The sequence below is a fragment of the Pseudoalteromonas sp. PAST1 genome, from assembly GCF_021532515.1.
GTDB classification, from domain to species: domain Bacteria; phylum Pseudomonadota; class Gammaproteobacteria; order Enterobacterales; family Alteromonadaceae; genus Pseudoalteromonas; species Pseudoalteromonas simplex.
In genome coordinates, this window is the sequence record NZ_JAKGBH010000011.1 from 1 (window position 1) to 57671 (window position 57671).

The following is a 57671-nucleotide window of genomic DNA, read 5'->3' on the forward strand; positions in this document are numbered from 1 at the left end:
GCCATGCAGCTTTTTATTTAGTAACCGATTATCAATTCCTTCGATAAGTTCTTTTGAACGACTTAAATAGAGGCCAATCAATTGTGAGTTCCTAAGTGGCAGGTGGAGTTCAATTAAATTGAAATATGAATATATTTGACTCAATGCTGAGCCAGATTTAAGTGCTGCTCTGAGGCCTGAATCTGCACTACTTAAAGCCATATGTTTATTTTCGAGCTTTAAATATAGTTGCATTAGCGTATGCTTTGCTGTTGCCATTCCTTCATAAGCATTTAAATCAGCTAAGCGTGAGTAGGCATTTTTTAATAAGGGTAAAGCTTGCTCATAGTCACCACGTTTATAAACTAACTTTGCCAACTGTAAGCTGGTATCTGCAATGTTTATTTGATTTTTTGTTTTAATATCAAACTCAAGTGCTTTTTTGTAGAAGTATTCTGACTGGGCAAGATCATCTAGGCGATGAGAAAGGTTTGCTAAATTATAAAAATTGGTGGCGATTAACCCATTATCTTTACTGCCAATTAAAAGCTTTTGTGCTTTTAATTGCTGAAACATAGACTGGTCTAGGTCATTCAACGTGTCATATAAGGTACCCAGATTACTATGGCTTTGTGCCTGTTTGTTTTTATCCTTTAACTCGTAAGCTAGTTTGAGTGCAGCCATATAATGCTGCTGAGCTTGGGTCGTTTTAACTTGGCGTCTGTAATTGATACCAAGCTCTTTTTGGATTTGATAATGCTCTTCTTTGGACAACTCAGCAATATGCTGTAAAGGTAAAAGTAACTCTATTGCAGCCTCGTATTGCCCTTGTTTTCTTAATATGGGGGCTTTTATCAAATCAATCGTCGATTTTGCGACAGGCGTGCTATTGCTTTGTAGTTTTTCAATTAACAATAGTGCTTTTTTTAGGTTTCCTTTCTGCTCTAAGGCAAATATTTCTTCTATCTGCGGTATGTGACCTGTATTAGCCATACAAGGAAGAGAAAGAAGAGCAAGGATTAAAGTTACAGTTAGCTTCATTAAATATTTCGGTGACCAAGTTTGCCGTTATGCTACTGAGAAAATGTGTGGAAAATATGGAGCAGTAAGAATATTAAAACATTGGGAATATAGAAAATCAGAAGTTATTAGCCATTGCCAATACTAAAGTGTGTTTTACATAATTGGTGCTAATTGTTATGTCTGTTTTTATAATAAATAGAGACAAATCAGTAATTTCTGATTGTGTTTGAACTGTAGCGAAATAAAATTATTGCGTACAAAATTTAAACGTAATGGCCTGATGTTAAAGCAGTAATTTAATTATTTTTATTAGTTATTTTAGTTAGTCGGCCTAATTCTTAGGTGTAATAATATGAAAAAATCGCTACTTTCAGTTCTTGCAATCACAAGTGCTTTATCTACAAATGTAGTCGCTAATGAATGTACGGGTGAGTTGTATGGAATTAATTCTGGTCGCGGCCATCTAGGCATTGTTTTTTCTTTAAATGAGCAAGAGCAAACAGCCGCTATTCACTCAAAAGCAAAGTTTTCTTCTGCTGCTATGGCCTATGATAGTGCAAGGGATCGCTTATATTATGTTTCAGCTCCTCGACCGCTAACTTACAAACTTGATCCTAGTGATTTGAACTTATCTGAAGATGAGTTAAAAGATCTGCCAATCAAGGGGGCTAAATACAAATATACTCAGCTTGCTTATGTTGATATGGCAACTGGTGAACACACAGTAATTTCTCGATCTAATCCAATGACTCGACTGGCTTATGACGCTAATACTGACATGATGTATGGCTCTAAAGGAAGCAAGTTATATACTGTTGATCCTGTATCAGGAAAAACTACATTATTTGGTAACTTAACTGGCTATGGCGACAGCTCAGATATTTTACGCGGTGATATGGTTTTTAAAGATGGCCAACTATTTTTGATCAGTGCTACGAGTATTTTTTCCGTTAATTTGAACACATTGGAGTTAACGAAAAAATCAGAGCATGGCTTAATTGCTGTTACAGGTGCTGCGCTTGATCAAAATGGTGAGCTATTAATTTCTAGAGAAATTATAAACGATCAAGGTCACTATAATACTACCAAGTTATATAAAGCATCGATTGAGACTGGCAAAACGTGTGCAATGGGAACCTACCCGATGCGCATAAATGATTTGGCGCTAAATACAGCAAAACCAGTTGCTTGCTATGCTCAACCTACATGTAGTGTAGAGCCAGACTCTTTTGTTGTTACAAGTATTGATACGCTAAGAAAAGCAACGTGGCAAGGTTATACACTAAATGGCCACTTAATGGATAAACCACTTGCGAAGCTTTTAAGTACAGAAAACTTTGGTGAACAGGGAACTGTTTATAAAACAGTATCTGTAAATCATGATTTTGCAGCGGCAAATTCGATTACTGAAGCTGCGATAGATGCTTATGGCACCGATGTTTTCTTTATTGGCAGTTTCCACAAAAGCGACTTCACAGATAGCGAATTAAATGAAGCTTACAATTGGTCCCTTAAAAAAGGAAACGTAGCGATAATAGCGGGTGATTCTGACTACCCTGAAGAAAAAGTGTATACGACTTGGGGCTATACAGTTACTCGCGATGGTTATGTTGATGGTCCAAATACACAAAACCCAGAAGGAGTGGGTAGTGCAGCTCAAGAGGCAATCTTTGCAGGGCCATTTGGTGAAGTATCTCGCTTTTTCCAAGCTGGTGGCGCAAAAGGTTACTTCTCTGAAATGCCTTCAGGGACTCAAGTCTTAGCTGTAAATCAGGATGGCTTGCCTACAATTGTTTTAGATGCTGCAACAGGCGACATAATACTTGCTGATAGCGGTATGCTGACAACACAAAATAAAGAAGACAACTTTACTGATGGTACCGAGGTATCGAGCATGTCAGACCGTTTATTTATGAACTTAATCAATTATGCGAGTGAAATCGATTAATTGTAATTTTAAGCGCTAATTGAAATCGCGAGGCTTGTGGCCTCGCGATTTTGTTTGTGAGTTTTATACCAATTTCGTTCAAAATTATAAGGAGGATAGTAATAAAGTTGAACAGGAAGTGAGTTATTTTTACATTGAAAGGAATTTAAAATGAAAAAGTTTTTATTATCTACAGTTAGCCTTTTAGGCTTAATACCTGCTGGCCTTAGCGCGTCTGAATGTACGGGTGAGTTATATGGAATCAACTCAGGGAGAGGAAGCTCGGGCTTCGTTTTTTCTTTAGATGAGCAAGCGCAAACGGCTAACATTCATTCTGCTGCAAAGTTCTCATCCGCAGCAATGGCTTTTGATAGCTATCGAAATAGACTCTATTATGTTTCAGCCCCAAGACCTTTAACTTATAAACTGGATACGAGTATTCTCAACTTATCAGATGAAGAGTTAAATGATCTGCCTATAAAAGCCGACAAGTATCGATTTACACAACTCGCCTATGTTGATATGTCTACAGGCAAACACACTGTAGTGGCACGTACTAACCCTATGACCCGTCTTGCTTATGACCCTAACAAAGACGTTATTTATGGCTCTAAAGGGAGTAAGCTTTACCAGGTTGCTATTGATTCAGGTGAAACTCAGTTCTTAGGCAATATGAAGGGCTACGATAGTAGTTCAGATATTCTGCGTGGCGACATGGTTGTTAAAAATGGTGAGGTTTACCTCATCTCTGCCACAAGCATTTTTTTATTGGATCCGGAAACACTGGAGTTAACAAAAAAATCTGAACATGGTTTAACGACGGTAACAGGTGCTGCTCTAAATCAAAATGACGAATTGGTAATTTCCCGTGAAGTCATTAATGATCAAGGTAATTTTAATATTACTAAATTATATAAAGCATCAATCGAAACGGGTAAAACATGCACATTGGGGACATACCCAGTGCGAGTAAACGATTTAGCACTAAATACTCTAAAGCCTGTTGCATGTTATGCGCAGCCTACTTGTAGTACAGGAGTAGAGTCGCTTGTAATTACGAGTATTGATAAGCAAAGAAAGGCACGATGGCAAAACTACACATTAAACGCTTACTTGTTTGATTTACCGATGGCTAAACTTGCAAGCCCAGAAAATTTTGGTGAAAGTGGGGTTGTAGCTAAATCAGTATCGGTTAATCATGATTTTGCGGCATCAGGCTCAATTACTCAGGAAGCGATTGAAAGTTATAACACTGATATCTTCTTTATGGGTAGTTTTTACAACAGTGATTTTACTGAAACAGAAATTGCAGAGCTATATAATTGGTCAGAGAAGAAAGGAAATGTTGTCATCATAGCATCAGATTCCGATATGACTGACGAGAAGGTGTATTCAAAGTGGGGTTATACAGTAACCAGAGAAGGCTACAAAGATGGACCAAATACCCAAAACCCAGAAGGTTTAAACTCTCAAATACAACAAGCTATATTTGCAGGTCCTTTTGGAGAGGTTACACGCTTTTATCAGGCCGGTGGTTCAAAGGGATACTTCTCAGTAATGCCAGAAGAAAGCCAAGTGTTAGCTGTCAATCCAGATGGCTTACCGACAGTGGTTTTTGACTTGAAATCGGGTGATATATTACTCGCAGATAATGCAATTATTAACTCTCAAAATAAAGTTGGTAATTATACTAATGGTACCGGAGTTAGTAGTATGACAGACCGTTTATTTATGAATTTGATATATTTAGCTAGCGAAATCGAATAACGCTAATCAGCAAATAAGAACTAAAATCGCGAAACGTGCTGTTTCGCGATTTTTTTTGCAGCCAAAGTAATTTCATTACCAGCAACTAGTAAGTGTATTTTTTATCCTGTTAGTGTGTTGTTTAACCAATAAATAATTAATGCCAACAAGCAATGAATGAATACCAGCAAACACAACTAACCATGATGAAAGCCCAGCTGTTAGATGATTAACCATTATCAAGCTAGCTAACATGATGACCAATGAATAATTTAATACTGTTTGTAATAATTGCTTAAATCTTAAGTGCTTCCAGCGACTCCATAGAACCAGCAACAATGTAGTTGAGGGCAAGACAAACAAAATACATTTAAATAAAGCAACGACTAACTGCGTATCGTTATAGGGTGGCTCAACCACTGCGCCAAACGAATGCCCTGAGTTAAGCGTTATTAAGGCAAGACCCAAAGCTGTAAGTATATTTTTATTTTTCATTTATAAACTCTATACCATCAAATTCATCAACAATCTAAGTTTCATAGCTAAAAATGGGTTATGCATGTGCGCTTATAAGCTCTTTGGCATTTGCTCTAGCCATTTTACTGATATTGTCACCGGCAAGTAGTCGGGCAATTTCATCAATACGGCCTTCTTTAGATAGCTTATTCATTTGAGTGTAGGTTTCGCCGTTTGCAATTTCTTTAGCTACAAAAAATTGCTGATGTCCAGAGCTTGCAACCTGCGGCAAGTGAGTTACACAAATAACTTGAGTTGATTTACCTAATTGGCGTAAAAGCTTGCCAACTGCAGACGCGGTTGGTCCAGAAATACCCACATCTACTTCATCGAAAATAAGAGTCGGCGTTGTAACACGCTGAGCAATAATGACCTGAATAGCTAAACTAATTCGCGATAACTCACCACCAGAAGCCACTTTAGATAGTGCTTGTAACGGTTGACCTGGGTTGGTAGATACTAAAAACGACACCGTATCAAAACCCATTGCACTTGGCGCTTTATCGCTAGTTTGTTGAATATCAATCGCAAACCTGCCGTTTTCCATTGATAAGTTAGCCATGCTATCACTAATTAATTGATTAAGCGTATCTGCGTATTTATGGCGGCTTTCACTTAACAGTTTTGCTGCTTGTTTATATTGCTCAAGGGCATTGTTAATTTCGCTTTCGAGAGCAACAAGGCGGTCGCTGTTATAACTAATTGATGCTAACTCTTCTGCGATTGACTGATGAAATTCTACCAGCTCTTCTGGTTTTATATGATGTTTTCGGGCAAGGTCCATAGCACCTGTTAAACGCGTTTCAACTTCGTCTAACCGGGCAGGGTCTAAATCAGTTACATCAACATAGCTGCGTATCTCGCGGCTAGCTTCTTCAACTTGAACGGCAGCTTCACTCAGTAATGATGCTATGCTAGATAAGCTTTCATCGTAGCTTGCCAGCTCTGTAAATTGTTGGGCGCTATGTTGCAGCAATGAGCACGCACTTTGCTCATCACTTTCGTATAAGTGTTGTAGCTCACGTTGGCATGACTCTAAAATAGTCTGGCTATGGCTTAGTTTATGATGCTCAGCTTCAATCTCTTCGAACTCACCCGGTTGCAGGGCAAATTCATCAAGTTCAGCTACTTGATACTCCAGTAATTGCTTTTGAGCTGCTTGTTGCTGCTGTTGTTGTTCAAGTTGATTAAATTCTTTAATTAATGCTTGGTAGGCTTTAAAGCGCTCTTTAACATCAGCTAATAGCTGGTTGTGGCCGGCATATGCATCAAGCAGGTGCAACTGATGTTCAGCTTTTAATAAATGCTGATGGGCATGTTGCCCGTGAATAGAAATTAAATACTGACCTATCTCTTTTAATTGTGCAGCGGTAACTGAGCTGCCATTAATGTAGCTCTTGCTGCGGCCATTTTTGCAAATAACACGGCGTAGTAAACATTCGCCTTCACTGTTTGAGAGTAAATGTTGCTCTAAAAAGTGCTGGGCAAGAGGGAGTTGGCTAATATCAAATTGTGCACAAATTTCTGCACGATCCGTACCTGGGCGAACAGCACCTGCATCTGCACGCTCGCCTAAACATAATGACAGGGCATCAATTGCAATTGATTTACCTGCACCCGTTTCACCTGTAATAGCTGTCATACCATTGTGCCACTCAGTACTTAAATTACTTACAATGGCAAAGTTTTTAATTTCTAACCCGATTAACATACTGTTTATCCATCCAGTCAATTAACTGTTAATTTATACAGTGTTTTCGGGTTTTGCAAATTAAATTTTTAAGCTTTGCTTAATTCTGGCAGTTGATTTTCTTGGACTGATTCATTTGCAGCTTGCGTGCTCTGGGCTAGCGGCTGATCGTCCTGTAAATCGGTGGGGGGCTGATATTTAATTACTTCAATCAGCGATGGTAAGGCTTCTTGATAAAACGCTTTATTGTACTCGATGCCGTTGTTAGGCAATTCAGCCATAAAATACTGTAACCTGTCAGCGAGCTGATCAATTTCCTCAGGGCTTTGCGCTTTACTGGCTTCCATTATGATTGTGTTGATAAGCAAATCGCTAATGAATTCGAGGTAAGTGAGATTTTCTTCATTGTGCGCTTGCACTACAAAGTAATTGCTGGTGATCATATTTAGGCGCGAAATATTCTTAGGGCGGATAATTTTGCCTTCGCTAAAATCAATTAATTTATTTTTAAAGTCATTATTGATTTCTTTGACTCGTTGATTAAAACGTTTTTTTTCAGCTTCAATAGCTTTACGACGATTGCTCTCAACCACCCAGTAACAACCTAGTAAGGTGATAAGTAATAATAGAGCAAGAAAAACGATATAACTCATTTCGCCTTAGAATCCTTTAAAAAATACAGCTTTTAGTCTTATTATTTTGCGCTAATCAATACGCCTTGGCAATTAGCTTGAGATAAAAAAAGCCACTTAAAATAAGCGGCTTCCCCAATTTAATTTTTTTCTTAATACATTGTAGTAAGAGTATTCCTTTGGGTGAATCAAACGTAGACGCTTGTCAGCTTTTTTAATCACTACTTCGTCACCAGGTAATACAGCTAAAACTACGTGACTATCACAGCTGACTTGTAGGCTGTCGGTATTTTCGAGGCTAAGCTTTAAACGTACTTCATTGTCAGCGTCAACCACAAGAGGACGGCTTGATAATGTGTGCGGGAACATAGGAACTAATGAAATCGCATTCAGCTCAGGGGTTAAAATAGGCCCGCCGCCAGATAATGAATAGGCTGTTGAGCCAGTTGGTGTTGAAACGATTAATCCATCAGAGCGTTGAGAGAATACAAAGTCGTTATTAATAAAGGCCTCAAACTCGATCATATGCGCAACTTTATCAGCATGAAGTACCGCTTCATTCACTGCCAAGTTTGCACTTTTCAGTTCGGCATGGCGATATACTTCAACTTCAAGCAAGAAGCGTTTTTCCTCAAGGAACTGGCCACTTAACACTTGTTCTAGGCTCGCTTCAAAACCTTCTGGGTTTAAGTCAGTTAAAAAGCCTAAGTTGCCACGGTTTACGCCAATCACAGCGACATCAAAACGCGCTAATACTCGAGCTGCGCCAAGCATATTGCCATCACCACCGACGACTATGGCTAAGTCTGCTCGTTCACCTAAATCTACCAATTTAACTAGGTTTTCTTGAGGAAGGTCTTCAAGTTGACGTCCAGTGCGCTGTTCTACTAGCACTTCGAAACCCAAGGCTCGCAAAAATGTGTGCAGGCGAGCAAGTGTGGCAGCTGCCCCGCTGTGATTAGGTTTGCCAATTAAACCTATGGTTTTAAACGGTGAATCCATGTTATTTGCACTTAAACTTTCATATCGATAGATTACATTAAAAATTAATGCTTTGAAAATAACTTGAAATAAACTTGCTGCGCCCAAATATCCACTGGCAAGAAGCAAGATGTATGAATTATGAAATTAAATCCGCGCGACCAACAAATTTTTTCAGCTGTGATGAGCCTTTACTGTAACGGGGAAGGTCAGCCTGTAGCCTCAACTCGTATTGCCAAACAAAAAGGCATGGCGGTATGTTCAGCTACAGTGCGTAATGCTATGGCACGGCTAGAAAAAGTGGGCTTACTCTATTCGCCACATACTTCTGCTGGGCGTGTACCAACCAATGCCGGTTTTGATTATTGGCTTGATGAGTTTTTTGCTCTACCTGAAATCGCACCATATTGGCAGCCTGAGCAAGCACAATTAGTCGAGCTAGCCCATGGTTTGAGTCAGCGCTATAAAGTGTGTTGTTGTGTGGGCTTACCTCAAGTCAGCTCGCAGTTGGTCTTTCGAGTAGAGGTGCTTGATTTTGATGGTAGCAATTGGCTAATTCTACTAATAGATAGAGCAGGGCAAAGCCATAACATTTGCATTACCAAACCTGAAGATTCATCTGATGCCGTTCGTTACCAGTTTGCTACTTGGCTTAATACCGTGTTTAGTCAGCAAACCTTAATGGAAGGCTTATATCGTATGCAGGCAATGGCAAGCACGGCACCAAATAATTGCCATGACTCACTAACACAATGGACTCGGCAATTAAGCCAAAAGCTTGGTTCAGACAACAGTATTGTGGTCGGTGAAAACTACCTTTACCGCCAAGTTGATTGTCAAACCAGTTTAAATATAGGTGTATCGTTTTTAAATTTTGTTGAAGATAAACTTGCATTTAAAAATGGTTTATCGGTATTAAACACAGAACAACTGCCATTTACAGATTGTAATGAGTTGATGGTGATCAGCGTTCCTTATTTTAATAACCATGAATACCAGAGCCGATTTTGCGTAATTTGTCCAAAATCAGCGCAAATAGAAGCAATCATCCAAGAATTTAAGTTAATCGGCTCATCAGCCTCTTGAATCTTTTAATTCAATCCCCATAATTACCGCAGTTGTAAAGAATTGGAGCATGTAAGCTATGTCTGAGCAGACAAAATCACCAGAGCAAGAAGTTGAACTAAACGAAGAATTTGAACAAATGCAAGCTGAAGTAGAAGCTGCAGAAAAAGCAGCTGAACAAGTTGACGGCGAAGAAATGAGCCCTGAAGCTGAAATCGCTTTACTACACAGCGAATTAGAAGCGGCTAAGCAAACTATTAACGATCAAAAAGACAGTGTTGTTCGTGCTGCTGCAGATGTTGAGAACATGCGTCGTCGTGCCGCTCAAGATGTAGAAAAAGCGCATAAGTTTGCACTTGAAAAGTTTGCTAACGAATTATTACCAGTTATCGATAACCTAGAGCGTGCGATTGAGTTCTCTGATAAAGAAAATGAGCAGCTTAAACCTGTGCTTGAAGGTATCGAAATGACTGTTAAGAGCTTTAATGATGCGGTATCAAAATTCGGTGTTCAAATTGTTAACCCACAGGGTGAGCAATTTAACCCTGAATTCCATCAAGCAATGTCAATTCAACCAAGCAATGATGTAGCACCTAATACTGTTCTTGCAGTAATGCAAAAAGGCTATACATTAAACGGCCGTTTATTACGCCCTGCAATGGTTATGGTATCAAAAGAAGCTGAATAAGCTTTAAAGAAAAATAAAATAATGCCTGTTAATCACAGGCATTTTTTTTGTCCAATTTTCGATGCCAAAGCTGCACGAGTAAGATAAGTATCAGTGCGCTGAACATCATAGCAGAAAATGGAATGGCACTTTGTGGGTGAACAAAAGCAAGGATAGGCCCAACTAAAGCGCCACTGCCGAATCTTAGGGTACCAATAACAGCTGTTGCAGTGCCTGATTTTTCCTCAAATTGCATCAGTATCAATGAGTCCGCATTACTCGCTATAATACCTAAGCTCATCATCAGTGGTGCGATGCTTGCTACGATAAAATACAGTGATAAATGCAGCACACTGAATAATAACAATGCCCCACCAGACACAAAGCCAATGCTAAGGCCAATAAACAACAGTTTACGAGAACCCAAGCGCGGCACTAAACGTGTATTCATAAAGTTACCGAACATTAAAGCCAACACGTTAAAGGCGAATAACACACCGAACAATTGCTCATCTACTTTGAAGAAATCGAGGTATACATAAGGTACCGATGTTAAAAAGCAAAAGAATGCGAATGAGGCAAACATTGAGCTGGCAATATCGGCAAGGGCACTACGACGGGAAAATACCGTTTTATAGCTATTAAAGAACAATGCCAAGCCACGTTGCTGACTCTTAAAAATTGGAATATCGATTAAATGAATTTGCACCAAGGCTAAAATAGCAAAACTGTAGGCCGCCAATGCAATAAAAATAACCTGCCATGTCGAAATTCCCATGATTAATGAGCCTAGAGTAGGGGCAATTAACGGGGCAACCATCATAATCATCGAGACATAAGACATGCCTTTGGCTGTGTTCTCTCGATAAATATGACGAATAATACCCGGCACTACAACGGTTGCAGCAGCGCCAGTGAATGCTTGCACAGCTCTTAAAGACCAAAATAATTCGATGTTAGTACAAAATGCTAGTGCTAATGAGCTGATACCAAATAGCGCTAAACCCACCTTAGCGAGTAATCGCCTGCCAAGTTCATCGGCAATCGGGCCAAAAAAAAGCATGCCAAGAGCATAACCTGCTAAATAAATGCTGAGTGATATTTGCACATTTGGCATGGTTGTTTGCAAGTCGTTGGCAATCACCAACATCGCTGGTAAATATAGATCAATTGCCAAAGGCGTAATCGCGACAATACTTGCCAGTAAAGGTAATAAAATGCGTTTATTTAAAGTCTCAGGGGAAGGCATTGTTTACTCATTCATCAAATAGTAGGTCACTATTGTAGCAGTGTGAGTCACTGTGGTGAACTTAGTTTGCCTGCTAAGTAAAAGAATTAACTAAATGGTAACAACTGAGTGGGTGATTGTTCATTTTCATATAAAATTAAGCAATGCTTTGCTATATTAGCCTCAATTACACAAAGTATTTGAAGGACTAGTATGAAAAAGTTAATCATGGCCGTGTTAGCCACCGCTGTTTTAGCTGGCTGTAAAACCTCTCCTACGGGACGTACCCAAATCGCACTTTATTCAGATCAACAAATGAGCCAAATGGGTCAAGCAAGCTTTGCTGAAATGAAAAAAACACAGCCTGTTAATACTGATCCAGGTGTCAATGCTTATGTAAAGTGTATTGCCGATGATGTTATTGCGGTTTTACCTAACGAGTATGCCAAGCAGTCTTGGGAAGTTGTTGTATTTGAAGAAGATTCAGCAAATGCATTTGCATTACCGGGGGGGTATATTGGTGTTCATACAGGTTTATTAAAAGTCGCTGTAAACCAAGACCAATTGGCTACAGTACTAGGTCACGAAGTTGCACATGTTATTGCTGAGCACTCTAATGAGCGTGTATCACAAAACGCACTGTTACAAACAGGACTACAAGTTGGTGGTGCAGCACTTGATATGGGTAATGTTCAATATCGTGGCGAAATTATGCAAGCCTTAGGCTTAGGCGCACAGTATGGTGTTGTTTTACCATTTAGCCGCTCACATGAATCAGAAGCGGATATTGTTGGCTTAGATTTAATGGCAAAAGCAGGGTTTAACCCAGAGCAATCAGTTTCGCTTTGGCAAAATATGAGTGCAGCTGGCAGTAGCGGTACACCTGAGTTTATGTCGACTCACCCAGCACCGGGTAACCGCATCAAAGAGCTTCAAAAGCATATGTCGGAAGCATTAAAAGCCCAACAAGCGGCGCGAGCAAAGGGTAAAACCCCGCAGTGTAAACTGTAAAGAATATCTATAGAAATTAAAAAAGCCTGTACTCAGTGATGACTACAGGCTTTAATTTTTTCAGCTTTCAGCTTTCAGCTTTCAGCTTTCAGCTTTCAGCTTATTAGAACGTCCACTCAACGTGAAGTTGTGGTACTGACTCAGTTGTGTCTGTACCTAGCTTGTTGTGCCAGTATTGCCACTCAAGGCCTAGCAGTAAGGTGTTTTCTTTCATGCTCATTGCGTGACCTAAATCCCACGTAATGATTGGCTGCGCTAAAATCCACGCTTTAACATCTTCGCCAAATTCATTTTCACGCTCTGCAATGTATTCAACATGGCCTGTTACGTTGAACTTTTGTGAGCCAATAGTGAATGGGTAGCCCCAAGCAACATCAATCATCCAGCTGTTCGTTTCAGTTGGAGCACCACCGCGTGCTACGCCTTCACTGTCATCGATGTAAGCGGTAAATAAAGTAGATAAAAAGCTAAAGCCAGGTGCTTGCCAGCTTAGTTTTACACCCGGTAAATACTTAAGAACTTTCGAATCGCCTGCGGCATTAAAACCTGCCGTTAAACCTACATCAGTAATTGCGCCGTATGAGAAATCACTGCCAGAGATTTTTGATAAACTGAATGTTGAATACCATTCGCCGTAAAAGTCTTTATCTTGATAACCATCTTGACGGTCGTCATTGCTGTAATCAATAAAAAAGAAGTTGTCGCCATAGTCATAACCAGACGCATGCTGTAGTGATACAACCGTGGTGTTTGACTTAGTCAATGAAAACGGGTTTTTGTGTTCACCGTTATTAACGTGTAATTGCGTAGAGCTCCAATTAGCGGCATAGCTCGAAGTACTTACTGCACAAAGCGCAGCAACAGAAAGGATCTTTTTCAAGTTCATATCTCAATATTGATGGTGTAAAGGGGGATATAAAGTGAGGATTATAGCAGATACGCCCATATTTGGGCGTATCGAGAGAAAAAATTATTTAACTTATGCTTTATTTCGGCGTAAGCAAATTACTGCAACGGCAGTAAAGGCAAGAATAAAGCAGTAGTAAGAAGAGGTAGAGACTTCCCATGGGCTAATTTTGAATGTTGCGCCGAGTAGAAGTGCTTGTGCGCCATACGGCAATGAGCCTTGCGTAACACAAGCAAAAATATCAAGTAAGCTTGCTGAACGCTTGCCTGTAATTTCGCCATCATCTGCTAATTTTTTAGCAATTGGGCCTGCAACAATAATAGACACGGTATTATTGGCAATACATAAGTTACTAGTCATAACCAGTGCGGCAATCCCTAATTGATCTGCTACTTTACGGTGCCATTTTGCAATGATTTTTGTAATTGCCTGAATTTTGTTAGCAATATAATCAAGACCACCATTAATACGGATAAACTCTGAAAGACCACCAATAAACATCGATAGCAAGAAAATTTCCTGCATATCAGTAAAGCCTTTATAAACATCTTTTACAAAGCTTGCACCTTCATAGCTGCCAGTAAAGCCCATAAGTGCAGCGAAAATTATACCGCTAAATAGCACCACGAATACGTTAAAGCCCATTACCGCGAGCACTAAGATAAAGGCATAAGGTAACACTAATAAAATATCGAAGTCTTGTGTCTCTACAGCTTCTGCTGCAGGGGTTAAGAAGAATAATAAGCCGATAGTTAATGCCGCAGCAGGTAAGGCGATTTTTAAGTTCTCACGGAATTTATCTTTCATTTCACAGCCTTGCGTGCGGGTTGCAGCAATAGTTGTGTCCGAGATGATTGATAAGTTATCACCAAACATGGCACCCGATACAATCGTGCCTGCCATCAGAGATGGATCAATGCCTGTTTTTTGGGCGACGGCATAAGCAATCGGGCCAATCGCACCGATAGTACCCATTGAAGTGCCCATCGCAGTCGACACAACCGCAGCGATTAAAAATAATCCAGGTAGTAACAGAGCAGGTGGAATAAGTGATAAACCGGCATTAACAACGGCATCAACACCACCGGTTGCACCAGCAACCGCAGAAAACGCACCAGCAAGCAGATAAATCAAACACATAGTGATGATGTTGCTATGGCCAGCACCTTTAATAAAGGTTTCAACACTGTGGTTGATGGTATTTTTATTTAAGATAAACGCCAGCATGATGGCAGGTAAAATTGCCACAGGAGCAGGCAATTGATAGAAGGCGTAATCGACACCTTGAGACTGTAAGTATAAGCCAGCGCCTAAAAATAAGCCGACAAACACCAAAAGCGGCAGCAAAGAAAGTTTTGCTTTTGTTTTATTAAATGATGGCTGCATCATATTCCTCGTTAGATAACCAATAACACAGCCAAACACTTCTTTTAGCTGTATTTAGTTGTGTCTAAAAGACAACAACAGCGCCCGCAAGCCAAAGACCAAATCGGCGCAAAGGAAGAAGTTTAAATGTATAGATGGCTAAATGCAAAGACTATCTGTTATTATTGTTGTTCTATTAATAAATCTAAAATTAGCTCTGTATTTTTTATAAGCTAACCTGACTATTACATGAGTTTTCGATAAAATCCAGCCAGCTAAGAAGAATAGATAAGGTAACTATATGAACCGCATAGGTGTATTTGGCGCAAACGGCCGCATGGGACTTGCACTTTTAGAAGCTGTCTCAAAAAAAGATGACGCAACATTAACGGGCGCGTACGTACGCGAAAACTCACCACTTTTAGATAGTGCGGTTAATCAATTAAACAGCGCTGCATCAGCAGATGTTTCATTTAGTAAAGAAACAGACGTAAAAGATGCAGATGTATTGATAGATTTCACCTTACCTCAAGGCATGCGCAACCACTTAAAAACAGCGGTCGAAAAAAATATCGCCATGGTAATTGGTACTACGGGCCTTAACCAAGATGATCTTGATGCCCTTAATGAAGCCGCGAAACACATTCCGATTGTTTTTGCCCGCAACTATAGCGTAGGCGTGAATTTACTGCTTAACTTAGTGCAGACTGCGGCTGTGAAGTTTGGCGATGATATGGATATCGAAATATTTGAGGCCCACCATCGTCACAAAATCGATGCGCCATCAGGAACTGCATTGGCAATTGGTGAAGCGATTGCCGAGGCAAAAGGCTGGCAGCATGATGAAGTCGCGCGTTTTGATAGAAGCAATGACGAACATGCAAAATCGCAAAATGAAATCGGTTATTCAGTCATGAGAGGCGGAGATATAGTAGGTGAACACACCGCATATTTCGCAACTTCTGGCGAAAGGCTAGAATTAACTCATAAAGCAAGTTCAAGAATGACCTTCGCATTAGGTGCTGTAAGAGCTGCGGGCTGGTTGAAAAATAAACCAGCTGGACTTTATGACATGCAAGATGTGCTTGACTTGAAGTAGTTTAGTTTCTTTTTTGGCAGTTTCAGTGGATTTTTAGTTAATAACGCTTATTTTTACTATTTTATTAATTAAGATTAGATCTGAAAGCTAAATTACTGTAGAATAGCGCCAATTTGCCAAAAATTCATAAATGCGTGTTTCCAATCGCTATAAACGGGCAGTAGAGCAAATGACTTTACTCCCGTTTTTTACTGTTAGGAGGTTAACTTGACTAAATCCGCTCTGTTAGTCCTAGAAGACGGCACAGTGTTTCGCGGTACTGCAATCGGCGCTGACGGCATGTCAGTCGGTGAAGTAGTATTCAATACGTCTATGACTGGTTATCAAGAAATTTTGACTGACCCTTCATACGCGGAACAAATCGTAACTTTGACGTACCCACATATCGGTAATACGGGTACTAACAGCGAAGACGAAGAAGCGGGTCAAATCTGGGCTAAAGGCCTAGTGATCCGTGATTTGCCACTGCTAGCAAGTAATTTCCGTAACGAGCAATCGTTAAGTGATTACTTAAAAGAACGCAATATCTTAGGTATTGCCGACATCGACACTCGTAAATTAACACGTATCTTACGTGATAAAGGCGCTCAAAATGGTTGTATCATTGCAGGCGACGAGTTAGATGAGAATAAAGCGCTTGAAGCTGCGCAAGCCTTCCCAGGCTTAAAAGGCATGGATTTAGCAAAAGTTGTCTCAACCAAGGAAAATTTTGAGTGGCGCGAATCAAGCTGGACGTTAGGTTCAGGCTTTAAAACGCTAGAAGCAGCAGACGAGAAGTTCCACGTTGTTGCTTATGACTTCGGTGTTAAACGTAATATCTTACGTATGTTAGTTGACCGCGGTTGTAAATTAACCGTTGTTCCTGCACAAACATCTGCAGAAGACGTACTGGCATTAAACCCAGACGGTATCTTCTTATCAAATGGCCCAGGCGACCCTGAGCCGTGTACTTACGCGATTGAAGCAATTAAAACTTTCCTAGAAACAGACACGCCAATCTTTGGTATCTGTTTAGGTCACCAATTACTTGCACTTGCTTCAGGTGCACAAACGGTGAAAATGAAGTTTGGTCACCACGGTGGTAACCACCCAGTTAAAGACCTTGACCGCAATGTTGTAATGATCACAGCGCAAAACCACGGTTTCGCAGCTGACGAAGCAACATTACCAGCGAATTTACGTGCAACTCACGTTTCTTTATTCGATGGCACGCTACAAGGTATTCACCGCACAGATAAGCCTGCATTTAGCTTCCAAGGTCACCCTGAAGCAAGCCCAGGTCCACATGATGCGGCGCCATTATTTGACCACTTCATCGACCTGATGCAAGCACGTTCTAACTAATTTAACCGGAGTAACAATGCCAAAACGTACCGACATAAAAAGCATTCTTATCTTAGGCGCGGGCCCGATCGTAATCGGTCAAGCTTGTGAATTTGACTACTCTGGTGCACAAGCGTGTAAAGCACTACGAGAAGAAGGCTTTCGAGTAATTCTTGTAAACTCGAACCCTGCAACTATCATGACTGACCCTGAAATGGCGGATGCGACGTACATCGAACCAATTCACTGGGAAGTGGTAGAGAAAATCATTGAAAAAGAAAAGCCAGATGCAGTACTACCTACTATGGGTGGTCAAACAGCATTAAACTGTGCGCTTGATTTAGACAAGCACGGTGTACTGGCAAAACATGGTGTTGAGCTAATCGGTGCAACTGCTGATGCAATCGATAAAGCTGAAAACCGTGAGCGTTTTGACGTAGCAATGAAGAACATTGGCCTTGAGTGTCCACGTGCAGAAATCGCTCACTCAATGGAAGAAGCACACGATGTACTTAGCCGTATCGGTTTCCCATGTATCATTCGTCCATCATTCACTATGGGTGGTACCGGTGGTGGTGTTGCATACAACCAAGAAGAATTTGATGAAATTTGTGAGCGTGGTTTAGATTTATCACCAACAAATGAACTTTTAATCGATGAATCATTAATCGGTTGGAAAGAGTACGAAATGGAAGTTGTTCGTGACAAAAACGACAACTGTATCATCGTATGTTCTATCGAAAACTTTGATCCTATGGGTGTTCACACGGGTGACTCAATCACGGTTGCACCAGCGCAAACACTAACTGATAAAGAATACCAAATCATGCGTAATGCATCGATGGCGGTACTTCGTGAAATCGGTGTTGAAACAGGTGGTTCAAACGTACAGTTTGGTGTGAATCCAGTTGATGGCCGTATGGTTATCATCGAGATGAACCCACGTGTATCGCGTTCTTCAGCACTAGCATCAAAAGCAACCGGTTTCCCAATTGCGAAAATCGCTGCAAAACTAGCAGTAGGTTACACCCTTGATGAGCTACAAAACGACATCACTGGCGGTAAAACACCAGCGTCTTTCGAGCCGTCAATTGACTACGTTGTTACTAAGATCCCACGTTTTAACTTCGAAAAATTCGCAGGTTCAAACGACCGCCTAACAACACAGATGAAGTCTGTGGGTGAAGTGATGGCAATTGGTCGTAACCAACAAGAGTCGCTACATAAAGCATTACGTGGTCTTGAAGTTGGCGCAACGGGCTTTAACCCAATTGTTGCCCTTGATGATCCGAAAGCAAAAGAAAAAATCATCCGTGAATTACGTGAGCCAGGTGCTGAGCGTATTTGGTACGTTGCTGATGCAATGCGTCACGGTATGAGCGTAGAAGACGTATTCGAATTAACTAAGATTGACCCTTGGTACTTAGTTCAAATCGAAGACATCTTAAAAGACGAAGCAACAATCAGCGAAGTAGGTATGGCTGGTTTAAATGCTGAGTTTTTACGCAAGCTTAAGCGTAAAGGTTTTGCTGATGCGCGTATCGCTGAAATTGCCGGTGTTTCTGAAGCAGAAATTCGTAAGAAGCGTCACCAGTTAGCTATCGTGCCTGTATATAAGCGCGTTGATACCTGTGCTGCAGAGTTCAGCTCAGACACAGCTTACATGTACTCATCTTATGATGAAGAATGTGAAGCGAATCCATCTGACAAAGATAAAATCATGGTAATCGGTGGTGGTCCTAACCGTATCGGTCAAGGTATCGAATTCGATTACTGTTGTGTTCACGCAGCATTAGCTTTACGTGAAGACGGCTATGAAACAATCATGGTTAACTGTAACCCTGAAACTGTTTCAACTGACTACGATACATCTGATCGCTTATTCTTCGAGCCAATCACGCTTGAAGATGTATTAGAAATCGTACGTGTTGAAAAGCCAAAAGGTGTTATCGTTCAGTACGGTGGTCAAACACCACTAAAACTTGCTCGTGAGCTTGAAGCGAATGGCGTGCCAGTTATTGGTACTTCACCAGATGCAATCGACCGTGCAGAAGACCGTGAGCGTTTCCAACAGCTTGTTGAGCGTCTAAACCTTCTTCAACCAGAGAATGCAACGGTTACTTCTTTAGAAGAAGCGATTGTTAAGTCTGCTGAAATTGGCTTCCCACTGGTTGTACGCCCTTCGTACGTACTAGGTGGTCGCGCGATGGAAGTGGTTTATGATGAAGACGATTTACGTCGTTACATGACCGAAGCAGTATCAGCGTCAAATGAAGCGCCAGTACTACTTGATCACTTCTTAGATAACGCAATCGAAGTTGACGTTGACGCTATCTGTGACGGTGAGCAAGTAATCATCGGTGGTATCATGGAGCACATTGAGCAAGCAGGTGTTCACTCAGGTGACTCAGCGTGTTCATTACCAGCTCACTCACTAACAGCTGAAGTACAAGACGTAATGCGTAAGCAAGTGACAGATATGGCACTAGAGCTTGGCGTAGTAGGTCTAATGAATACACAGTTTGCTGTGAAAGACGGTAAAGTTTACTTAATCGAAGTAAACCCACGTGCTGCGCGTACAGTACCGTTTGTTTCAAAAGCGACAGGTATCGCACTTGCTAAAGTAGCGGCACGTTGTATGGCAGGTCAGTCGCTAGCAAGCCAAGGTATTACAAAAGAAGTAATCCCTCCTTACTACAGCGTAAAAGAAGTGGTACTGCCATTTGCTAAGTTCCAAGGTGTTGACCCAATTCGTGGCCCAGAAATGCGCTCAACGGGTGAAGTTATGGGTGTTGGTGAAACTTTCGCCGAAGCATTCGCAAAAGCACAATTAGGTGCAAGCAACACTTTACCACGCGGTGGTCGCGCGTTACTATCGGTACGCAACAGTGACAAACCACGTATCGTTGAACTAGCTAAAACCATGACTGATCTTGGTTTCGAGCTAGATGCAACAGGTGGCACTGCAAAAGCACTTGAAGAAGCTGGTATTGCAGTTCGTCGCGTGAACAAAGTATACGAAGGTCGTCCTCATATTCTTGATAGAATTAAAAATGGTGAATACAGCTACATTGTAAACACTACTGAAGGCCGCCAAGCGATTGAAGATTCGAAGGTGTTACGTCGTGGTGCGTTACAGCATAAGACTAACTACACAACGACTCTGAACGCGGCATTTGCTAACTGTACTGCAAACCAAGCAGATGACCGTAGCAAGGTGACGTCAGTTCAGGAACTACACCAGCGAATGAACTAAGGAAATGTGCCAAGGGCGAGGCAATCGCCCTTGGGATTAAGTGAGAATAATATGCAATCAATTCCGATGACAGTTCGTGGTGCAGCATTACTGCGCGAAGAACTTAACGAATTAAAAACAGTTATCCGTCCAAAAATCGTTGCTGATATCGCTGAAGCACGTGAGCACGGTGATTTGAAAGAAAACGCTGAATACCACGCTGCTCGTGAGCAACAAGGTTTCTGCGAAGGCCGTATTCAAGAAATTGAAGCGAAGCTTTCAAATGTGCAAATCATTGATGTAACTAAAATGCCTAACACAGGTAAAGTTATTTTTGGCACAACGGTCACTATCGTTAATGTTGAAACCGATGCTGAAGTAAAATACCAAATCGTAGGCGATGACGAAGCAGATATCAAAAACAACCTGATCTCTGTTAACTCACCAATCGCGCGTGGTTTAATTGGTAAAGAGGTAGATGATGCCGTTATCATTAAAACGCCAAACGGTGAAGTAGAGTACGAAATCATTGAAGTTGAGTATATTTAGTAGCTTAACCAAGCATTGAAAAAACCGCAGTTCACACTGCGGTTTTTTTATGCCTGTTTACAGGCGTGGATTTATTCGGTACGTTGGCTACAAACTGTTGCAATGAAGGAGTAATAATGGCGAAAATTCAGTATCCTAAACCACTTGTTCAAGGTGATAAAATAGCCATATGTGCTTTTTCATCAGGTGTTGATAAAGCCTTTCATGAGCGCTTAGACATAGTACTTAATGGCTTAACAGCCAAAGGTTTTACTGTTATTGAAGGTGCCTGCTTACGTCAGTCACACAATAGTGCAAAGCAACGTGCTGATGAGCTCATGCAGTATTTAACTGATGATTCAATCGCAGCCATCATGCCGCCATGGGGGGGCGATCTCACCATGGAGATTTTACCGCTTCTCGATTTCAATGCGATAAGTAAAGCAAGGTCTAAATGGTTGGTTGGCTTTTCAGATATCAGCACGTTTGCATGTGCATTAACCACTCGTTGTGGCTGGGCAACCTTGCACGCTGCGAATTTAATGCAAATTCACCCTGACGATCCCGATGTTTATTTAGCAAATATATTCAGTGCCATGTCACTTGAAGAAAAACAGCAATTGCATCAAGTTGCTTCGCCTTTTTATCAGCAAAAGCAAATTGATTATAAAGCTAAGCCTGAGGCTCAATTTGACTATACTGCTCCTAGCCAATGGCGCTGTATTAACTATAAAGATAAACGCCAAATTGAAGTGTCTGGTCGCTTAATTGGCGGCTGTTTAGATACCTTAGGTCTGTTGTTACCCTCTAATTACTATGCATTGCATGAGTTTAAAAAACAGTATGCACCAGAGGGGTTAATTTTATACCTAGAAAATGCAGAGCTCAGTCCAATGGCCCTTGCACGTTGTTTGTTATCGTTAAAGTTGAATGATGTTTTTACTGATGTAAATGCGGTGGTATTCGGCCGCAGCCCTGCAATTAATAACGACTGCTACTTTGATGAATACCAAGCAATAGAGCTCGCATTTAAAGGCAATTTGTTCCCAGTTATTGTTGATGCCGACATTGGCCACGTAGCCCCTAATTTAGCATTAATTAATGGTGCTGTTGCCACAATAACTGCAGATTTGTGTGAAGGTATGGCGAGTAATGTGGTTGTGAAGACAATATGTAATTAAAGGAAGCTCTGATTGGCTAGAACTAGGTGACCAAGTTTGGTTTTGGGAGATATTAGTGTGAAAGTAAAATTATTATTGCTTGGCATGATATTACTTTTGTCCTGTTCAACTGCGAAAAGTGCTCTTTATGTAAATTCTGAAAGTTGTACAGTGAAGTTAAATAACACAGAAAAAAACTGGGGTTAATTACTCCATGCAGTTTAGTGAAAGTTCATGATAATTTATTGAATTTTAAGAAATATGGTGAAACAGAGGTTTATATTATTTCTGGAGCACCATCACCGTTAGATAAGCTGTCGAGATGGTCCGTAACAAAAGAAGATAACTGTTCACTAGAATATCAAGCTGTTATTGTTAATAATGAAACACTATCATTATCAAAGGTGAAGGATAAAACCTTGGTTTGCCCTAATTTAGGCTTGGATGAAAAAGTGTATAGGCAGTTTCTATCTGATTAAAAGCTTATAGGCTCATTTATAATAGCCATTTAAAGTTACGCCTACATTAAAAGGCGTAACTATTAAGGTTTGTTAAACAATCTTAATTACCGCATCTTTATCTAAACGCGATTTTGGTAATGCAGCATTATAATCTTGCTCTGGCTCGTGATAACCAATAGCGAGTGCCACTTCACATACATAGTCGCCTAATTCATCAGCAAAAAGCTCACCGAGTAAATCTTTATCGACACCTTCCATCGGTGTTGAATCTAAACCTAAACGAGCCACAGTATGCATAGTATTACCTAAGGCAATGTAGGTTTGCGCTTTAGTCCAAGCGGCGTTATCACCTTGCTCATCTGTATTTAAATCAACAAAGGCGAAGGCACCAAAAGCCTGCTCTTTGTTTTCTGCTTTTGTACGGCCATTAGCAATATCGGCATCAATTACTTTTTCATAATCAGCACGTTTATAGCTTGGGTTATAAGCAAATAAAATGGTGTGTGATGCCGCTTTTGCATGAACTTGGTTAAACTGAAACTTATTTGCAAAACTATCATGCAGACGCTGTTTACCTTGCTCTGATTCAATGACCACAAACTTCCATGGTTGAGAATTAATAGACGATGGCGATAAACGTAATGCTTCTAAAATTACAGCTAAGTCTGCTTGGCTAATTTGTTTTGAAGCGTCGTAACGTTTACTAGTATAACGGCGTTGTAAGTCAGAAATGATTGGGTGTGTCATGATTTGCTCCCGCATGTATAACAATTAGGTGCAGTTTACGCCTTGCATACTTTACGATAAAGCGCATAATTGAATAAACATTATCAAAAATTTTTAGTTAATATGCTGGTTGAAGATCTTAAATTAATCCTCAAGGTGGCTGAATTTCGCAGTATTACAACCGCGGCAGCCAAATTAGACATGCGAGCTGCTACCGCCAGTGCGGCAATTAAACGTGTTGAAGCAGCGCTGGGGGCTGAGTTATTTGTTAGAACTACTCGTCATTTGCGTTTATCTGCGGCAGGGGAGCGCTTTTTACCTCAGTGTCAGCAAGCAGTGCTCATGCTAGACCAAGCCACACTCGCGTTAAAAGGTGAGCATGATGAAATTGAAGGAGAACTAAGAGTCGCATTATCTTCAGATTTAGGCCGCAACATCATTATCCCATGGTTAGATGAGCTACTTGATGAGTATCCAAAGCTGAGTATGCGCCCGCATATTAGCGATAGTAATGTCGACTTTTACCGAGACTCCGTTGATTTTGCCCTTAGGTATGGCTCGCCATCCGACTCAAATTTGTATGGCTTTAAAATTTGTAATGTTCCGCGGCTGTTATGTGCAACCTCGGAGTACATTGCCGAACATGGCGCGCCGACACATCCCGATGAATTAAATCAGCATCAAGGCCTGTTTTATCAACTGCAAGATATCATCAATAATGTCTGGGAATTTACCGATGGAACCGAGCGTTTTAAGGTGAAAATGCAAGGCCGCCGAGCATCTAATGATGGTGATTTGGTAAGGCGTTGGTGCGTGGCTGGTAAAGGCCTAGCGGTTAAATCATGTATTGATATCAGTGATGATTTACTAAGTGGGCGGGTAGTGCCCGTGATGCAAAATTATCCTCACTTATGTGCTGAGCTTTGGCTAATATGCCCAAGTCGACAGTCCATTACACCCGCGGTTCGTCTAGTGCGTGATATATGCCGAGAAAAAACCAAGGCGATCCTCAATCAACTGATTGAAAAAGGCATATTAGATAAGCGGGTACTCGATAACTAATTACTTTAGGTATAGAATAGCTTGGCTTATTCATCTTATTGATTAAGCAACATTCTCAGGGCGGGGTGAAATTCCCCACCGGCGGTATACTTTGAAATTAAGTGAGCCCGCGAGCGCTTTAACTTTGGTTAGAGGTCAGCAGATCTGGTGAGAGGCCAGAGCCGACGGTGATAGTCCGGATGAAAGAGAATATAGTTTATCTATAAAACAGTAATTGGCTGCCTGCGGGTGGTCTTTTTTGCTGTGCCTTTCAATGTCCTGAATCTTTTCATATTTAATTTAATAGGTATTAAAAATGATGATTCAGTCTTCTTTACTTAGCCAATTTGGCGAACCACTTGAACGCGTTGAACGTGCTATTGCTGCCTTGCAGCAAGGTGAAGGCGTACTTGTAGTAGATGACGAAAACCGTGAAAACGAAGGTGATTTTGTGTATTCAGCACAGCACCTGACCACAGAGCAAATGGCCATGATGATCCGTGAAGGCAGCGGTATTGTGTGTCTTTGTATGGGCGATGAGCGTGTTAAACAGCTTGATTTACCACAAATGGTTGAACATAACACCAGCCAGAACAAAACAGCTTACACAGTGACCATTGAAGCTAAAACGGGCGTGACAACTGGCGTTTCAGCAACTGATCGTGTAACCACCATTAAAGCGGCAACAGCTGACAATGCAAAGCCTGAAGATTTGTCTCGTCCAGGACATGTGTTTGGGCTGCGAGCACAAACGGGTGGTGTATTAGTGCGCCGTGGCCATACCGAGGCATCTGTTGATTTAATGCTGTTAGCGGGTTTAACACCGTTTGGTGTTATTTGTGAATTAACGAATCCAGATGGTTCAATGGCTCGCTTGCCTGAAGTAAGCAAGTTTGCCAGTGAGCACAACATGCCTGTTGTATCGATTGAAGATTTAGTTGCCTATATCCAAGCAACGCAAAAACAGGCTTGTTAAAAGCTTTAAGTTTTGCGCTATAAGCTATAAGTAAAAAGTGAGGCTACCTTGGTAGCTTCACTTTTTACATTAATCTATGTAAAACCTCATTGCGCATGGCTTGGTTGATAAGGCTGACCATTCTGGTGTGGTCTAAATTACTGTAATGCACTATGGATACACTCTTATTTTGAAGTGCTTGCCAATAACCAGCAGGGCTTATTTGGTCAGCGTTACTGACATAGAGTGTGGTTCTATTAGCTGATTGTTTGCCGTTCAGTAGGGCGATTAAATCAAGTTGTGTTTCATCAATACCAGTTTCTTGAATTACATCTTTTGCTGCGTTTTTAAAATCATCATCTTCGACAAAGTAGCTTAATTTTGGGTGGTAATTTTTTGCTACGGACATTAGTGCGATGTCAAAATGCACCATTGGTGCAACCATTATCTGTTGATTTACATTAGGCATTTGCTTTGCAAGTTGCATAGCAGCAATACTGCCCATTGAATAACTTAAAATATCAATTTGTTGGTATTGGTTGGTATTTAAAAAATGCTTTAATACATCAAGACTATTTAGGCCAAATTTGAATTCACTATATTGATTGCTCGCAGGCATTAGGATGACATCTTTGCCGGTAAAATGACTAAGCCAGCGGGCTTGAAAGCTATAAATCAAACTACTCACACCATAACATGGGAATAGTATAATTGCTGAATCGTTTTTCTGTTTGGCACCATTTATAGAGGTTAAAGTTGTTTCAAATGTTTCCATTTCCTCTTTTGATTTAAGTTGAAAAGTTATGCCAAATTGTTCACCTTGCTCAAAATATTCGATTAAATCATTATGGGAAAATATTCTAACTGCTAAACATTCATGTGTAGTGTTACATGTTTTGTGAGATATACCTTCGTAAACGGTATTCAACATTGGGTCGTCAGGGCCACCGTAAGATATCTCTTCTACAGGTTGAGTGATTTGATAAGCAATAAAACTCTGACAACCACTGAGGACTGAAATATAAAAAATGCAGAGGATAAAGCGCATAATTCCCTTTGTTGTTATTGTAGTATTTCCATTAATCACAACAACTTACCAATCAAATAGTAATAATGCAATTGGATAATATTTATTCAAGGGTTATATGGAGCTTGCAATTACCACCTAGCGGTAAATCCTCGGTTATCTATGTGAACAAAACCACCGTGGTGGGAGGCGGGTTTATAGCGGCCAATACCGCCATTATAGCGGCTCTGTTTTTGGAACTTTTCAAACACTTTATAAAGCACATCAACATCAGCAATCGTTAGTTTGCCATCACCGTTTAAATCGTCCATTCGGCCATCACCATCTTCGTCTACATATAGGTCGAAGGCATCGCCGTATTGGTGTCGGCTGTGTTTGCCATTACCAATTGAGCGATTGTAATGGGGTGTTCTATAGCCGCTGATAAAGGCAAATTTGCTGACTTTAATCCCTTCATTTTGTACAAACGAGAGCAGATCTTCGAGCATCATCAAGCCATCGTTGTTGACATAAAGGTATTTTGGAAAGCCACTCACTTGCTTACAAATTACATTTTTAACTTGCACATGAGGAGTCAGCTGGCGTGTTAGGTCTTTCTCAAAAATTTCTATAAACCCGTTTGGTGCACTGTATTGTGTATAGCCTTTATAAGGGGCAGGGTAGAGGCCTATTTGATAACTATTCAATTGCTTATTGTTAGCATTGAATGGTTTTTTCACTATAACGAGTAAGCGTTTGCTCGTTTTGTTGTTACTCAGTACTAGGCTATAAAACCCTGCATTTTCTGGCGCATAAACGGCAATGCTATTTGGCCCTAATCGCTCTGTCTCAACATCTGAAACTGCAGTTGGAGCAAAATCAGCCGTGTTATCAAGTGTTAGCACTTGTTTTGCATCAAGTACAAGGCTGTGCAGCGAGTCAGTTAATTCAATGGCAGCAACAGAACATGTAGTTAACGCTAAGGACACACTAAAAATAATACGGCTGAAATACATAGTGACCTCTAAATTGTATTGTTTGCTAATGGCGTGGTGAGTGCTTTTAATAGCGCGCCATCGCGATTATAAACGTCGGTATAAAATTGTAGGCCCTCGTCGTTACCCGCAACGGTCCAATACATTAAAAGTACATCCAGCGGTTTTGATAAGCTGACTTTTTTAGTTTCTTTCGCTGCAATGGCGTCATCAATTTCACTACGGCTCCAATTATCTGAGGTTTCTAATATTTTCTCAGCTAAGGTGAATGGGTCATCAACTCTTACACAGCCGTGGCTAAATGCACGTTGGTCTTGCTGGAATAAACTTTTTGCAGGGGTATCGTGCAAATAGATTGAGTATTTATTTGGGAACATAAACTTGATTTGCCCTAATGAATTATTCTCTGAAGGCTGTTGTACAAACCAATATGGGAAGTTTTTGCGGCTGGCATTCGGCCAATCTATACTCTCGCTATCAACTGGGTTACGGCGACTATCAACCACAACAAAGTCTTTCTCGGTTAAGTAGTTTGGGTTTTCTTTCATTTTTTTGATGATGCCACCTGAAATACTCCGCGGTACTGTCCACGTTGGATTCATCACGATATAACTCATTTGCCCTTTAAATATTGGTGTTTTGGTGTAGTTTCTGCCTACAACTACGTTGGTTTGCCATTTCAATTTGTTGTCTTCAAACAAATACAGAAAGTAGCCTGCGATATTTACCACTAAGAAGCGCTCTGTGAGCGTGTTATCAACCCAACGAATGCGCTCTAGGTTTACTAAAATATCATTAACGTACTCACTGTAATCTTTGTTGAGTAGTTTTAACGTCGCATTGCCAATCACACCATCATCAGCAACTTGATGGGCATTTTGAAAGCGTTTAACTGCTGCGACTAGCTCATCGTTATAATCAGTGGCATCACTGTTACTGCCGTCAAAATACTTTAGTCGTTTTAACTTTTGTCTTAAATGCGGTACTGCTGGGTCTGATTGTCCGGGTTTTAATACCTTATTTTGCAGTGCGAAGTCAGGTAACTCGCCAGTGGCATCAAGCTCTCGATAAAACACAAGTGCGGCTTTTAAGCGCTTATAATGAGGCAAAACAGGTTTTAGGTTTTCAAGTCCTTTATCAAGGCTTTTTGATTTTACATGTTTGAGTAATGAGGCCGCTGCAGCATCTGGGCTGACATCAAACTGTTCATAGTTCCATGTGGCTGCCAATTGTTTTGGATTTACTTTTCCGCGAATTAAATGTTTTGCATAGGTCATGACGGCATCTGTCATTAGAACATCAAACTGTGCTTCGACGGCATCTGCTCCGCGTTTCTCTATTTCGTTGGCCAGCGCCATTAATGTATCAAAGTGATAGTCGTTAGGAGATAGCCCTTCAAGTTCTGCTTGCGCAATTAAATTTAGCGCTTGTTTGGCATATTTGTTGTCATCCCATACTCGTTCAAAACTATTTGCTTTATAGGTGGCAACAGTCATTTCAGGGGAATGGATATGCTGTCCTTCTATACTGTGAGATTCACCAATCAGAATAGGTTCAAGCTGTTGTTGCAAGTATTGGTTCTCAGCAAGCACTGGCATACAAATTGATAAACAACTGAGCAAAGCTGTGTAGCGCAGAATTTTCATAGCTATGTCCTTATAACGTATTTAGTTATTTTTTGAATTGTTTCTTTTTTGCTCATTTAAGCTTAGCAAAACAACAGGATTTATAGGAACATATTTTTAAATAAAAAACGCTTGGCAAATAAGCTTGCCAAGCGCTCGGTTGGGATTTTGAGAGGGGATTAATGACTGGTTGTTTGTAATTTTGCTTCTGGCTCTGCTTTTTTACCTCTTAGCTTGCCAATTAAGCGTTTGAAGTCTTCTAACGCGACGTACTGACAAGGGATTAAAATAAGCGTTATGACCGTTGCAAATAACACCCCGAATGCTAGAGATACAGCCATTGGGATAACGATTTTTGCTTGTAAGCTTGTTTCCATAATGATTGGTAATACACCAATAAAGGTTGTAATCGAGGTCAGTAATATTGCTCTAAAACGACGCGCACCGGCTTGCATTACCGCTTCTTTGATTGCAACACCTTCGGCGCGGGCTTTATTGACAAAGTCGACCATCACTAGCGAGTCGTTTACGACAACACCTGCAACAGCGATGATACCGAATACTGATAGGCTACTCATTGTCATACCTAAGATCATGTGGCCAAACATTGCACCAATGACACCGAATGGAATAACCGACATGATGATAAATGGCTGTGAGTACGAGCGTAGTGGAATAGCAAGTAACGCAAAGATAATCATCATTGATAAAGCAAAGTCACGTACTTGTTCTGCAACACTGTCCATTTCTTCTTGAATACGACCGGCTACATTACTTTCTACACCTGGGTAGCTTTTCAGTAGGCTAGGTAAGTATTCGTCACGAATTTCTTTTGCAATGGCAAATGGTTCAGCTTGGTCAGTATTAACCGCAGCCCACACGTTTACAGTACGTTTAGCGTTCTCACGGCGAATACGGTTTACACCATCTACAATGTTAACTTTAGCAACTTCAGCAAGCGGCACTTCAACACCTGTTGGCGTAATGATACGCGCATCTGTGATGTCACTAACTGCGTTACGTGATTCACGAGGGTAGCGGATCATTACTTTGATCTCTTCACCGTCACGTAAAATACGTTGTGCTTCAAGGCCGTAGTAGCTAAAACTAACTTGTGATGCCACATCTGAAAGGGTTAACCCTAAGCTGTAAGCGAGTGGTTTAAGTTCAAGTTGAACCTCGTCAGTTGCAGATTGTAGTGAGTCATTTACATCGCCTACGCCTTGCATGCTATTTAGCTTTTCTTTTAACTTAGCAGCCACTTCTTTGAGCTTATTGATATCTTTGCCTTCTAAGCGAAAGCTCACATCACCGTCATCACGACCACCGTTCATGATACTGTCTTCAATATTCAGCGTTTTCACACCTGGCAGTGGTGGCATTTGTTCGCGCCACATTGCACTTAATTGGAAGGTATCAATAGGGCGTAAGTCTGGTTCAACCAAAATCGCCATAATGCGTGCACTTGTTCGACCGCGTAAACTAACCGATAAATCGCGGATCATTGCTTGGCCATATTGCTCTTCAAGTTGTTTATCGACATCTAAAATCAGCTTTTCAATTGTTTGCGCTGTCTCAAGGGTTGCTTGCTCAGAAGAAGATAAGTTCATTTCAACCGAGATACGTGGGAAATCATGTGGAATTTTAGGGTTCGCAACAAATTTCACTAAGCCACCAGCGAACATACCGCCACTAACAATAAGTACACAGATAAAGCCAACAATCACGGTGTAACGGTAATGAATACAGCGACCAATAAATGGTGTGTAGTAATTATCAACAAAGTTCTTGAGGCCTTTATCCATACCTAAACGTAAGCGATGTAATGGATTTTTAGGGTTCGCAGGTTTATTTTTCATTGCCGCTAAGTGAGCCGGTAGAATCAGTTTTGACTCAATTAGTGAGAAAATTAAACATAGGATAATTACACCACCAATGGCTTTAGAAAACGCAGAGCCAGGGCCTGATGCCAGTGTTTGTGGTAAAAATGCGGCAATTGTAGTTAACACCCCAAAGGTTGCAGGAATAGCAACGCGTTTTACGCCGCGGACTACGTTATCTAGGCTATGACCGTGCTTTTCAATTTCAGCACTGGCAGACTCACCGACGACAATAGCATCATCAACGACTATCCCGAGCACCAGTATAAATGCGAATAAAGAAGCTAAGTTAACAGTGATATCAATAAAGCCAAGTGGCATCATTAAAAATGCACCTAGGAATGACACAGGTAAGCCCATCATTACCCAAAACGCTAAGCGTAGTGGTAAAAATAGCGCCAGTACCACCATCACTAAAATACCACCCCAAATCATGTTGTCGATCATCATGTTTAGACGACCTTCAAGGTAGTAAGTTAAATCAACAATCGGTGATAGTTTTACACCTGCTGGTAACTGTGGTGCTTTATCTGCTAGGTATTTTTTTAATACCGCAGCAACTTTAGTGATGTCTTGATCTTTCGAAGCATTTACTTCAAAAGTCAGTGAGTTTTTACCGTTGTACTTAGAGTATTGTAAGCCTTCTTCAAAGCCGTCGTTAATTGTTGCTACATCACCTAAGAAAACTTGAGCGCCATCTGGTAAGTGTAATAAAGGCAGATTTTCGAACTCTTTACCACGATATGCTTGGTTTTCAACACGCATTGAAATGTAGCCATTTTCAGAGCGAATTTGACCTGCAGACATATTGGCAGAAAAGCTGCGAACGGCTGTGGCAATATCACGGAAAGTTAAACCATACTCACGTAGCTTATCTGGGCTAATTTCGATGCCAATTTCGTAGTTTAAGCCACTGTAAAAGTTGACCAAGTTAATTTGTGGTAAAGCTTGTAGCTCATCTTTAATATCATTACCAAGTTCTTTGAGCTGGTAGTTACTCATATCGCCATACAGCGCGAGTATCATCACTTCTTGCTCAAACTTTTCGCGGCGAACAATTGGGCGTTCCATCTCTGCAGGGAAGGTATTGATTGAATCAACCTGCATCTTAATTTCATCGAGTACTTCTTGCGGGTCGTACTTTTCTTCGATTTCGATCCAAGCTTGTGAAAAACCACGGTTCGAATAGGTAATTAAACGTTTAATGCCTTCGAGGCCTTCTAAAGACTCTTCGACCTTAATGGTGATGCCTTCTTCTACCTCTTGCGGCGCAGCCCCTGGGTAGACAGCTTGAATACTGATCCAGTTACTCTCAAATTGTGGGAACATTTGCTTACGCACCGACATTGCCGTCAATAAGCCACCCACTAAAATGAAAATCATAAGTAAGTTTGCAGCAACTGGGTTGCGAGCAAACCAGGCAATAAGCCCTTTTTCTCTGTGCGTGGTCATGGCTTATTCCTTTTTTAACGCTAACTGCGTTGTTGGCACACTCAGTGTTGCGTCATCTAACTTGACCGCCATGCCTTCAGTTGGGTATTCAAGTGCCGATGTAATAAGTTGCTCACCGTTAGCAAGGCCATTATCGGCGATCACCATGCCATTTTGTTCGCGAACGATGTTAAGTGTTTTAAAGGTAAGCGTTTCGCCATCTTGTAAAACAGCGACTTTTTTATCTTTAACTAAATGGTGCGGAACAACAATCGCGTTGTCTAACGCTCGGCCTTCGATAGTGGCGTTAATGTATGAGCCAAAACGTAATGGCTGCTTTTGCTCATAAGGCGTTGCTACTTGTGCTACTAAATAATTCATGCGGCTACGTTGGTCAACAACTCCTTCGCTACGAACAATAGTTGCTTGCCACGTTGTTTGTTTACCTGCAAATTCAGCATTAATTGATACGCTTGCACCAATTCCTTGGTTATTTAGGTATTGCAGATCTTTATCAGCAACAGGTAAACGAATTTCAGCCAGTGACGTTGAGCTCAGGCTACCAAAGCTGTTACCTGGGTTTACCACACTACCTAGACTAATCAGGCGTTCGTCGATAATCGCATTGTAAGGCGCTTTAATATATGTGCGCTCAAGATTACGTTTAGCGCGTTTTACACTCGCTTGCGCAGCACGATAACTTGCAAGTTTTTCAGCAAGTTGTGGTTTACGTAAATAAAGCTCAGAAGGGATAACTTGGTTTGAGTCACCTTTGATGCGGTCCCACTCAGCTTGCGCAACTGACACCTGTGCACGTTCTATCTCAAGTGCAGAGCTTGCTTGGGCTAGTCCTGCTTCTGCTTCAATGAGTGCTGCTTCGTAATCATTTGGGTCAATACGTGCTAGAATGTCGCCTTGCTTAACAAATCCACCTTGTACAAATTGATCTGATAACGACACAACCTGACCACTTACTTGCGCAACAAGCTCAGTTTGGTTTTTAGGTTTAACGATACCGTATGATTTTACATCAAGGGTAATGGCGTCAAAGCTTAACGGTTTGATTGATACAAGCGGGCGCAGATCTTGTTCTGGTTTTTCTACTGGCGGTTGCTTCATTGAGGCAAATGCGAATGCCATTCCAAGTCCGCCGACTAATACGGCGATAGGGAGAATGATTTGTTTTTTACTAGCCACGGGATAGTCCCTCACGGTTGACGGTAATTAAAAATAAATTTGATAGGCTAAGCATACGCAATAAAGTGTTTACAAGGCGTTTGAAGATGTAACAAACCATTACACATATTACAAAGGCGCTACAAAGGTTCTATAAGAGGTACTCAATGACAGATCAAATGGCATGCAGATTAGGCTGTGGCGCCTGTTGTATTGCACCCAGTATTAGCTCACCGATCCCAGGAATGCCAAACGGGAAAGCCGCGGGAGAGCGCTGTATTCAACTTGATGATAATAACCTATGTAAATTATTTGGTGATGAATCAAGGCCTAAGGTGTGTAGTGACTTTTCTGCTACCGTTGATGTATGTGGCACCACTAACGAACAAGCATTGTATTTAATTACCGAGCTTGAGCAGATGACTTAAAAAAGATTAAACCTTTAACACTTTTTAACGGTTACTGGGATCAGTTGTGTTTTTTATAACCAAATTTTTATTCACAGCATTTAATATAATTTTGGTTATGGTTCGTGAGATGTCTAGGCGGTAGCGCGATAGAGGAATGCCAGTCAATTGACTGGCATTGTTGTTTTTGTTTACCACGTATAAGTAGCGCTGAGAGTATATTGCTCGCCGCGACCAGGGGTACCCGGGACTTCTTCGAAAGATTCATCCCAAATGTTGTCAGCTGCAAAGGTAACAAACACATTATCAAGCTGAGCTGGGGTGAATTTTAGCGTTAACTGCGTGAAGAAGGCTTCATCATCAGAGTTACGTAAGCGGTTACTATGTTGCTTACGCCATTCGTTATCGATACGTAGCTCAAGCACATCCATTGGTTGCCATACTGCACCCAGTGTTACACGGTGATCAGGGTAGTTAAGCGCATAAAAGCTCGCATCAATATCTGCCGCGCCATAGTCTTCTGACTTTTTTAAGTAGGTGTAGCTGGCAATCAACTCAGTGCTTTCAAACGATTTATTCGCTAAAAACTCAACGCCTAAGGTGTCTATATCAACCGGGTTGGCAAAACGAGCTGAGGTTGCATCAAAGCGATATGTCCAATCTGTCAGGTTTTTATCTTTACGGTAGAAAATAGCTGAATCTAAACGCCACGAAGACTGTTCAATCAGTAAACCTAGCTCAAGGTTATCGGTGGTTTCGCGCTCAAGGCTGTAGTTACTTCTGAATAATCCGCCCGTTTCACTGCCGCCAATTGCGGTATAACCGGGAACTTGTGATGCTTCGGCGTATGACGCATACCAAGTATGTTCACTGCCATTTTGATTAGCTACTTTAAGGCTGGCATCGGCAATCAATGAGGTAGCTGAGCTATCATGGTTAGTATTATCAAATGCTGCACCAATACGTACAGTAAGCTCTTTGTTCGCTGTAAGGGCTGTCTTGTACTCAGGCAAGATACTTAGCTTAGTGTAATTGCGTGACGTAAAGTTGTTTTCAAGAGACGTTGATTCAATTTCATCAGCAATAAATTGCCCTGCATAATTAATAGCATAATCGTTATTTAAGCGGTGACGTCCAGAGAGTGCCAATGACTTAACCGTGGTTTCGTGAAACGCTTCAAAAATGGCTGGGTTTTCACGAGACAAAACATAATGGTCGTTATGTTTACGATAATAGCCAGTCACTTCAAAGGTATTGCTCTCACCATACACTTGCTTGTGGTTAAGCATGAAAAGCTTGGTTTCAAGATCTTCGGTTTCGTTAAAATTAAATGGCGTGTAAAGGTTTGGCCAACCAAAAAACTTCTCTTGGCGTCCGAACATTAAATCAGTTTGCGAGGTATCGCTTGCAATTTGAACGCGTGCTGAGGCACGTTCAAAGTCGTGGTCGCCATTATCAATTGAGCCATCACTTTTTGAGTGCGAGTATTCACCCTCAAAGCCTAATCGCCAATCTGGTTTACTATCCAGCTTTTGGCTATGGGCAGCATGAATGCTTTGTAAATTAAAGCCATTCGTACCTGTGCCAAGTGAAACGCTGCCAGTGCTTGTGATAGGGCGCCAGCCAAATGAAACTGTGCCAACCGAGCTATTCATACCATAAAGGGCATTATCAGCACCTGTAAGCACTGAAGGGCCTGTTAGCATTTGTGGTGCAATCGGAATTTCAGCAAAGTAGTGACCAGATTGCGGGTCGAATAATGTACTGCTACCAACACGAAAGCCAGTATTTTCGAAAATACCACCGCGAATGGTGACATCAGCTTGTGCTTCAGCCATATTGCGCGATTGTAAATCGACACGTGGGTCATATTCTAAGTTTGATACCGGCGCATCAAAGGTACCAACAGGCTCTTTATTTGCGGTTGCAGAAACTTCAACGGTGATTTGTTCAATATTGTTGGTGTCTTCTGCTAGTACTGAGCAAGTGACGAATAATGCGGGAAGTGTAAGCTGTACTGCGCGTACCATCTAAAACTCTCTATTATTTTGATTAACTCGTTGCAGTGGCCGTTAAGAGCGCACTGGAAATTGCAGGTATTGTATCTGAATCACTGAGTTATACCACTCCAACCAGATTTCAACAGGCAATAAAAAACCGCGCTAATTGCGCGGTCTTTTAACTAAAATAGTGTTTAGTCTTGATTAATAGATTGCGGTGGAAAGTTACTTAGAATGTTAGCAACAGTCTCTTTGATAACTTCAGTGCGCTTTTCAGGTGATTGGTTCTTTTGCAAACGACCTTCTTTCGCACCACGCCAAACTAATTGGTTAGAAGCACGGTCTACCACGTCTAGAATTAACGTACCCACTTCGTATTCGCGAGCAGTTGTTTGCGTGTTGTAACCCATACCCCAGTAATTCCAGCGTGCACCGTAACCCACGTTGAAGGTATCTACATCAATTTTTGTATCAACTGAGGCATGATAGTTAATTAGTACATCTGCTTGCGCTAAATCAACTAGCTTCATACCGCTTTTTTCAAGTTCAGCATTAACGGCTTCACGAACGCGTTTTTCCATTAAAGGGCTAATTTGGTAGTTCGCTACGTTTTTAGTCAAGCTGGCATTAGGTACCCAAGAGAAGGTTTTATAATTACTAAAATCTGCTGATTTGTCGTAATCCCAATCAGGCGTTTTAGCACAAGCCGCTAAAAATAATACAGCCGTCGCGATTAATAGGTTCTTCATATTGTTTGCTCCTTGGCAAAATTTCCACTACTTGATTGATAACATAACACAAATAATACTCAACTGAATGATTATTTAAAAACTATGGCACATTTACAAAAAAGTACTGTAATAGTTTGTAATTAAGCACTGTGTTCCACTTCTATCCAGTCTTTTTCATCGACCCAGTTTTGTGCGCCATCTTTAACAGTGCGAATAGGGACGATGTAATCACAGCTAACTTGTGGTTTAACTGAGGCAAAAATCGGCACAAAGCCAAAGCTAAGCGCGGTTTCGATAATTGCTTTTTGGTTTTGTGGGTCGATATCGGCTGCTTCATCGATATAAATCGGAATACGATACAAGTTTTGTTCTTGATCACTTAATAAGTAACGAATAAACAGCATACCGCAAAGTAACTTAATGGTAATACGCGTACCGTTAGAACCGGCTGAATCGATTTTTTCGAAGTGCTCAGTTTCACCAGCACGGTTTACGACTTCAAAACGAATATCGAATAAGTCGGTCAGTGTTAAACCAGCTTTTTCAGAGGCAAGCTTAATCAAATGATCTTTCGCTTCGTTTACTGCAGATTCGCTATAAGGCTCTTGGCTTAATAGGTCTAGGGTATCGCCTTGCTCAAACTGATTTGAGGTACTAATAATGGTATCAATGCTATCAACCAACACCTTGCGAGGAATAACATTAATTTTAAATGCTTGAAGGTTAGAGATACGGTGCTGACTAATGCCTTTATTAAAGCTGTTCATTTCGCGGCGTAGGCGGTCTAAGTCTTCGCGCAAGCCTTTAATGGTGGCGGCTACTTCAGTTAACGCAACTCTGCCTTGACGTTCAACCGCATCGCGCTCGTTATCAATGTTATGAAACGCGCTAATAAGCTTTTCGTATTTAGTAAACTCATCATTTTCGTTATCAAATTTAGTAATACCTGCATTGTAAATATGCAGGTAGGTGTTACGTACGTTGATATCAAAGTTACGTAACTCTTGGCAGTCTTTATTGAAGTGGTGAATGAGGTCACTTAAGTTATCAAAATCAATACTGATTTCAATCATGTACGGAGTGACTTTTCCTGAGTAAACATCAAGGGTGTGATCGATACGTTCAGATTTAACTTGGCGTAAACGGTCAGCTTGGCGCGCGAGCAAATCTTTTTTCGACTTGATAATTGAGCGACGATCGCTGATTGAGCCACTATTTTTTTGAATGTCTTGCAGGTAGTCGTCAACTTGTTCGCGTTCTGCATTTAACTGCTCTTTTAGCAGAGTTTGTGCATCGACAGATTGCTGCATAACTTCAAATTGTTCAAAGCGTTTTAATGCTTCTTCTGAGGCCATTAGCTCATCATACAAGGCATCTTTTTCTTTTTGCTTTTCGGCGACATTTGCGGCGACTTCGCGCTGTTGTTTAAACTCTTTCAGTGAGTTTTCAAGAGCAGCAAGTTGCGCAGTTAATTGCTCTTTATTTTCGCCAGTTTGCATTTGCACTGGGCTTAGCTTTTTGAGTTTGATGCTTGCACCAGGGAGTGTCAGTACACCGCCTTTCACATTTGCCGATAATTGCTCTAAAAACTCACCAAAAGCATCTTCGTCTGTGATATCAACATCACCATTGCTGGTGGTGGCAAACGATAAGATATCTGGGTTTAGAATACGCGAAATTTCTTCAACTTCTTTTAAAGACAAATCTTCACGCATACGGGTGAATAAATTGAACTCAAGGTTCTTCAGCTGTAATTTTAAGCTCTTAATTTGCTTTTGTGTTTCGCTAATACGGTAATCAAGCGTGTGTAAGCTTTGACCTTGGGCACTGCTTAATGAATGCGATAGCGATTCATAATCTTGTTTAAGCTGCGTAAGGCTTACTTTTAGGGTGGCTTTATTAACCAATTCAAACTCAGATTTAAGCGCTCGATAGTCTAAAAACCATTGTTCAATTTGAGTTTGTTTACGTTCAATATCACGGGATTGCTGAATATACAGCTGCTGCTTTTGTTCGAACTCGTGCTTTTCGTGTTCGATATCTTCAAGGGCAATATTTAGCTCAGAGAGTTGCTCTTGTTGATAGGTTTCAAAGTCAATCAGTGCTTGGTCAATTTTTGGCGCATAGGCAGCAAGCTTACCTTTTAAAACCGTTTGGTTTTCAAGCATAGATTCAAGAGCTGCGATTGGCTCTTGCATTGACTCAAGGGCTTTTAATTCACGTTTAGCGCGATTCACTTTATCAAATGAACGTCGCCATACCTCATAAAAATCAACTCGTGAGTTTGACATATGGCGCTCAAATACGCGTAACATAAAGCGTTTAACATCGCTGGCACCTAACTTATGCAAGTTAAGGATACGGCGGAAAATTTCTTTGTAAATCGCTGAGTCTTGCACGTTATTGAGGGGGATCATCTTTAAGTTGATATCGCCATCAAATGGGGTTGCACCGCCAGTGAGTAGGGCGTTTAGCTCTTGCGCTTTTAATTCAATTGGATTAAAACCTTGCTCTTTTAAGTGATTAAAAAGCCTGGTGAATTTTACAATGGTTTTGCCTTGCGTGTAGTGTTCAAGGTTCAACTTACCTTGGTAGCAAAAAAACTGATGCGCGTAACCAGCAATTTTACCAAGGCCAGCAACACCAATCACCACAGGGCCATTAGGTAGGTCAGCTTCAAGCAAAATATAGGATTGGTCTGACGAAAAGTAGAATTTTCGGGTTTCGTCTAAATCATGGCCATCCCATTCTGTTAAACGCAAATCATTAATCAGTGGAAATTGCAGGGCATTAATTACCGAGCTTTTACCGGTATTATTCGGTGCACAAATAGAGCTACTTTTATCCAACGGGATCACGCATTTTGCATAGCCAGCGGTATTTAAAAGCGCAAGTTTGCTGAGTCCGTATAGGCTTTGGCTTTGCATTATTCGTCATCTCCTAGGTAGGTTTCTTCGTTTACTTCCATTAATGCATCGATATAACGATAAATAGGTGCTTGCAGCATAAAGCCGTTTTCTACTTCGCGAGCCAGACCTAAACGCACCATACGCAGGTAGACGTCTTTGCGTAAATCTGAGCCTGAGAAAATTTCTAATTGATCAAACAAATGCTTGTTGATTTGCACTAAGGTTTGCATTAGTTCAAGGTCGTTTACTTCGTCAAACAAGGCACGCATTGGATCTTTACCAGTATTGGCATAGTGCTCAATCAAGATGTAGATAGTCAGTGCGATGGCTCGCGAAATTTTCCCCATATTTGGGGTGCTTTCGTCGCTACCAAAATAGTAAAAGCCACGGCTATCGTGTTGTAGGTCATGGCCAAGGGCGTTAAATAACGCGCGATATGCATCAATGTGTTGATCAAGCTCTTGCCACATCAGCGTGTCTTGTTCGCTAATGTGGTAGCCTGATGTGAGCTTTTTATTAATAGCTTGCAGATGCGTTAAATCATCTAAATTAATATCTGTCATGGTTATTGCTCTGTTGCTTTTTTATCGTCAGCAATCGATGAGTTAAATGGATAAAGAGAGAAGTGTTGCTGGGCAATTTTTATTTTTACTTTCTCTTGGCTTTGGCTGATTTCAAGGTCGCCATCGCTAATCAATTTTTGATATAAGAACAGCATTTCGTCAGCTTCTAAATCTGGGTAGCTTTCATCTAAGAAACTAAGCAGTGGCTGAGCTTTTTTGCTGGCTTTTTTAAAGCGTTTTCTAAATTGTGTTTTAACGTCGTTGTAATCAGGGATATGCGGGCTTTGATAGGCGGGCACATCATCATGTTCAGGAAGCTGATATTCATCGTGCTCAAAGTCAACTAAGCCTGCCATATAAGCCACGATATGACGTTGCTGACCAAGTGAAAAGCGTTGTGCGTCTGAAACAAAGTTAGGCTGTACTGCACTTAACATGTTATCGACGCCATTTTTACGCACTAAACCAAGCACTTTAGCCGCTTGGCGAGTAATTAAGTTGTTGCGGCGTAACTCTTCACGTAACGGCATCAGCATATCGGCGCTTTTACGTAAACTTTCACGGCCAACTAAATGCATTTCTAGAATACGAGTACGTAATTGTTCAAGCATGCGCTTGTCTTGATATGATTTACCAAGGCGGTCAATTTGCTCTATTTGCGCGCTAATTTGCGCTTCGATGGTATTAAAGCAAGCGTGGAAGTCACCTCGAATATCAACCATTTCCAGCATAGGCTCGATGTATTCATCGAACGCTTCAATTACAGCCTGATAGCGTTTTTGCAGTGATTGCACCGCGTTGTCTGCTTTTGCTTGCTCAACAATATTTAAAATTGCGTTTTCATTGTGGGCAAACAATTTCATTATTTTGCGTACCCGATCATCCATAATGCGGCTAAAACGGCGAAGCTCGTCGTAATCTTCAATTTCACCCGCTTTAGCAAGGCGATTGCCAAGGCGAGCTAAGTCATCAACGAGCACGCTAATCTCTTGAGCAAGACCTAAGTGCTCTTCTTGTAGCAAGAAAGTCGCAAAATCGGCGATCGCGCGGTTTATTTCTAACTGTGATGATTTTGCCAGTGAAATGATAATATCTTGATTCAATAAACGATTTGTTTCTTTATAAATGCGTTCGTTTGACCATGAAGGCTGCTTTTGTTTTATCGCATTTTGTACGTCTTTCAAGCTGAAATCAGCCATCTTAAAACGTTTAAATAACAGTTCTAACACCCCCCAATGTTCAGTAAGGGTATTTAATAACTTTTTAGCTGGGATCATAAGGCTCCAGTAAATTCAGACTTTGGTGTTGGCGATTAGTAGTAAATTATGTAATTGAGAATAGTTTTATGCTTTCTATGCTGCTAGAATCCGCGCCGAAACACTCGACTTACAATTTTTACATTATTATAAAGGTTGTTCAAACACCATGGTAACCCCACTTATCCTAACCCTGATAGCGGTGGCATTTTTGCTTATCGTTATAGAGGATATTATCCATGTAAACAAGGCCAAAACGACGCTTTTTTTTGGCACTTTATGCTGGATTATCTTATTTATCTCTCCAATTCATGGGCTAAGCCCAGAAACCATACAACATCAACTGGATCACAACATATTAGAAATCGCGACTTTGTGGCTGTTTTTAATGGCTGCAATGACCTTTGTAGCGTATTTAAACTCTAAAGGTTTTATCCAGAATATTGTTCATAAAATTATGCCAAATCAAATCAGTGAACGAAAGCTGATGTTTCTGATTGGTGGGTTTGCATTTTTATTTTCATCTATTTCAGACAACATAACGGCAACTTTAATCTCGCTTGCGGTGGTGATGTCACTTAAGTTAGATCCTAAAAAATTAATAAAGTATGCGACCTTAATTGTATTTAGTGTTAACTCGGGTGGGGTGTCGTTGATCACCGGTGATGTTACAACCCTGATGATTTTCTTAGACGAAAAAGTCACCATTGCTAATCTACTATTATTAATTGCCCCTGCACTGACAAGTGTTGCACTGCTGGCGGCAATGTTGTCGGTGGGTATGTCGGGTAATGTTGTGTTTGAAAAACAAGCTGCCCGTCGCATCGAAAAAACAGATATTACCATTGCGGTTATCTTCTTCTCGACGATTATTGCCACGTTAACTTTGAGTGTGCTTTATAGTGTGCCGCCGCTGTTAACCTTTTTATTTGGTTTATCACTTATGTTTTTGGTTGCGCAATTTTTAATGCGCAAAAAAGACGTAAACAAAAAAATCATCGATTATATTCGTGAAATTGAATACGACACCTTATTGTTCTTCGTCGGGGTATTATTACTCGTTGGTGCATTAAAAGAAGTCGGTATGCTTGCTAAATTTACTCACTTATATGAGTTGATGGCACCGGAATATGCCAACTACCTGATGGGGCTATTATCAGCGGCGGTAGATAACGTACCTCTAACTGCAGCACTTTTAAAAGCTGATATTGTGATGAGCCCTCAGCAATGGCTGTCGTTTACTTACGCAACTGGGGTCGGTGGCTCAATGCTTATAATCGGCTCTGCGGCAGGTATTATTGCCATGAGTAAGGTAAAAGCACTAACCTTTATGAGCTATCTTAAAATGTCGGTTTATTTATTAATTGCTTATACCGTTGGTTATTACGGTTCGCACTTAGCGGGCAGTTTAATTTCATAAAACAACTTGACAGCTAGACGTCTAAACGTTAACTTTCGAAGCCTGCTTTTAACAGCAGGCTTTGTTATTTTAACCAGGTGTTAACTTAACATTCAGAAGAGGTGCGATACTTAGGTAATTAATGTGAGGTGACGAACGCCGATGACCATTAATGAGGGAAGTACTCGCCGAGAAAATTAATCGGACGTCACGGTTATTTTTCGGTTTATGGGGCTGAATCCTCAAAACTGTCACCAAACTAGGTGGAGAGCTTCTGGCATGGACTACTCTTTATTTTCAAAGCACCCCCTTGCCGAGTTCTTCTTGATTTACTGTGGATAGTTTTCCACAAAAGGAGACGACATGAATACCCAATTAGCCGCCAACACAAAATCAGATTACGTTGTTGCAAAATTTGGTGGCACCAGTGTAGCTAACTTTGATGCTATGAGCCGCTGTGCAGAAATCGTTTGTGCTGATAATCAAGTACGTATAGTTGCTGTGAGTGCCAGTGCTGGCGTGACCAATCATTTAGTTGCATTGTGTAAAGCTGATTTGAGTGCGGCTGAGCGTGACGAGCACATTACTGGCGTAGTCGCCATTCAAGAAGCAATCTTGGCAGAGCTGTCACTGGATGCTGATTTAGCACATGGCTTTAATGAAACACTTAAGGCTTTTCAAAAGCTAGCATCAGACGGGGCTAAGTCTGTAGCTGAGCAAGATGAACTACTGAGCTTTGGCGAGCGTTTATCATCGTATTTATTCACTCAAGTATTACGCGGGCAGGGTCTTGATGCGGTGCGTTTTGATGTACGTAAGGTACTGAAAACAGATAGCCAATTTGCTAAAGCTACCCCAAATGTTGCAGCAACCGCTGCAGCAGCTAAAGAGCATTTAGTGCCGCTACTTGATGACCATGTTGTGGTAACTCAAGGTTTTATTGGTAGCAATGAGCACAATCAAACAACGACCTTAGGCCGTGGTGGTTCAGATTACAGTGCTGCATTACTCGCTGAAGCAATTAACGCAAAAAGCGTGCATATTTGGACCGATGTTGTGGGTATTTTCAGTACAGATCCGCGTTTATGCGCTAAAGCAAGCCCAATTGCACGCTTAAGCTTTGATGAAGCGGCAGAAATGGCCACGTTTGGAGCAAAAGTACTGCATCCTGCTACTATTTTACCGGCAAGCCGTAGCCACATTAGTGTGTTTGTTGGTTCAAGCCGTGAGCCGCAATTAGGTGGTACATGGATTGAAAAAGAAAAGTCTCAGCAACCAGGTATTCGTGCGGTAACACAGCGTAAAAACCAAATTCTGTTAACGGTTAAAAGCCCAGAAATGCTCCTAGCGAGTGGTTTCTTAGCGCGTGTATTCACTATTTTAAGTGAGTTTAATATTTCGGTTGATTTGGTTACTACCTCCGAGATCAGTGTTGCAATCACTTTAGATAACGCGCCAAATGCATCACGCCCTGAGCTTGATCAAGCTTGTTTAGATAAGCTTTCTGAGTTTTGTCATGTGTCGGTTGAAAATAACTTAACGCTGGTGGCTCTAATTGGTTCTGAAATTCAATTACGTCAGCAAGAAATGAACTTGATGCAGGTATTGAGCGATTTTAATATTCGTTTAATTTGCCACGGTGCAAGTAAACATAACCTGTGCTTCTTAGTTGAGCAAAGCGAGTCAGATGAAGTCGTGCAGGCTATTCACAGCCGACTATTAGAAAGCCAAGTCGCGGCGTAAGTCATTAAAGTTAATAAAAGAGCACTGCCAGTCAGTGCTTTTTTGTGCCACAACACTTATATCAAAACCTTCAATAGAGTTACTACTCGCGCTGAAATTATGTTTGCTCAATTCTTCAAATACATTAGGGGCAAGTAGTTTCGCAATCGGCTGTGCACTTGCTTTGGCAAGCGCTTCTTTTAATGTCCAAATTCTAAAAAAGCACTGTGCCTGTTCATCGGGAGCGTCAAAACGGCTAATTAAGTCAACTTCATCTTGATGATAAAAATGCTTTGCGAGTTTGATAAAAGGGCGAGGTTTACTGCTTTGTTCAATATCAAAACCAAATAGCTGCTGTTTTGGGTTAAGAGCAGCGCCAATTAAACCATTTGAATGTGATAAACAAGCCCACACAGGTTCTCTTCGTTTTGTATGTAATTTGAGCTTGCTGTCTTTGTCATCAAACTGGCTTGATATTTCACTGAGCGCTAAATCGTCATGAGGGTAAGCATGTTGATACAAATACTTTAACGTTAGGCGAGTTGCTAAGTACTCTTGCTTGGCACTAGGCACTTTGCGTTTTTCAAGTACGCTTAATTCAAACTCACTGAGTAATTTATCAAGGGGTAAACTTGCAACATCAATACATGTTGCATCCATAAGCATGATTTTCTTGGCCGTTGTTTGGCGTTGTTGCTCGATGATAAGAGTGTTCGAAAAGTAGTGACTGCTCATGGTTTAACGCTTACACGGGGCTTGAATTTAGTTTTGTTTATTTTTACAGCAAATGCACTTTTATAGGCATGAACAAACGCAAATAGTTTACGCAGTTGACTGTAATTATGGTTTAATGACGAAAAATAATAACAGATTTGTAGATGTATGGCACAAGTTCGTGACGGCTTTCAAAGTCGATTAGGTTTCGTTTTAGCAGCTTCTGGCGCGGCGGTAGGTTTAGGTAATATTTGGGGCTTTCCAACACAAGCGGCAAACCATGGCGGCGGTGCATTTTTACTCGTTTACTTCATTGTTATTTTCTTATTAGCGCTTCCAGCTCTTTATACTGAGCTGTATTTAGGCCACCAAGCGCAAGCAAATCCAGTAAAAGCATTATCTAACGCATGGCAAGACACTGCACCTAAAGTGGGCGCTGCAGCTGGCTATATTGGCCTCTTTGGTGCGGTTGTAATGCTGAGCTTTTATTCGATAGTTGCAGGGTGGATGCTCGCTTATGCGCTTGAGCCAGTCGCAAGCTTCTTTGGTTTCATTGAGCTAAGTAACTTTTTACACAGTGACTCCATGGCGCGCAATTTTGTGTTTACGCCACTGATGCTTATTCTTACTGCGAGTATTATTTTAAAAGGTGTTAAATCAGGTATCGAAACTTGGTCACGCCGCTTGATGCCATTATTGCTAGTGTTATTAGTGGCGTTAATTGCTTATATCGCGACCCTAGATGGTGCAATGGATGGTTTTGCAGCTTACTTAGTGCCAGATTTTAGTCAAATTCTTGATGCCAACTTAATTATTGCGGCAATGGGACAAGCGTTCTTTTCGCTGTCGTTAGGTGTTGGTTGTATGATGGTTTACGGCTCGTATTTAAAACCAGATGCCAACCTGCCGAAACTAACTGGAACCGTGGCACTGCTTGATACCGGTGTGGCCTTCTTAGCGGGTTTATTGATTATTCCGGCTATTTTTGTTGCCCAACATAACGGTGTAGAGGTATTTAGCGGCGGTAAATTGGTTGGTGAAGGGCAGTTAATTTTTGCGATTTTACCTGAACTGTTTAGCACAATGGGCCAAGTGGGTTTACTCGTTGGCTTATTATTCTTTGTTTTAATGTCGATTGCCTCAGTGACATCAACCATCTCATCGACCGAAATTCCAGTGGCATTTTTAGTTGAGAATCACACTGTAGAGCGCAAAAAAGCAACCTTATTTGTAACGCTGATCGTGTTTATTGCCTCATCACTGATTATCTTAAACTTTGACTGGTTATTTGGTTTAGTCATTATGGTACTTACACAGTACCAATTACCTTTAATGGGGCTGTTCTATTTCATTACTGTTGGTTGGTTATGGCAGCGTGGTAATAAATTGCATCAAGTATCGAGCGGCCCTCATTATTGGTTTGCCCAGTACATTCGCTTTGTCTGTCCGTTATTAATGACGGCGGTATTTGTGAACGTGGCGTTGTTGAAATAAAAAACTAATACTCACATTTACTCAATCAGACCATCTTAAGTAAAGTCATTTAAAATAAGGATATATTATGAACGAATGGATTGTTTTAAGAGAAAAAATAGAATCAAAGTTTCCAGCTCTGATAGATGTTATTAATAATGAGTCGAATGTTGAGTCATTAAATAAAATTGCAGATTTGGTTGGAAATACTTTACCTCAATCTTTTGTATCAATATATGCAAATTGTAATGGTCAATTCCGCACTAAGGCTGGTTTCGTTTTTGGCCTTTCATTATTAAGTACAGAAAAAATTATTCATGAGTTAAATGTTTGGCGAGAGATTATTGACCAAGGATTAGAAGGGTTAAATGAGAGTTGTTCATCCCTAACACCTAGCGCTATAAAAATTGAATATGCGAATACTAAATGGTTACCTCTACTTGGAGATGGAGGAGGTAATTTTATAGGGGTGGACTTTGATCCAGGCCCGACAGGAACGAAAGGTCAAATTATCAATTTTGGCCGAGACGAAGATGATAAGTGTGTTTTTGCAAAGTCACTTGATGATTTCTTAGTGCTCCTCACTGAATTACTAAATAGCCCTTCGCTTGTTGAAGAGGAAGATGGCAGTTATTCATACAACCATACACACTTCATAGATGCACTCAAAGAGTTATCTCAAAAGTAATGAAACATAATTTTATTAAAATGTCATAAAATCAATAGGTTAATAAAGGGTGGTTAGCTTTGCAAGTGTTTAGAAGAAAAAGGAAGAAGGTTAGCTTTAAATTGCTCAACAGCTTTTTATACAGATTGTTATTTGGTGGTATGTTTGCTTATTATTTAACTGAATTTGCAGAAAAACCATTTTTTATGCAGCTCGGCTTTATAGTTGTATGTTGCATCATTTCTATCATTGTAGATTATTGGATGATAGAGCCAAAAAATTCAGTTGAGGTGTCAATAGACGGTGAAAAGTTACTATTATTAGGTGTTAAAATAGATATTTCCGAAGTAACTGAAATTCTTTACTCACAAACTAAAAGGTTCGAACATACAGTGAGGTTTAGTTATAAAAACCTAACTTACCAAGATTTCGAGCTAGCATCTTCCGATCTAATTGAAGATTTACGATTTTACGACTTTTTGGTTGATCACCAATTACCAGTAAAAATGCTCGATAACAATGAAAGGTTAAACGAGCATTGATGAGCTTAACGCCTGATGAGAAGTATCAAGGCCATTTCTTAAATAACTTCGTTAGTTAATGCTAAGCCTTGGCTTATTTCATTGGCACTTTGTAATGTGGTGCAGGCTATTTCGCTCAGTGCTTCTTGGGTGAAGAAGCCTTGGTGGCCTGTCACTAACACATTTGGAAAACTAATAAGGCGTGAAAAAATATCGTCTTGCATGATTTCTTCACGGTGATCCTTGAAGAATAACTCTGACTCTTGTTCGTACACATCTAGGCCTAGGTGTCCAAGCTTTTTAGACTTAAGCGCTTGAATACATGCTTGGCTATCAAGAAGTGCACCACGAGAGGTGTTAATCAGCATGACACCGTCTTTCATTTTCTCAAATGCGCTAGCATCAATTAAATGATGGGTGTGCTCGTTGAGCGGGCAGTGCAATGAGATGACATCACTTTGGGTGAGCAATGTGTCTAAATCGCACAGGGTATAAGGGCCTTCACCAGCCATTGGGTCGCAAACGAGTACCTTAGCACCAAAGCCATTTAAGATATTAACCAGCGCTAAACCGATTTTGCCACAGCCGATAATCCCAATCGTTTTTTTAAACAGATTAAAACCAAGTAAACCGTTTAAATCAAAGTTACCTTCACGCACGCGGTTAAAGGCTTTATGGGTTTTTCGGTTGAGCGTTAGCATAAGGGCAATACAATGCTCTGCTACTGCTTCTGGGCTATATGCAGGCACGCGGCAAACCTTGATGTTATGTTCTTTGGCAGCATCAAGGTCAACATTATTAAAGCCAGCACAACGTAATAAGATAGCCTTTATACCGGCAGCCGCCATATCTGCAATGACGTGTTTGTCGACCGTATCGTTTACAAACACGCATACAGCATCAAAACCTTGGCAGAGGGGCGTGGTATTGCTGTTCAAGGATTGTTCAAAATAACTGAGCGAAACAGACTCAGTGTATTCAGTTAGATTCCTTTCAAAAAACGGTTGCTCATACTTTTGCGCACTGAATAAGGCCAGTTTCATCATTTAAATTACTCTCTATCACCATTTTGAGGGTTTCGGGCTTGGTGCGCGGGGCATATCGCGCAACGAGTTGACCCTCTGAGTTTATAAGAAATTTGGTGAAATTCCATTTAATTGCGCGGTTTTGCGCAATTCCTCGAGTATGGCACTTTAAATAATTAAATAACGGGTGGGCGTCTGGGCCGTTGACTAACACCTTGTTAAAAATGGGAAAGCTGACATCAAAGTGTTGCTGATAAAAGGCTTTAAGTTCATTGCCATCTAGAGGTTCATTGTGGCCAAATTGATTACAGGCAAAACCGAGTACGGTAAATCCTTGCTGTTTATATTCTTGATAGAGTTTTTCAAGGCTTGCCATTTGCACTGAAAAATTACATTTGCTGGCAATATTGACAATAAGTGCTGTTTTTCCTTGTAGCGATTCAAGGCTGAAGTTTTCACCAGATGCAAGCTGGGCATTGAAACGATATATACTATCCATGTTTTACCTGTGTGTTTTTTAACGGTTTAAATGAACTTTTTTTCATTCGCTTTTTAGTTATTCGGTTGAGATAATGAAATTGTTACTAATTTATCACTCAAATAGGTCAGTTTTATGTCAATGAAAGTCGCCTTCATCGGATTAGGTGTAATGGGTTACCCAATGGCGGGTCACCTTGCCAACGCAGGTCACAACGTGACAGTTTACAACCGCACAACGGCTAAAGCGCAAAAGTGGGTTTCTGAGTATCAAGGTGAATACGCTGAAACACCAAGTGAAGCAGCAAAAGGGGCTGATATCGTTTTCATGTGCGTAGGTAATGATGATGATTTACGTTCAGTTGTTTATGGCGAACAGGGTGTGCTGGCAAGCATGCATGAGGCCAGCTATTTAGTTGACCACACTACAACGTCAGCTGAAGTGGCACGTGAAGTGGCTGCTCAAGCGAAACTACAAGGCATTGCATTTTTAGATGCGCCGGTTTCTGGCGGTCAAGCTGGGGCAGAAAATGGTGTATTAACCGTGATGGTTGGTGGCGACGAAGCTGATTTTAATGTTGTTCAACCTGTTATGGCTGCTTTTAGCCGTTTTAGCCAATTATTAGGTGAAGTAGGCTCTGGTCAACTGTGTAAAATGGTAAATCAAATTTGTATTGCGGGTGTGGTACAAGGCTTGGCTGAGGGGTTACACTTTGCAAAACAAGCTGGCCTTGATGGTGAAAAAGTAATTGAAACCATCTCTAAAGGCGCTGCAGGCTCATGGCAGATGGAAAACCGCTACAAAACAATGTGGGCTGGCGAATACGAATTTGGTTTTGCTGTTGATTGGATGCGTAAAGATTTAGGCATCGCTTTGGATGAGGCAAAGGCCAACGGCGCAACTTTGCCGATGACGGCAACAGTTGATCAATATTATGCCGATGTACAAGCCTTAGGTGGCGGTCGGTACGACACATCTAGTTTATTAGCGCGTATCGAAGCGTTACATAAAAAGTAATATCCATAAAAAACGCGACAATGATTGTCGCGTTTTTTATTACATGCTTTGTGCGTAATTGTACAACGCTTTTAATATATGCAGATTTTTCTCGTTATCATCATTTTCATGAGCCAGATTCTCAAGAGTGATCATGAAATCTTGGCCACTGATCGACGGGCTATCTTCACCGTGCATTAGCTTGTTTTGGCAATACTGGCGCCATTTTGCCAGTTCATCTTGGCTTAGTGTGTGTGGCCAATTTCGAGCGCGATATCTAAATAACAAGGTAGCAAACTTTTTATCATCAAAATCTAGCTGCATTGTGGCTAATTGCTCAGGGCTTGCATCTCGAATAATGGCAAATTTAGCTTTATCTGCATGGCTGGTAAAACCATCATAAAGTTGATAGTCAGGGTTGGTGGTTTCGCCGTAATCACGTTGCTCGTTAAACACTTCGGTCACTTTGTCGCGAAGTTCTGTGTTGGCTTTTAAAATAGCGAGATTTTGTAAGCATTTATCGCGATCAATACCTAATCGGGCTGCGTTCTCTGGCAACAAGGTTTTTGCTGGTGCAAGAATAGGGCATTTATTTAAATGCACGAGTTTTAAGCCTACCGGTGCTTCGTCTTCGCCAAGGTCGCTGTGTTTTGTATAAAGGCGCGTGCGTAGCTCTTCAATAGATAAATCTAATAGCACTTGCGGATCTTCAGTTAAATTAAAGCAAATAATGGCGTTTTTATTGACTGGGTGAAAGCTCATTGGTGCAATCCAGCTGGTGCAGCCTTGGCTTGCCGGAATTCGTGACGAGGTGTGCACCAATGGTGTCATATTAAATACATCAACTAAATCAGCCAATGCTTTTTTAGAACGTAAGCTAAAGAAAAACTGATACAGCTTAGGTTGTTTTTCTTTTATTAATTTTGCCAGTGCAATAGTCGCTGTTACATCACTTAATGCATCGTGAGCGGCTGCATGTTCAATGCCATTGGCAACGGTTAAGTGCTCGAGCTTAAAGCTCGGCGTACCGTCTTCTTTGAGTGGCCATTCAATACCTTCTGGACGCAGTGCATAACAGGCACGCACTAAATCAATAATATCCCAGCGGCTATTATTGTTTTTATATTCACGCTCGTAAGGGTCATAAAAATTACGGTATAAGCTGTAACGTGTGACTTCATCATCAAAACGGATACTGTTATAGCCCGCAACACAGGTGTTAGGTTGGCTAAATTCAGCATGGATCTTTGCCATAAACTCAGCTTCAACTAAGCCTTTTTGCATTGCAACTTGCGGGGTAATACCCGTTATTAAACACGCCTCAGGGTGCGGCAAGTAATCGGCTGCAGGCTTGCAATATTCAATTAACGGCTCACCAATAATATTCAAATCGAGATCGGTACGAATACCTGCAAATTGACTTGGGCGGTCCTTTTGCGGGCTTGCGCCAAATGTTTCGTAGTCGTGCCAATAAATTGTTGGTTGCTGTTGTTCTGGATATGCCATGCATTAAACCTTGCTAAGCGTAGGGCCGCTTTGACTTATTTTTGAATTGACAGAATTATGGCATAGAGACTTGTTAGTTTATAGAGTTAAAGGTGTTGATGCTGTTTAGTGGTCGTTTTATATACCTGTGCGGTATAAAAAATAGCCTAACGGCTAGTTTTTATGCTTATATAGGGTCTAGTCGTTAGTTTTTACCTAAATTTTTATTGTAGTGGCTCGGTATTTGCTAACGAAAGCTATCTTTAACAATGAAGGAACAAAAAAATGACTTTATCAGCTTTATTACTATCTACTTTAGCATTCGACGCAGCACCAGCTCCTAGCTTTGATACAACAAAACTTCAAGGCTCTGGTGGAATCGTAATTTTAGTACCGCCAAAAAAGAAAAACTTACAAGGCTCTGCTGGAATTGTGATCTTGGTACCAAAAAAGAAAGAAAACTAAGCACTTACAGAATAAAGCCAGCTCAAATGCTGGTTTTTTTTTATATATAGCATTATGCTTAGGCGTGTCTTTTTTAGGATACGCCATGCAATACCTTACAGATTTATACAATGAGTTTTTAGTCGCAACCTCTGCTCATAAAGTGTTTTCTACTCAAGTTATCATAGCGCTTTGTTATACAGTCGCACTGATACATTCATTCTACAGAGCATTCAAACATCGAGAGCTATTTAGCGACTTTTTGTCTATTGCCGTTGTTGCATCAAAATACTTAGTCACTTCTCTTCTTATGGAAAAGGTTTTACTTTATATTTCGGAGGGAGGAAACGGCGCGTTTGCACAGAATATTTACCTCGCATTGGCGGGTTTCAATGTTTTGAGTATGGTTATCTTATATAAATTACATACAAAATTTAGTTATACATTTGGGGAGTTGTTTTTTTGTATAATAAAACTGACGATACTTTTAGCTATAGCGCATTTTATTTTGTGGTTTAAGCTCGTCGTATTGTTTGTCCAAGCTGAACACGCCTACATACACTACATGTATAGTTTTATTGTGCTCTACATTAGTATTGTCCTTGCTGTTGTAATGTTGTTTCCGGGTCTTTTGAAAACCAAATTGAAACTATTACTTAGTCCAAGCTGGCCTTTTGGAACAAAAAGTTAACATGAATTTATGATGTTTTTCAGTCCTATAACTTCATTTATAATGCTTTTTCCTGATGTATTGCGAACCAAGTTTGGGTGTATAGTAACATTTAGTTTACCGAGGGATCGTAATGCTTGAACTAATTTACATAGCCATTGCCGTTTTAGCCATCTTGCTTGTTGCAAGTACATGGTTGATTGCGCGCAAAAATATCTTTGAAGATCAAATCAGATCTAAATCAGTTGAGGTAGTTTGGTGCACGTTACAAGCTGAGCATGAAACAGATATCAGCAAAGCAATTAAACTATTTAATAAAGCTGAACAGTTAAAGAGTGAAATTGCCACCTTAATGGGTAATTCACCGCAAGCTGCAGACTTTAAGTTAGCAGAGCCTGTTGGGCTTGATAGTAATGAAATAAAAGAGTTATCGCTTGGGGAGCTGCAGCGCTACTACGATAAACAAAATAATATATCCGATATCTACGATAAAATGTACAAAGGTAAGAATTAGTAAAAAGCCAGGTTATTTAACCTGGCTTTGTATTTTGAGCTCATTTTTTATTTGTTTTAGCTGAATATCTGCAAGCTGACTAAGGGCTTCATGAGTGTGGTTATCACCTTTAATTAGCCCCGCCATAGAAAGCTTTTTTATACTCTTAATAATACCGTTACTTACTGCTTGTAGTAACGCCCCATCAAGTGTCACTGTGGTTTGTTCGCTACCATTAAGTAGTGAATCAAAGCTAACTTCAGAAGCTTTAGCCACGTTATCAATTAGTTCATAAGGCACTGCAGCAATTTCAATACTTTGCTCGCAAAAACCTGATGTTAACGATAAGTGCCTTTCTAATTCAGCATAGTTTTGCACCTTACAAAGCGTACATATGCGCTTAAAAATATCACTCACATGCTGTTGCTCGGTGCTGAGCGTTTGATTAAACATAGCATGTCCTTGCGCTGCTTTTTTGTTTATATTAAACGACTTTTCAGAAGATCTCATTAATAAAGTTAAGGTGTGACCGTTTTTTAGCCCATAAATAATGCTATTTGATGGTATAAGCCAATTCCTACTAATACATTGAAAGGAAAGGTAATGCCCAAAGAACATAACATGGCTAAACCAATGTCTGCATCGGGTATGGCTGCTTTAATCGCGGCAGGGGCTGCTATGTAAGAGGCACTTGCAACTAGGCTTGCTAGTATTACCACAGAGCCTAATTCTAGTTGTAATGCAGTACCAACGCAGACCCCGATTGCACCTAATAAATTTGGTGTTATAAGAGCAAATAATGCTAATCGCCATTGGTGCCATGGAATAGGGCGCAGAGTTTGTGCAGCCATTAAACCCATTTCAAGTAGGAATAGTGCCAGCACAACTTTAAAGCTGTTCGTTAAGAGACTCGTTACTTGGCTCCCTTGTTGCGTCCCGTACATCATGCCAATAATTACACCACCAACTAGCAGAATGACACTTTTGTTAGTAAGTGTTTCATGCCAAAGTGCTTTTAGAGAAAGGTTTTGTCCAGAACCATTACCAAGGCGGCGATACAGTAACAATCCAACAATAATCGCAGGTAACTCAAGCATTACTAAATAAAGTGTGACTTCAGCACCTACATTAAGTGAATTCGATTCAGCATAGGCTAAAGAAACTGCAAATGTACCTGCGCTTACTGAGCCGTAATGGGCAGCAATACTTGCGCTATTAGCAACAGAGAGGTTTAGCAGTTTGTTTAAAATAGGAAACAGCATCAATGGTATTAAGCCACCAAGTAGTAATACAGCGCCCATTTCTGGTAGAAGTTGCCAATGCAAATTGCCATGCAGCACCATACCTCCTTTTAAGCCAATGGTGAGCATTAACAATAGGCTAAGAGTTTCATAGGTCGCTTGCGGAATTTTTAGGTCAGAGCGAAGTAATCCGGCAGTGAGTCCTAAAACAAAAAACATTACAACAATATCAGGCACTTTGTTCTCCTCTTGATTAAAAAGCGCCGCTATTCTAGATAAAAAATCACATAGTAAATAATAAAATAAATGATAATATCCTATAAGTTTTTATCTATGGGTTTGATTTTATGGATTTAAGGCATATTTCTTTTCGTTTACTCGAAGTGTTTATGTGTGTGGTAAAAACACGCTCAATTAGTGAAACAGCAAGGCAATTACATTTAACGCAACCAACGGTATCGCAGCAAATTAAGCGCCTGCAAGAAACAGTCAATGAGCCATTAGTGATGGTTAATCAGCAGCGAATTCATGTTACTGAAGCGGGTTTTGCCTTATTTCAAACTTGTCAGCAGGTGTTTGGTCACTTTGATGACTATCAAGATTATCTTGCTGAGCTTAGAGGTGGTGAGAGAGGGCGCTGTAAAATAGCCATGGTTAACACCGCGCAATATATCTTGCCTAAGTTACTTGGTCCGTATAGTAATTTACACCCTCATGTTGAGTTGCCACTTGAAATAGGTAACCGGGCTGAAGTGCTAGCCCGTTTTGAAAGAGGCGAAGATGATATTTATGTCTTTAGTCATCCACCTTCATTAGAACATGCAAAAGCAGGACGGTTTTTACAAAACCCATTAGTGTTTATTGCACCAACCAACCATGCGCTCGCGAGTCAGACTCAGGTCACATTACAAGACTTAGTATCTGAACGTTTTTTGCTTCGAGAACCTGGCTCTGCCACACGAATGCTGTTCGAAAGTGAACTGCAAAGCAGAGGCTTTGTTTTAAGCAACACAGTACAAATGGCAAGTAACGAAGCTATTCGGGTTGCGGTTGGTTCAGGAATGGGGCTAGGTGTTGTTTCTCGCCACGTATTGCCACCCCATGATACAAGTTTTTGTATGTTAGATGTAAAAGATGTCAATTTAGCTAGTCATTGGTATTTTGTGGTACGCACCGATCGCCATTTATCGCATGCGGCGCGTAGCTTTTTAAAATTTGCTCAGTTGAATTTAGAACAATGTTTAAATAAACAGTGGGTCACTAATGAGCTAAACCTACTCAATGAAAGCTTAAATTAAAGATTCTAACTACCGCATTTAAAATGCCATAGTTACAACTTGATTTCGGCCATTTGACTTGGCTTTGTACAAACCTTTATCGGCTTTTGCGAGCAACTCATTGACATTATTGGTGCCCGATTTATGTGTAATAATACCGACACTGATCGTAAGCTTTAGAGCTTGGTTTTGATAAAAGAAACGATCGTTGTGTATCGCTAAACGAATTCGTTCAGATAGGCTTTCGCCTTGAGTTTGAGTTGTGCTAGGTAGTATGACTGCAAATTCTTCACCACCGATTCTGGCCACCAAATCGTGTTCACGTAGTTGGCTTTTAATCTTTTTTGCAACCCATTTGAGTGCTTCATCTCCTGTTTCGTGACCATATTGGTCATTTACTTTTTTAAAGAAATCGATATCAATCATCAAAGCGCAGAGTTCAGTCAGGTTATGATTAGCTTGTTCTAAGTAGCTGTTACTAATTGTTATAAATGATCTACGGTTTAGTAATCCAGTAAGTGGATCTCGATTTGCTAGATCGTTTAGTACTTGCTCTGATTCTAAAAACATCATTAATGGCCAGATCATGGCGGTTAGAGTGGTAATTATAATATGGCTTATCAGAATGACCGCGAGAATGTGAGTTAAATCAGTATCAATAATGTCTTGATAATCCGAAACTAAAAGCGAAAACTGTAAAAGCATAATCAAAGCATGAATTACAAAGCATAGTTTTAGTAAAGCAAGATGCATGATGCGCTCAACCTGTAGTTTTCTGAGGGCAAAAGCAGCGTAGCTAAAGCATATGGCGATAATGGCCGTGGTGATTATTTGGTTTAACGGGGAGTCATGCACTGGCAGCAATATCAGCATGGATAGAATCACTACAAATGCACAGGCTTTATGATATTTTTTATCTGACTGACTGAACGCATGGATCCCTAAAATTGCAGCTAAAGGCGCTGAAATAATGAGTAAATCAGCCAAGTAATGGGTAATTAAGGGGAAGTCGATAAAAACACGCAGAGATGCGGTGATCTGCGCAAATACGAAAAGTAAACACGAACTACCCCAATATAAATAGCTTGCTTGTTGTCTCAAGAAATATAAAGACAGTAGAAACGCCCCAATAATCACATTCAATAAAATTGAAATGCTGATTATGGTGGGTAAATGCATCATGATTTTCCCTGGATAATCACTCGACTAAAATCAGGTTAATTATTATGTATTAGTTGAATCTTATCAACTAGTACATTGTAACTATAATTTCAGACTTTCTAATGCGGGCTTCAATGTTGGGTAATGGAAGCGGAAATTGTGATTAAGTAATTTATTGGGAAGCACAAATTGACCATGAAGTAGAAGATCTGACATCTCTCCCATCATCAATTTGAGAACCCAACTAGGCATACGCAACATGGCAGGACGCGAAATTACATTCGCAAGTGTTTGACTAAATTCATTATTATCAACGGGGTTTGGCGCGGTGGCATTAATTGGTCCGTGAATCTCTTGATGTGAAAGCACAAAAAGAATGAGTTGGATCATGTCATCTATATGGATCCACGACATCCCTTGACGACCATGACCTAAAGGGCCACCAAAACCAAACTTGAAAGCTGGCAACATTTTACCTAAAGCTCCCCCTTGTTTTGCTAAAACGATGCCTGTACGCAGCAAGCAAACGCGAGTTTGATCACCGTGCGCTTTCGTTGCGGCATGCTCCCAATCACGACAAAGGACATGGCTAAATTCAGGGTAAATATCATTAAAGCTTTCATCGATTGGCTGGTTTTCTTGACGGCCATAAAAACCAATG

The 57671-nt window shown here is 40.7% G+C and carries 51 protein-coding genes and 2 riboswitches (1 of these 53 running past the window's edge); of the genes, 24 read left to right on the top strand and 27 right to left on the bottom strand.

The window, feature by feature from the left end; genetic code table 11:
• Positions 1-1020 (bottom strand): tetratricopeptide repeat protein (locus tag L1272_RS07245; RefSeq protein ID WP_235373076.1); only part of this gene is annotated, 1020 nt, incomplete at its 3' end.
• A 334-nt stretch (positions 1021-1354) separates the two neighbouring features.
• Between L1272_RS07245 and L1272_RS07250 the strand changes: the two genes are divergently transcribed.
• Positions 1355-2950: a hypothetical protein gene (locus tag L1272_RS07250; RefSeq protein WP_235373077.1), complete on the top strand. Its 1596-nt coding sequence runs from the start codon at positions 1355-1357 to the stop codon at positions 2948-2950.
• Between the two features lie 150 nt (positions 2951-3100).
• On the top strand, positions 3101-4696 hold the full coding sequence (locus L1272_RS07255; RefSeq protein WP_235373078.1) for a hypothetical protein: 1596 nt from the start codon (positions 3101-3103) through the stop codon (positions 4694-4696).
• Between the two features lie 75 nt (positions 4697-4771).
• Here L1272_RS07255 and L1272_RS07260 read toward each other — a convergent pair whose 3' ends face one another.
• The 4 genes from L1272_RS07260 to nadK form a co-directional block, all read right to left on the bottom strand.
• The gene (locus L1272_RS07260) at positions 4772-5170 is read right to left on the bottom strand and encodes a hypothetical protein (RefSeq protein ID WP_235373079.1); all 399 of its coding nucleotides are present in this window, start codon (positions 5168-5170) and stop codon (positions 4772-4774) included.
• A 58-nt stretch (positions 5171-5228) separates the two neighbouring features.
• Positions 5229-6902 (bottom strand): DNA repair protein RecN, encoded by a 1674-nt coding sequence (gene recN, locus L1272_RS07265; protein WP_054551518.1) that lies wholly within the window; start codon positions 6900-6902, stop codon positions 5229-5231.
• A 68-nt stretch (positions 6903-6970) separates the two neighbouring features.
• Entirely contained in the window at positions 6971-7534 is a 564-nt protein-coding gene (locus tag L1272_RS07270; protein WP_194441584.1) for a hypothetical protein, read from the bottom strand.
• A 96-nt stretch (positions 7535-7630) separates the two neighbouring features.
• The gene (gene nadK, locus L1272_RS07275) at positions 7631-8515 is read right to left on the bottom strand and encodes an NAD(+) kinase (RefSeq protein ID WP_166340406.1); all 885 of its coding nucleotides are present in this window, start codon (positions 8513-8515) and stop codon (positions 7631-7633) included.
• Between the two features lie 120 nt (positions 8516-8635).
• Here nadK and L1272_RS07280 point away from each other — a divergent pair, with 120 nt between their 5' ends.
• Both L1272_RS07280 and grpE read left to right on the top strand, forming a co-directional pair.
• On the top strand, positions 8636-9580 hold the full coding sequence (locus L1272_RS07280; protein WP_235373080.1) for an HrcA family transcriptional regulator: 945 nt from the start codon (positions 8636-8638) through the stop codon (positions 9578-9580).
• A gap of 58 nt (positions 9581-9638) precedes the next feature.
• Positions 9639-10247 carry a nucleotide exchange factor GrpE gene (gene grpE, locus L1272_RS07285; protein ID WP_235373081.1) on the top strand — a complete coding sequence of 203 codons (609 nt, stop codon included), beginning with the start codon at positions 9639-9641 and terminating at the stop codon, positions 10245-10247.
• 28 nt (positions 10248-10275) lie between these two features.
• Here grpE and L1272_RS07290 read toward each other — a convergent pair whose 3' ends face one another.
• Entirely contained in the window at positions 10276-11475 is a 1200-nt protein-coding gene (locus L1272_RS07290) for a Bcr/CflA family efflux MFS transporter (protein ID WP_199529751.1), read from the bottom strand.
• A 192-nt stretch (positions 11476-11667) separates the two neighbouring features.
• Between L1272_RS07290 and L1272_RS07295 the strand changes: the two genes are divergently transcribed.
• Complete coding sequence (locus tag L1272_RS07295; protein ID WP_054551513.1) at positions 11668-12465, top strand: M48 family metallopeptidase; 798 nt, start codon at positions 11668-11670, stop codon at positions 12463-12465.
• Between the two features lie 103 nt (positions 12466-12568).
• Here the strand turns inward: L1272_RS07295 and L1272_RS07300 are convergent, their stop codons facing one another.
• The gene (locus L1272_RS07300; protein ID WP_054551512.1) at positions 12569-13351 is read right to left on the bottom strand and encodes an outer membrane protein OmpK; all 783 of its coding nucleotides are present in this window, start codon (positions 13349-13351) and stop codon (positions 12569-12571) included.
• A 93-nt stretch (positions 13352-13444) separates the two neighbouring features.
• Positions 13445-14758, bottom strand: coding sequence for a Na+/H+ antiporter NhaC family protein (locus tag L1272_RS07305; RefSeq protein WP_054561704.1), 1314 nt, complete (start codon positions 14756-14758; stop codon positions 13445-13447).
• Between the two features lie 280 nt (positions 14759-15038).
• Between L1272_RS07305 and dapB the strand changes: the two genes are divergently transcribed.
• The 6 genes from dapB to L1272_RS07335 all read left to right on the top strand — a co-directional run bounded on the left by dapB (position 15039) and on the right by L1272_RS07335 (position 22561).
• On the top strand, positions 15039-15836 hold the full coding sequence (gene dapB / locus L1272_RS07310) for a 4-hydroxy-tetrahydrodipicolinate reductase (protein ID WP_138615973.1): 798 nt from the start codon (positions 15039-15041) through the stop codon (positions 15834-15836).
• Between the two features lie 207 nt (positions 15837-16043).
• Positions 16044-17180: a glutamine-hydrolyzing carbamoyl-phosphate synthase small subunit gene (gene carA, locus L1272_RS07315; RefSeq protein ID WP_055020805.1), complete on the top strand. Its 1137-nt coding sequence runs from the start codon at positions 16044-16046 to the stop codon at positions 17178-17180.
• A 16-nt stretch (positions 17181-17196) separates the two neighbouring features.
• On the top strand, positions 17197-20415 hold the full coding sequence (carB, locus tag L1272_RS07320; protein WP_054551508.1) for a carbamoyl-phosphate synthase large subunit: 3219 nt from the start codon (positions 17197-17199) through the stop codon (positions 20413-20415).
• A gap of 51 nt (positions 20416-20466) precedes the next feature.
• Positions 20467-20943: a transcription elongation factor GreA gene (gene greA / locus L1272_RS07325; protein ID WP_235373082.1), complete on the top strand. Its 477-nt coding sequence runs from the start codon at positions 20467-20469 to the stop codon at positions 20941-20943.
• 116 nt (positions 20944-21059) lie between these two features.
• The gene (locus tag L1272_RS07330) at positions 21060-22103 is read left to right on the top strand and encodes a S66 family peptidase (protein WP_235373083.1); all 1044 of its coding nucleotides are present in this window, start codon (positions 21060-21062) and stop codon (positions 22101-22103) included.
• 203 nt (positions 22104-22306) lie between these two features.
• Complete coding sequence (locus L1272_RS07335; protein ID WP_194441580.1) at positions 22307-22561, top strand: hypothetical protein; 255 nt, start codon at positions 22307-22309, stop codon at positions 22559-22561.
• A 72-nt stretch (positions 22562-22633) separates the two neighbouring features.
• Here L1272_RS07335 and L1272_RS07340 read toward each other — a convergent pair whose 3' ends face one another.
• The gene (locus tag L1272_RS07340) at positions 22634-23290 is read right to left on the bottom strand and encodes a nitroreductase family protein (protein ID WP_235373084.1); all 657 of its coding nucleotides are present in this window, start codon (positions 23288-23290) and stop codon (positions 22634-22636) included.
• 102 nt (positions 23291-23392) lie between these two features.
• Here L1272_RS07340 and L1272_RS07345 point away from each other — a divergent pair, with 102 nt between their 5' ends.
• Both L1272_RS07345 and ribB read left to right on the top strand, forming a co-directional pair.
• Positions 23393-24331, top strand: a complete 939-nt coding sequence (locus tag L1272_RS07345; protein ID WP_138600484.1) for a LysR family transcriptional regulator — start codon at positions 23393-23395, stop codon at positions 24329-24331.
• A 47-nt stretch (positions 24332-24378) separates the two neighbouring features.
• A riboswitch (FMN riboswitch) is annotated at positions 24379-24526 on the top strand.
• A gap of 106 nt (positions 24527-24632) precedes the next feature.
• The gene (gene ribB / locus L1272_RS07350; RefSeq protein WP_138616028.1) at positions 24633-25286 is read left to right on the top strand and encodes a 3,4-dihydroxy-2-butanone-4-phosphate synthase; all 654 of its coding nucleotides are present in this window, start codon (positions 24633-24635) and stop codon (positions 25284-25286) included.
• A gap of 64 nt (positions 25287-25350) precedes the next feature.
• Here ribB and L1272_RS07355 read toward each other — a convergent pair whose 3' ends face one another.
• The 5 genes from L1272_RS07355 to L1272_RS07375 all read right to left on the bottom strand — a co-directional run bounded on the left by L1272_RS07355 (position 25351) and on the right by L1272_RS07375 (position 33399).
• On the bottom strand, positions 25351-26352 hold the full coding sequence (locus L1272_RS07355; protein WP_235373085.1) for an alpha/beta hydrolase: 1002 nt from the start codon (positions 26350-26352) through the stop codon (positions 25351-25353).
• A gap of 71 nt (positions 26353-26423) precedes the next feature.
• Complete coding sequence (locus tag L1272_RS07360) at positions 26424-27287, bottom strand: D-Ala-D-Ala carboxypeptidase family metallohydrolase (protein ID WP_235373086.1); 864 nt, start codon at positions 27285-27287, stop codon at positions 26424-26426.
• 8 nt (positions 27288-27295) lie between these two features.
• Complete coding sequence (locus L1272_RS07365; protein ID WP_235373087.1) at positions 27296-28912, bottom strand: L,D-transpeptidase family protein; 1617 nt, start codon at positions 28910-28912, stop codon at positions 27296-27298.
• A 158-nt stretch (positions 28913-29070) separates the two neighbouring features.
• Positions 29071-32223: an efflux RND transporter permease subunit gene (locus tag L1272_RS07370; RefSeq protein WP_138600495.1), complete on the bottom strand. Its 3153-nt coding sequence runs from the start codon at positions 32221-32223 to the stop codon at positions 29071-29073.
• Between the two features lie 3 nt (positions 32224-32226).
• Positions 32227-33399, bottom strand: a complete 1173-nt coding sequence (locus tag L1272_RS07375; protein ID WP_235373088.1) for an efflux RND transporter periplasmic adaptor subunit — start codon at positions 33397-33399, stop codon at positions 32227-32229.
• A 158-nt stretch (positions 33400-33557) separates the two neighbouring features.
• Here L1272_RS07375 and L1272_RS07380 point away from each other — a divergent pair, with 158 nt between their 5' ends.
• Positions 33558-33806, top strand: a complete 249-nt coding sequence (locus L1272_RS07380) for a YkgJ family cysteine cluster protein (RefSeq protein ID WP_054551936.1) — start codon at positions 33558-33560, stop codon at positions 33804-33806.
• Between the two features lie 170 nt (positions 33807-33976).
• Here the strand turns inward: L1272_RS07380 and L1272_RS07385 are convergent, their stop codons facing one another.
• The 5 genes from L1272_RS07385 to L1272_RS07405 form a co-directional block, all read right to left on the bottom strand.
• On the bottom strand, positions 33977-35815 hold the full coding sequence (locus L1272_RS07385) for a TonB-dependent receptor (RefSeq protein ID WP_235373089.1): 1839 nt from the start codon (positions 35813-35815) through the stop codon (positions 33977-33979).
• Positions 35816-35979: 164 nt separating this feature from the next.
• A complete protein-coding gene (locus L1272_RS07390) occupies positions 35980-36534 on the bottom strand; it encodes a DUF4136 domain-containing protein (protein ID WP_235373090.1) in 555 nt (184 codons plus the stop codon).
• Positions 36535-36656: 122 nt separating this feature from the next.
• A complete protein-coding gene (locus L1272_RS07395; RefSeq protein WP_235373091.1) occupies positions 36657-39443 on the bottom strand; it encodes an ATPase in 2787 nt (928 codons plus the stop codon).
• Positions 39443-39988, bottom strand: coding sequence for a condensin complex protein MksE (locus tag L1272_RS07400; RefSeq protein WP_063705788.1), 546 nt, complete (start codon positions 39986-39988; stop codon positions 39443-39445). Before L1272_RS07400 ends, L1272_RS07395 begins: the two co-directional genes overlap by 1 nt.
• Positions 39989-39990: 2 nt before the next feature.
• Positions 39991-41265: a hypothetical protein gene (locus L1272_RS07405; RefSeq protein ID WP_235373092.1), complete on the bottom strand. Its 1275-nt coding sequence runs from the start codon at positions 41263-41265 to the stop codon at positions 39991-39993.
• 148 nt (positions 41266-41413) lie between these two features.
• Here L1272_RS07405 and nhaD point away from each other — a divergent pair, with 148 nt between their 5' ends.
• A complete protein-coding gene (gene nhaD, locus L1272_RS07410) occupies positions 41414-42664 on the top strand; it encodes a sodium:proton antiporter NhaD (protein WP_235373093.1) in 1251 nt (416 codons plus the stop codon).
• An 88-nt stretch (positions 42665-42752) separates the two neighbouring features.
• A riboswitch (Lysine riboswitch) is annotated at positions 42753-42925 on the top strand.
• Positions 42926-43006: 81 nt separating this feature from the next.
• Complete coding sequence (gene lysC / locus L1272_RS07415; protein ID WP_235373094.1) at positions 43007-44386, top strand: lysine-sensitive aspartokinase 3; 1380 nt, start codon at positions 43007-43009, stop codon at positions 44384-44386.
• On the opposite strand, the gene L1272_RS07420 is transcribed toward lysC, so the two are convergent.
• Positions 44363-45100 carry a 4'-phosphopantetheinyl transferase family protein gene (locus L1272_RS07420; RefSeq protein ID WP_235373095.1) on the bottom strand — a complete coding sequence of 246 codons (738 nt, stop codon included), beginning with the start codon at positions 45098-45100 and terminating at the stop codon, positions 44363-44365. The two genes, lysC and L1272_RS07420, sit on opposite strands and share 24 nt — an antisense overlap.
• A 147-nt stretch (positions 45101-45247) precedes the next feature.
• Here L1272_RS07420 and L1272_RS07425 point away from each other — a divergent pair, with 147 nt between their 5' ends.
• From L1272_RS07425 to L1272_RS07435, 3 genes are all read left to right on the top strand, one after another.
• Positions 45248-46573, top strand: coding sequence for a sodium-dependent transporter (locus L1272_RS07425; RefSeq protein ID WP_235373096.1), 1326 nt, complete (start codon positions 45248-45250; stop codon positions 46571-46573).
• Between the two features lie 67 nt (positions 46574-46640).
• Positions 46641-47240: an SMI1/KNR4 family protein gene (locus tag L1272_RS07430; RefSeq protein WP_235373097.1), complete on the top strand. Its 600-nt coding sequence runs from the start codon at positions 46641-46643 to the stop codon at positions 47238-47240.
• A 59-nt stretch (positions 47241-47299) separates the two neighbouring features.
• The gene (locus L1272_RS07435; RefSeq protein ID WP_054551487.1) at positions 47300-47761 is read left to right on the top strand and encodes a hypothetical protein; all 462 of its coding nucleotides are present in this window, start codon (positions 47300-47302) and stop codon (positions 47759-47761) included.
• 38 nt (positions 47762-47799) lie between these two features.
• On the opposite strand, the gene L1272_RS07440 is transcribed toward L1272_RS07435, so the two are convergent.
• Together L1272_RS07440 and L1272_RS07445 are read right to left on the bottom strand one after the other, a co-directional pair.
• Positions 47800-48783 (bottom strand): 2-hydroxyacid dehydrogenase, encoded by a 984-nt coding sequence (locus tag L1272_RS07440; RefSeq protein ID WP_235373129.1) that lies wholly within the window; start codon positions 48781-48783, stop codon positions 47800-47802.
• Complete coding sequence (locus L1272_RS07445) at positions 48749-49264, bottom strand: glutathione peroxidase (protein WP_054551485.1); 516 nt, start codon at positions 49262-49264, stop codon at positions 48749-48751. The genes L1272_RS07440 and L1272_RS07445 overlap by 35 nt, the downstream gene beginning before the upstream one ends.
• Before the next feature lie 114 nt (positions 49265-49378).
• Here L1272_RS07445 and L1272_RS07450 point away from each other — a divergent pair, with 114 nt between their 5' ends.
• Positions 49379-50260 carry an NAD(P)-dependent oxidoreductase gene (locus tag L1272_RS07450; protein ID WP_235373098.1) on the top strand — a complete coding sequence of 294 codons (882 nt, stop codon included), beginning with the start codon at positions 49379-49381 and terminating at the stop codon, positions 50258-50260.
• Between the two features lie 39 nt (positions 50261-50299).
• On the opposite strand, the gene sbcB is transcribed toward L1272_RS07450, so the two are convergent.
• A complete protein-coding gene (gene sbcB, locus L1272_RS07455; protein WP_235373099.1) occupies positions 50300-51745 on the bottom strand; it encodes an exodeoxyribonuclease I in 1446 nt (481 codons plus the stop codon).
• Positions 51746-52009: 264 nt separating this feature from the next.
• On the opposite strand from sbcB, the gene L1272_RS07460 reads away from it, so the two are divergent.
• The 3 genes from L1272_RS07460 (at position 52010) to L1272_RS07470 (ending at position 53352) form a co-directional block, all read left to right on the top strand.
• Positions 52010-52189 (top strand): hypothetical protein, encoded by a 180-nt coding sequence (locus tag L1272_RS07460; RefSeq protein WP_054551482.1) that lies wholly within the window; start codon positions 52010-52012, stop codon positions 52187-52189.
• 85 nt (positions 52190-52274) lie between these two features.
• Entirely contained in the window at positions 52275-52859 is a 585-nt protein-coding gene (locus L1272_RS07465) for a hypothetical protein (RefSeq protein ID WP_054551481.1), read from the top strand.
• Between the two features lie 112 nt (positions 52860-52971).
• Positions 52972-53352 (top strand): hypothetical protein, encoded by a 381-nt coding sequence (locus L1272_RS07470; protein WP_235373100.1) that lies wholly within the window; start codon positions 52972-52974, stop codon positions 53350-53352.
• Positions 53353-53364: 12 nt separating this feature from the next.
• On the opposite strand, the gene L1272_RS07475 is transcribed toward L1272_RS07470, so the two are convergent.
• Both L1272_RS07475 and L1272_RS07480 read right to left on the bottom strand, forming a co-directional pair.
• Complete coding sequence (locus tag L1272_RS07475; RefSeq protein ID WP_138600521.1) at positions 53365-53784, bottom strand: hypothetical protein; 420 nt, start codon at positions 53782-53784, stop codon at positions 53365-53367.
• 83 nt (positions 53785-53867) lie between these two features.
• On the bottom strand, positions 53868-54809 hold the full coding sequence (locus tag L1272_RS07480; protein WP_235373101.1) for a sodium-dependent bicarbonate transport family permease: 942 nt from the start codon (positions 54807-54809) through the stop codon (positions 53868-53870).
• 110 nt (positions 54810-54919) lie between these two features.
• Between L1272_RS07480 and L1272_RS07485 the strand changes: the two genes are divergently transcribed.
• Positions 54920-55870, top strand: coding sequence for a LysR family transcriptional regulator (locus L1272_RS07485; RefSeq protein WP_054551477.1), 951 nt, complete (start codon positions 54920-54922; stop codon positions 55868-55870).
• 18 nt (positions 55871-55888) lie between these two features.
• Here L1272_RS07485 and L1272_RS07490 read toward each other — a convergent pair whose 3' ends face one another.
• Both L1272_RS07490 and L1272_RS07495 read right to left on the bottom strand, forming a co-directional pair.
• Positions 55889-57031, bottom strand: coding sequence for a GGDEF domain-containing protein (locus L1272_RS07490; RefSeq protein WP_235373102.1), 1143 nt, complete (start codon positions 57029-57031; stop codon positions 55889-55891).
• An 81-nt stretch (positions 57032-57112) separates the two neighbouring features.
• A protein-coding gene (locus tag L1272_RS07495; protein ID WP_235373103.1) for a TIGR01777 family oxidoreductase crosses the window boundary here: on the bottom strand, positions 57113-57671 show its 3' portion. The gene runs 335 nt beyond the window's last position; 559 of the gene's 894 nt are visible here — the last part of the coding sequence; its start codon lies off the right edge, out of view — the gene reads right to left on this strand; the stop codon is at positions 57113-57115.

What these genes read in the sequence shown, in the direction of transcription:
- L1272_RS07430 (WP_235373097.1), top strand. Translation starts at nt 46,641, where the DNA reads ATGAACGAATGGATTGTTTTAAGAGAAAAAATAGAATCAAAGTTTCCA.
- dapB (WP_138615973.1), top strand. Translation starts at nt 15,039, where the DNA reads ATGAACCGCATAGGTGTATTTGGCGCAAACGGCCGCATGGGACTTGCA.
- L1272_RS07360 (WP_235373086.1), bottom strand. Translation starts at nt 27,287, where the DNA reads ATGTATTTCAGCCGTATTATTTTTAGTGTGTCCTTAGCGTTAACTACA.
- L1272_RS07290 (WP_199529751.1), bottom strand. Translation starts at nt 11,475, where the DNA reads ATGCCTTCCCCTGAGACTTTAAATAAACGCATTTTATTACCTTTACTG.
- L1272_RS07395 (WP_235373091.1), bottom strand. Translation starts at nt 39,443, where the DNA reads ATGCAAAGCCAAAGCCTATACGGACTCAGCAAACTTGCGCTTTTAAAT.
- L1272_RS07390 (WP_235373090.1), bottom strand. Translation starts at nt 36,534, where the DNA reads ATGAAGAACCTATTAATCGCGACGGCTGTATTATTTTTAGCGGCTTGT.
- L1272_RS07385 (WP_235373089.1), bottom strand. Translation starts at nt 35,815, where the DNA reads ATGGTACGCGCAGTACAGCTTACACTTCCCGCATTATTCGTCACTTGC.
- L1272_RS07450 (WP_235373098.1), top strand. Translation starts at nt 49,379, where the DNA reads ATGTCAATGAAAGTCGCCTTCATCGGATTAGGTGTAATGGGTTACCCA.
- L1272_RS07340 (WP_235373084.1), bottom strand. Translation starts at nt 23,290, where the DNA reads ATGACACACCCAATCATTTCTGACTTACAACGCCGTTATACTAGTAAA.
- L1272_RS07380 (WP_054551936.1), top strand. Translation starts at nt 33,558, where the DNA reads ATGGCATGCAGATTAGGCTGTGGCGCCTGTTGTATTGCACCCAGTATT.
- L1272_RS07365 (WP_235373087.1), bottom strand. Translation starts at nt 28,912, where the DNA reads ATGAAAATTCTGCGCTACACAGCTTTGCTCAGTTGTTTATCAATTTGT.
- L1272_RS07255 (WP_235373078.1), top strand. Translation starts at nt 3,101, where the DNA reads ATGAAAAAGTTTTTATTATCTACAGTTAGCCTTTTAGGCTTAATACCT.
- grpE (WP_235373081.1), top strand. Translation starts at nt 9,639, where the DNA reads ATGTCTGAGCAGACAAAATCACCAGAGCAAGAAGTTGAACTAAACGAA.
- L1272_RS07330 (WP_235373083.1), top strand. Translation starts at nt 21,060, where the DNA reads ATGGCGAAAATTCAGTATCCTAAACCACTTGTTCAAGGTGATAAAATA.
- nadK (WP_166340406.1), bottom strand. Translation starts at nt 8,515, where the DNA reads ATGGATTCACCGTTTAAAACCATAGGTTTAATTGGCAAACCTAATCAC.
- L1272_RS07400 (WP_063705788.1), bottom strand. Translation starts at nt 39,988, where the DNA reads ATGACAGATATTAATTTAGATGATTTAACGCATCTGCAAGCTATTAAT.
- L1272_RS07440 (WP_235373129.1), bottom strand. Translation starts at nt 48,783, where the DNA reads ATGAAACTGGCCTTATTCAGTGCGCAAAAGTATGAGCAACCGTTTTTT.
- lysC (WP_235373094.1), top strand. Translation starts at nt 43,007, where the DNA reads ATGAATACCCAATTAGCCGCCAACACAAAATCAGATTACGTTGTTGCA.
- sbcB (WP_235373099.1), bottom strand. Translation starts at nt 51,745, where the DNA reads ATGGCATATCCAGAACAACAGCAACCAACAATTTATTGGCACGACTAC.
- L1272_RS07445 (WP_054551485.1), bottom strand. Translation starts at nt 49,264, where the DNA reads ATGGATAGTATATATCGTTTCAATGCCCAGCTTGCATCTGGTGAAAAC.
- L1272_RS07475 (WP_138600521.1), bottom strand. Translation starts at nt 53,784, where the DNA reads ATGTTTAATCAAACGCTCAGCACCGAGCAACAGCATGTGAGTGATATT.
- L1272_RS07260 (WP_235373079.1), bottom strand. Translation starts at nt 5,170, where the DNA reads ATGAAAAATAAAAATATACTTACAGCTTTGGGTCTTGCCTTAATAACG.
- L1272_RS07470 (WP_235373100.1), top strand. Translation starts at nt 52,972, where the DNA reads ATGCTTGAACTAATTTACATAGCCATTGCCGTTTTAGCCATCTTGCTT.
- L1272_RS07300 (WP_054551512.1), bottom strand. Translation starts at nt 13,351, where the DNA reads ATGAACTTGAAAAAGATCCTTTCTGTTGCTGCGCTTTGTGCAGTAAGT.
- L1272_RS07305 (WP_054561704.1), bottom strand. Translation starts at nt 14,758, where the DNA reads ATGCAGCCATCATTTAATAAAACAAAAGCAAAACTTTCTTTGCTGCCG.
- greA (WP_235373082.1), top strand. Translation starts at nt 20,467, where the DNA reads ATGCAATCAATTCCGATGACAGTTCGTGGTGCAGCATTACTGCGCGAA.
- L1272_RS07485 (WP_054551477.1), top strand. Translation starts at nt 54,920, where the DNA reads ATGGATTTAAGGCATATTTCTTTTCGTTTACTCGAAGTGTTTATGTGT.
- L1272_RS07405 (WP_235373092.1), bottom strand. Translation starts at nt 41,265, where the DNA reads ATGATCCCAGCTAAAAAGTTATTAAATACCCTTACTGAACATTGGGGG.
- L1272_RS07460 (WP_054551482.1), top strand. Translation starts at nt 52,010, where the DNA reads ATGACTTTATCAGCTTTATTACTATCTACTTTAGCATTCGACGCAGCA.
- L1272_RS07490 (WP_235373102.1), bottom strand. Translation starts at nt 57,031, where the DNA reads ATGATGCATTTACCCACCATAATCAGCATTTCAATTTTATTGAATGTG.
- L1272_RS07370 (WP_138600495.1), bottom strand. Translation starts at nt 32,223, where the DNA reads ATGACCACGCACAGAGAAAAAGGGCTTATTGCCTGGTTTGCTCGCAAC.
- L1272_RS07280 (WP_235373080.1), top strand. Translation starts at nt 8,636, where the DNA reads ATGAAATTAAATCCGCGCGACCAACAAATTTTTTCAGCTGTGATGAGC.
- recN (WP_054551518.1), bottom strand. Translation starts at nt 6,902, where the DNA reads ATGTTAATCGGGTTAGAAATTAAAAACTTTGCCATTGTAAGTAATTTA.
- L1272_RS07345 (WP_138600484.1), top strand. Translation starts at nt 23,393, where the DNA reads ATGCTGGTTGAAGATCTTAAATTAATCCTCAAGGTGGCTGAATTTCGC.
- L1272_RS07295 (WP_054551513.1), top strand. Translation starts at nt 11,668, where the DNA reads ATGAAAAAGTTAATCATGGCCGTGTTAGCCACCGCTGTTTTAGCTGGC.
- L1272_RS07465 (WP_054551481.1), top strand. Translation starts at nt 52,275, where the DNA reads ATGCAATACCTTACAGATTTATACAATGAGTTTTTAGTCGCAACCTCT.
- L1272_RS07420 (WP_235373095.1), bottom strand. Translation starts at nt 45,100, where the DNA reads ATGAGCAGTCACTACTTTTCGAACACTCTTATCATCGAGCAACAACGC.
- carB (WP_054551508.1), top strand. Translation starts at nt 17,197, where the DNA reads ATGCCAAAACGTACCGACATAAAAAGCATTCTTATCTTAGGCGCGGGC.
- L1272_RS07425 (WP_235373096.1), top strand. Translation starts at nt 45,248, where the DNA reads ATGGCACAAGTTCGTGACGGCTTTCAAAGTCGATTAGGTTTCGTTTTA.
- nhaD (WP_235373093.1), top strand. Translation starts at nt 41,414, where the DNA reads ATGGTAACCCCACTTATCCTAACCCTGATAGCGGTGGCATTTTTGCTT.
- L1272_RS07250 (WP_235373077.1), top strand. Translation starts at nt 1,355, where the DNA reads ATGAAAAAATCGCTACTTTCAGTTCTTGCAATCACAAGTGCTTTATCT.
- L1272_RS07270 (WP_194441584.1), bottom strand. Translation starts at nt 7,534, where the DNA reads ATGAGTTATATCGTTTTTCTTGCTCTATTATTACTTATCACCTTACTA.